Source organism: Parageobacillus sp. KH3-4 (assembly GCF_022846435.1).
Classification (GTDB): Bacteria; Bacillota; Bacilli; order Bacillales; family Anoxybacillaceae; genus Parageobacillus; species Parageobacillus thermoglucosidasius_A.
This window is the reverse complement of record NZ_AP025627.1, coordinates 1,453,019-1,510,689: the sequence shown is the minus strand read 5'-3', so window position 1 is coordinate 1,510,689 and position 57,671 is coordinate 1,453,019. Positions and strand designations below refer to the sequence as shown.

The 57,671-nt window shown below is 45.8% G+C and carries 58 protein-coding genes (2 of these 58 running past the window's edge); 9 read left to right on the top strand and 49 right to left on the bottom strand.

Going from position 1 to position 57,671, the window contains the following annotated elements; all coding sequences use genetic code 11:
* The 5 genes from MWM02_RS07870 to MWM02_RS07850 all read right to left on the bottom strand — a co-directional run.
* A protein-coding gene (locus tag MWM02_RS07870; protein ID WP_064551675.1) for a class I adenylate-forming enzyme family protein crosses the window boundary here: on the bottom strand, positions 1–1,329 show its 5' portion. 201 nt of this gene lie to the left of the window's left edge; 1,329 of the gene's 1,530 nt are visible here — the first part of the coding sequence; the start codon lies at positions 1,327–1,329; the stop codon falls past the left edge of the window.
* Positions 1,326–1,715 carry a MerR family transcriptional regulator gene (locus MWM02_RS07865; RefSeq protein ID WP_244403399.1) on the bottom strand — a complete coding sequence of 130 codons (390 nt, stop codon included), beginning with the start codon at positions 1,713–1,715 and terminating at the stop codon, positions 1,326–1,328. The genes MWM02_RS07870 and MWM02_RS07865 overlap by 4 nt, the downstream gene beginning before the upstream one ends.
* 108 nt (positions 1,716–1,823) lie before the next feature.
* Entirely contained in the window at positions 1,824–2,612 is a 789-nt protein-coding gene (locus tag MWM02_RS07860; protein ID WP_064551673.1) for an ABC transporter permease, read from the bottom strand.
* Positions 2,613–2,614: 2 nt separating this feature from the next.
* Positions 2,615–3,388: an ABC transporter permease gene (locus MWM02_RS07855; protein WP_244403398.1), complete on the bottom strand. Its 774-nt coding sequence runs from the start codon at positions 3,386–3,388 to the stop codon at positions 2,615–2,617.
* Positions 3,378–4,358, bottom strand: a complete 981-nt coding sequence (locus tag MWM02_RS07850) for an ABC transporter ATP-binding protein (RefSeq protein WP_244403397.1) — start codon at positions 4,356–4,358, stop codon at positions 3,378–3,380. Before MWM02_RS07850 ends, MWM02_RS07855 begins: the two co-directional genes overlap by 11 nt.
* A gap of 328 nt (positions 4,359–4,686) precedes the next feature.
* On the opposite strand from MWM02_RS07850, the gene MWM02_RS07845 reads away from it, so the two are divergent.
* Positions 4,687–5,295, top strand: coding sequence for a transglutaminase-like domain-containing protein (locus MWM02_RS07845; protein WP_244403396.1), 609 nt, complete (start codon positions 4,687–4,689; stop codon positions 5,293–5,295).
* A 65-nt stretch (positions 5,296–5,360) separates the two neighbouring features.
* Here MWM02_RS07845 and MWM02_RS07840 read toward each other — a convergent pair whose 3' ends face one another.
* The 10 genes from MWM02_RS07840 to MWM02_RS07795 all read right to left on the bottom strand — a co-directional run bounded on the left by MWM02_RS07840 (position 5,361) and on the right by MWM02_RS07795 (position 16,593).
* A complete protein-coding gene (locus MWM02_RS07840; protein WP_244403395.1) occupies positions 5,361–6,821 on the bottom strand; it encodes an aldehyde dehydrogenase family protein in 1,461 nt (486 codons plus the stop codon).
* 19 nt (positions 6,822–6,840) lie between these two features.
* The gene (locus MWM02_RS07835) at positions 6,841–7,431 is read right to left on the bottom strand and encodes a hypothetical protein (RefSeq protein ID WP_244403394.1); all 591 of its coding nucleotides are present in this window, start codon (positions 7,429–7,431) and stop codon (positions 6,841–6,843) included.
* Positions 7,432–7,626: 195 nt separating this feature from the next.
* A complete protein-coding gene (locus MWM02_RS07830; protein ID WP_346015941.1) occupies positions 7,627–9,009 on the bottom strand; it encodes an MFS transporter in 1,383 nt (460 codons plus the stop codon).
* A 129-nt stretch (positions 9,010–9,138) separates the two neighbouring features.
* Positions 9,139–10,866: a thiamine pyrophosphate-requiring protein gene (locus tag MWM02_RS07825; RefSeq protein WP_244403392.1), complete on the bottom strand. Its 1,728-nt coding sequence runs from the start codon at positions 10,864–10,866 to the stop codon at positions 9,139–9,141.
* Positions 10,867–10,977: 111 nt separating this feature from the next.
* Positions 10,978–12,102: a cupin domain-containing protein gene (locus MWM02_RS07820; protein WP_064551665.1), complete on the bottom strand. Its 1,125-nt coding sequence runs from the start codon at positions 12,100–12,102 to the stop codon at positions 10,978–10,980.
* A 15-nt stretch (positions 12,103–12,117) separates the two neighbouring features.
* Positions 12,118–12,615, bottom strand: coding sequence for a DinB family protein (locus MWM02_RS07815; RefSeq protein WP_244403391.1), 498 nt, complete (start codon positions 12,613–12,615; stop codon positions 12,118–12,120).
* Positions 12,616–12,617: 2 nt separating this feature from the next.
* Positions 12,618–13,553: a fumarylacetoacetate hydrolase family protein gene (locus MWM02_RS07810; protein ID WP_244403390.1), complete on the bottom strand. Its 936-nt coding sequence runs from the start codon at positions 13,551–13,553 to the stop codon at positions 12,618–12,620.
* An 11-nt stretch (positions 13,554–13,564) separates the two neighbouring features.
* A complete protein-coding gene (locus MWM02_RS07805) occupies positions 13,565–13,990 on the bottom strand; it encodes an acyl-CoA thioesterase (RefSeq protein WP_244403389.1) in 426 nt (141 codons plus the stop codon).
* A gap of 27 nt (positions 13,991–14,017) precedes the next feature.
* On the bottom strand, positions 14,018–15,244 hold the full coding sequence (locus MWM02_RS07800; protein WP_244403388.1) for an FAD-dependent monooxygenase: 1,227 nt from the start codon (positions 15,242–15,244) through the stop codon (positions 14,018–14,020).
* Between the two features lie 59 nt (positions 15,245–15,303).
* A complete protein-coding gene (locus MWM02_RS07795; RefSeq protein WP_244403387.1) occupies positions 15,304–16,593 on the bottom strand; it encodes a phenylacetate--CoA ligase family protein in 1,290 nt (429 codons plus the stop codon).
* Between the two features lie 176 nt (positions 16,594–16,769).
* Here MWM02_RS07795 and MWM02_RS07790 point away from each other — a divergent pair, with 176 nt between their 5' ends.
* Entirely contained in the window at positions 16,770–17,531 is a 762-nt protein-coding gene (locus MWM02_RS07790; protein ID WP_244403386.1) for an IclR family transcriptional regulator, read from the top strand.
* A 19-nt stretch (positions 17,532–17,550) separates the two neighbouring features.
* The gene (locus MWM02_RS07785; protein ID WP_481861751.1) at positions 17,551–18,321 is read left to right on the top strand and encodes an IclR family transcriptional regulator; all 771 of its coding nucleotides are present in this window, start codon (positions 17,551–17,553) and stop codon (positions 18,319–18,321) included.
* A gap of 268 nt (positions 18,322–18,589) precedes the next feature.
* Here the strand turns inward: MWM02_RS07785 and MWM02_RS07780 are convergent, their stop codons facing one another.
* The 12 genes from MWM02_RS07780 to MWM02_RS07725 all read right to left on the bottom strand — a co-directional run bounded on the left by MWM02_RS07780 (position 18,590) and on the right by MWM02_RS07725 (position 29,567).
* On the bottom strand, positions 18,590–19,294 hold the full coding sequence (locus MWM02_RS07780; RefSeq protein ID WP_244403385.1) for an ABC transporter ATP-binding protein: 705 nt from the start codon (positions 19,292–19,294) through the stop codon (positions 18,590–18,592).
* On the bottom strand, positions 19,287–20,042 hold the full coding sequence (locus MWM02_RS07775; protein WP_064551657.1) for an ABC transporter ATP-binding protein: 756 nt from the start codon (positions 20,040–20,042) through the stop codon (positions 19,287–19,289). Before MWM02_RS07775 ends, MWM02_RS07780 begins: the two co-directional genes overlap by 8 nt.
* Positions 20,039–21,028, bottom strand: coding sequence for a branched-chain amino acid ABC transporter permease (locus MWM02_RS07770; protein ID WP_244403384.1), 990 nt, complete (start codon positions 21,026–21,028; stop codon positions 20,039–20,041). Before MWM02_RS07770 ends, MWM02_RS07775 begins: the two co-directional genes overlap by 4 nt.
* A gap of 1 nt (position 21,029) precedes the next feature.
* The gene (locus tag MWM02_RS07765) at positions 21,030–21,890 is read right to left on the bottom strand and encodes a branched-chain amino acid ABC transporter permease (RefSeq protein ID WP_244403383.1); all 861 of its coding nucleotides are present in this window, start codon (positions 21,888–21,890) and stop codon (positions 21,030–21,032) included.
* A gap of 160 nt (positions 21,891–22,050) precedes the next feature.
* Positions 22,051–23,289 (bottom strand): ABC transporter substrate-binding protein, encoded by a 1,239-nt coding sequence (locus tag MWM02_RS07760; protein WP_244403382.1) that lies wholly within the window; start codon positions 23,287–23,289, stop codon positions 22,051–22,053.
* 142 nt (positions 23,290–23,431) lie between these two features.
* On the bottom strand, positions 23,432–24,286 hold the full coding sequence (locus tag MWM02_RS07755) for a DODA-type extradiol aromatic ring-opening family dioxygenase (protein ID WP_064551654.1): 855 nt from the start codon (positions 24,284–24,286) through the stop codon (positions 23,432–23,434).
* An 18-nt stretch (positions 24,287–24,304) separates the two neighbouring features.
* Entirely contained in the window at positions 24,305–24,499 is a 195-nt protein-coding gene (locus MWM02_RS07750; RefSeq protein ID WP_244403381.1) for a 4-oxalocrotonate tautomerase, read from the bottom strand.
* A 13-nt stretch (positions 24,500–24,512) separates the two neighbouring features.
* The gene (locus tag MWM02_RS07745; RefSeq protein WP_244403380.1) at positions 24,513–25,298 is read right to left on the bottom strand and encodes a 2-keto-4-pentenoate hydratase; all 786 of its coding nucleotides are present in this window, start codon (positions 25,296–25,298) and stop codon (positions 24,513–24,515) included.
* A gap of 2 nt (positions 25,299–25,300) precedes the next feature.
* Positions 25,301–26,329: a 4-hydroxy-2-oxovalerate aldolase gene (dmpG, locus tag MWM02_RS07740; RefSeq protein ID WP_064551651.1), complete on the bottom strand. Its 1,029-nt coding sequence runs from the start codon at positions 26,327–26,329 to the stop codon at positions 25,301–25,303.
* Between the two features lie 11 nt (positions 26,330–26,340).
* Positions 26,341–27,225: an acetaldehyde dehydrogenase (acetylating) gene (locus MWM02_RS07735; protein WP_064551650.1), complete on the bottom strand. Its 885-nt coding sequence runs from the start codon at positions 27,223–27,225 to the stop codon at positions 26,341–26,343.
* A 16-nt stretch (positions 27,226–27,241) separates the two neighbouring features.
* Entirely contained in the window at positions 27,242–28,021 is a 780-nt protein-coding gene (locus MWM02_RS07730) for a 2-keto-4-pentenoate hydratase (RefSeq protein WP_244403379.1), read from the bottom strand.
* Positions 28,022–28,091: 70 nt separating this feature from the next.
* The gene (locus tag MWM02_RS07725) at positions 28,092–29,567 is read right to left on the bottom strand and encodes a 2-hydroxymuconic semialdehyde dehydrogenase (protein ID WP_244403378.1); all 1,476 of its coding nucleotides are present in this window, start codon (positions 29,565–29,567) and stop codon (positions 28,092–28,094) included.
* Positions 29,568–29,798: 231 nt separating this feature from the next.
* On the opposite strand from MWM02_RS07725, the gene MWM02_RS07720 reads away from it, so the two are divergent.
* Both MWM02_RS07720 and MWM02_RS07715 read left to right on the top strand, forming a co-directional pair.
* Positions 29,799–30,578: an IclR family transcriptional regulator gene (locus tag MWM02_RS07720; protein WP_064551648.1), complete on the top strand. Its 780-nt coding sequence runs from the start codon at positions 29,799–29,801 to the stop codon at positions 30,576–30,578.
* A 49-nt stretch (positions 30,579–30,627) separates the two neighbouring features.
* Complete coding sequence (locus MWM02_RS07715; RefSeq protein ID WP_244403377.1) at positions 30,628–31,566, top strand: amidohydrolase family protein; 939 nt, start codon at positions 30,628–30,630, stop codon at positions 31,564–31,566.
* A gap of 64 nt (positions 31,567–31,630) precedes the next feature.
* Here MWM02_RS07715 and MWM02_RS07710 read toward each other — a convergent pair whose 3' ends face one another.
* The 7 genes from MWM02_RS07710 to MWM02_RS07680 all read right to left on the bottom strand — a co-directional run bounded on the left by MWM02_RS07710 (position 31,631) and on the right by MWM02_RS07680 (position 39,136).
* Entirely contained in the window at positions 31,631–32,215 is a 585-nt protein-coding gene (locus MWM02_RS07710; RefSeq protein ID WP_244403376.1) for a hypothetical protein, read from the bottom strand.
* A gap of 19 nt (positions 32,216–32,234) precedes the next feature.
* The gene (locus tag MWM02_RS07705; protein WP_244403375.1) at positions 32,235–32,693 is read right to left on the bottom strand and encodes an acyl-CoA thioesterase; all 459 of its coding nucleotides are present in this window, start codon (positions 32,691–32,693) and stop codon (positions 32,235–32,237) included.
* A 19-nt stretch (positions 32,694–32,712) separates the two neighbouring features.
* Positions 32,713–33,936 carry an FAD-dependent oxidoreductase gene (locus MWM02_RS07700; protein WP_244403374.1) on the bottom strand — a complete coding sequence of 408 codons (1,224 nt, stop codon included), beginning with the start codon at positions 33,934–33,936 and terminating at the stop codon, positions 32,713–32,715.
* A 23-nt stretch (positions 33,937–33,959) separates the two neighbouring features.
* Positions 33,960–35,411 carry an MFS transporter gene (locus tag MWM02_RS07695; protein WP_244403373.1) on the bottom strand — a complete coding sequence of 484 codons (1,452 nt, stop codon included), beginning with the start codon at positions 35,409–35,411 and terminating at the stop codon, positions 33,960–33,962.
* A 28-nt stretch (positions 35,412–35,439) separates the two neighbouring features.
* A complete protein-coding gene (locus MWM02_RS07690) occupies positions 35,440–36,303 on the bottom strand; it encodes a fumarylacetoacetate hydrolase family protein (RefSeq protein WP_244403372.1) in 864 nt (287 codons plus the stop codon).
* 22 nt (positions 36,304–36,325) lie between these two features.
* Complete coding sequence (locus MWM02_RS07685) at positions 36,326–37,909, bottom strand: class I adenylate-forming enzyme family protein (protein ID WP_244403371.1); 1,584 nt, start codon at positions 37,907–37,909, stop codon at positions 36,326–36,328.
* Positions 37,910–38,047: 138 nt separating this feature from the next.
* The gene (locus tag MWM02_RS07680) at positions 38,048–39,136 is read right to left on the bottom strand and encodes a cupin domain-containing protein (RefSeq protein WP_064551955.1); all 1,089 of its coding nucleotides are present in this window, start codon (positions 39,134–39,136) and stop codon (positions 38,048–38,050) included.
* A gap of 228 nt (positions 39,137–39,364) precedes the next feature.
* On the opposite strand from MWM02_RS07680, the gene MWM02_RS07675 reads away from it, so the two are divergent.
* The gene (locus MWM02_RS07675; RefSeq protein WP_244403370.1) at positions 39,365–40,144 is read left to right on the top strand and encodes an IclR family transcriptional regulator; all 780 of its coding nucleotides are present in this window, start codon (positions 39,365–39,367) and stop codon (positions 40,142–40,144) included.
* 170 nt (positions 40,145–40,314) lie between these two features.
* On the opposite strand, the gene MWM02_RS07670 is transcribed toward MWM02_RS07675, so the two are convergent.
* Positions 40,315–40,569, bottom strand: a complete 255-nt coding sequence (locus MWM02_RS07670) for a hypothetical protein (protein ID WP_064551640.1) — start codon at positions 40,567–40,569, stop codon at positions 40,315–40,317.
* A 123-nt stretch (positions 40,570–40,692) separates the two neighbouring features.
* Positions 40,693–42,681 (bottom strand): acetoacetate--CoA ligase, encoded by a 1,989-nt coding sequence (locus tag MWM02_RS07665; RefSeq protein ID WP_244403369.1) that lies wholly within the window; start codon positions 42,679–42,681, stop codon positions 40,693–40,695.
* A gap of 270 nt (positions 42,682–42,951) precedes the next feature.
* On the opposite strand from MWM02_RS07665, the gene MWM02_RS07660 reads away from it, so the two are divergent.
* From MWM02_RS07660 to MWM02_RS07650, 3 genes are read left to right on the top strand one after another with little or no spacing between them, the layout of a single operon-like run.
* Positions 42,952–43,212: a FeoA family protein gene (locus tag MWM02_RS07660; RefSeq protein ID WP_244403368.1), complete on the top strand. Its 261-nt coding sequence runs from the start codon at positions 42,952–42,954 to the stop codon at positions 43,210–43,212.
* Positions 43,199–43,930 (top strand): FeoB small GTPase domain-containing protein, encoded by a 732-nt coding sequence (locus MWM02_RS07655; protein ID WP_244403367.1) that lies wholly within the window; start codon positions 43,199–43,201, stop codon positions 43,928–43,930. Before MWM02_RS07660 ends, MWM02_RS07655 begins: the two co-directional genes overlap by 14 nt.
* Positions 43,899–45,293, top strand: a complete 1,395-nt coding sequence (locus MWM02_RS07650) for a nucleoside recognition domain-containing protein (RefSeq protein ID WP_244403366.1) — start codon at positions 43,899–43,901, stop codon at positions 45,291–45,293. Before MWM02_RS07655 ends, MWM02_RS07650 begins: the two co-directional genes overlap by 32 nt.
* 166 nt (positions 45,294–45,459) lie before the next feature.
* Here the strand turns inward: MWM02_RS07650 and MWM02_RS07645 are convergent, their stop codons facing one another.
* The 13 genes from MWM02_RS07645 to MWM02_RS07590 all read right to left on the bottom strand — a co-directional run.
* Positions 45,460–47,136 (bottom strand): diguanylate cyclase domain-containing protein, encoded by a 1,677-nt coding sequence (locus tag MWM02_RS07645; protein ID WP_244403365.1) that lies wholly within the window; start codon positions 47,134–47,136, stop codon positions 45,460–45,462.
* A gap of 63 nt (positions 47,137–47,199) precedes the next feature.
* On the bottom strand, positions 47,200–47,940 hold the full coding sequence (locus MWM02_RS07640) for a LytR/AlgR family response regulator transcription factor (protein ID WP_244403364.1): 741 nt from the start codon (positions 47,938–47,940) through the stop codon (positions 47,200–47,202).
* Between the two features lie 245 nt (positions 47,941–48,185).
* Positions 48,186–50,243, bottom strand: coding sequence for a FapA family protein (locus MWM02_RS07635; RefSeq protein ID WP_244403363.1), 2,058 nt, complete (start codon positions 50,241–50,243; stop codon positions 48,186–48,188).
* 303 nt (positions 50,244–50,546) lie between these two features.
* Complete coding sequence (locus tag MWM02_RS07630) at positions 50,547–51,269, bottom strand: EAL domain-containing protein (protein ID WP_064551628.1); 723 nt, start codon at positions 51,267–51,269, stop codon at positions 50,547–50,549.
* A gap of 211 nt (positions 51,270–51,480) precedes the next feature.
* Positions 51,481–52,683: a hybrid sensor histidine kinase/response regulator gene (locus MWM02_RS07625; protein WP_244403362.1), complete on the bottom strand. Its 1,203-nt coding sequence runs from the start codon at positions 52,681–52,683 to the stop codon at positions 51,481–51,483.
* Positions 52,684–53,331: 648 nt separating this feature from the next.
* Entirely contained in the window at positions 53,332–53,955 is a 624-nt protein-coding gene (locus tag MWM02_RS07620; protein WP_244403361.1) for a histidine phosphatase family protein, read from the bottom strand.
* 35 nt (positions 53,956–53,990) lie between these two features.
* A complete protein-coding gene (locus tag MWM02_RS19375) occupies positions 53,991–54,122 on the bottom strand; it encodes a hypothetical protein (protein WP_256462210.1) in 132 nt (43 codons plus the stop codon).
* Positions 54,119–54,595, bottom strand: coding sequence for a GNAT family N-acetyltransferase (locus MWM02_RS07615; RefSeq protein ID WP_244403360.1), 477 nt, complete (start codon positions 54,593–54,595; stop codon positions 54,119–54,121). Before MWM02_RS07615 ends, MWM02_RS19375 begins: the two co-directional genes overlap by 4 nt.
* Positions 54,596–54,715: 120 nt before the next feature.
* Complete coding sequence (locus tag MWM02_RS07610) at positions 54,716–55,021, bottom strand: DUF5634 family protein (protein WP_064551622.1); 306 nt, start codon at positions 55,019–55,021, stop codon at positions 54,716–54,718.
* Positions 55,022–55,035: 14 nt separating this feature from the next.
* A complete protein-coding gene (gene cdaS / locus MWM02_RS07605) occupies positions 55,036–55,647 on the bottom strand; it encodes a sporulation-specific diadenylate cyclase CdaS (RefSeq protein WP_244403359.1) in 612 nt (203 codons plus the stop codon).
* A 344-nt stretch (positions 55,648–55,991) separates the two neighbouring features.
* Positions 55,992–56,738, bottom strand: a complete 747-nt coding sequence (locus MWM02_RS07600; protein WP_064551618.1) for an IucA/IucC family C-terminal-domain containing protein — start codon at positions 56,736–56,738, stop codon at positions 55,992–55,994.
* Complete coding sequence (locus MWM02_RS07595) at positions 56,735–57,550, bottom strand: ABC transporter ATP-binding protein (protein ID WP_064551616.1); 816 nt, start codon at positions 57,548–57,550, stop codon at positions 56,735–56,737. The genes MWM02_RS07600 and MWM02_RS07595 overlap by 4 nt, the downstream gene beginning before the upstream one ends.
* Before the next feature lie 15 nt (positions 57,551–57,565).
* Positions 57,566–57,671, bottom strand: the 3' end of a protein-coding gene (locus MWM02_RS07590) for a FecCD family ABC transporter permease (protein WP_064551614.1). The gene runs 947 nt beyond the window's last position; 106 of the gene's 1,053 nt are visible here — the last part of the coding sequence; its start codon lies beyond the right edge, outside the window; its stop codon occupies positions 57,566–57,568.

The window sequence follows — 57,671 nt, the reverse complement described above, 5'->3', positions numbered from 1 at the left end:
TTCTCCCCATTCCGGATGCGGAACGCCGACAATCGCGACATCGACAATGTCTGGATGCGTGCGCAGCACATCTTCCACTTCTTTCGGATAAATGTTGACGCCGCCGGAAATAATGATGTCTTTTTTGCGATCGACCACCCAAATATAGCCGTCTTCATCGCGGCGCGCCAAATCGCCGGTATAGAGCCAGCCGTCTTTGATCGTTTCCTTCGTCTTTTCTTCGTCTTTATAGTAGCTTTTCATCACACTTTCCCCGCGCAGCACAATCTCGCCGATTTTCCCCGGCGGCACTTCCTTCCCTTGGTCATCGACGATTTTCACTTCACAATGAAGGGCAGCGTATTTGCCGACGCTGCCGGCTTTTTCGGCGTGCTCTTCCGGCGATAAATACGTTCCGTTCGGACCTGCTTCGGTGAGGCCATACAAACACATCAAGCGGTCGGTGCGAAATTGGCTCGCAATAAACAACGCTTCGTTTCGCGACAGCGGCGCTCCGCCGTACGTCCAGTAGCGGACGGAAGAAAGGTTATAGTCATGCAGGCGCGGATGCTTGGCAGTCAGCAAGTAGGCAACAGGCGCGCCAAAAAAGTGGGTGATTTTGTGCTGTTCAACAAGCTGGAGCAATGATTCTGGAGAAAACGCTGGTGCCAGTACATGGGTGGCGCCGACATAGGTGCCGCCGACAAAAAACAAATGCAGCGGTGCGGAATGGCTGAGAGGCATCATATGCAAAATGCGGCTGTGGCGGTCCATTTTCGTCTCGATGGCCATCATCGTCGCGACGGCAAAAATGTTGCGGTGCGTAAACAATACTCCCTTCGGCCGTCCTGTTGTTCCCGATGTGTACAAAATCGCTGCTTCATCCTCTTCATTCAGCGGGCAAACAACCGGATCGGGCACCCCTGCCGCTATCAAGTCAGCCATGGATACCCATACATCGGCTGCTTTTCCCGTTTTGATCCAAACGATATTCCTTTGGCCTACAAGCGGGGCAAGCTGCCCGCAAATCCATTCATGGGCGATCACCGCTTTAGCTTCACTATGATGAAGAATATATTGCACCTCGGAAGCAGTGAGGCGCGCATTAATTGGAACGACAATCGCGCCAAGGCGAAGCACGGCAAAATACGCAAACGCAAATTCTTTCGTATTCGGCATATACAAAATGACTTTCTCGCCCTGGCGAATGCCAAGCCGGGAAAGCGACGAAGCCAAGCGGTTGACCGTCCGGTCGACTTCCTCGTACGAAAGCTCTATATCCCCATCAATGATCGCAGTTTTATCCGGAAATTTTCTCGCATTGCAGGCAAGAAGCTCTGAAATGTTCATCCATCCGATCCCTCCAATTCGCGCAATCGCTTTTCAAAATCCGCTAGCATCGCTTCCATCTCCTCTTTCAGCTGCATGAGATCGTCGATCCGCTCGCTCACCTCCTTTATTTTCTGCCTCCCGTATTCGATCGTTTTTTCCAGCTGTTTTTGGCCGGTGCGGTCTTGATCAAAAAGCGAAATCATTTCATGAATTTCCTCAAGCGAAAAGCCAAAACGCTTGCCGCGCAAAATCAGCTTCAATTTTGCACGCTCCTTTTTGGTGTACAGACGCTGCCCCGATTCGGTGCGAATCGGGGCAATCAGCCCGCGCTCTTCATAATAACGGATCGTCCGCGTGCTAATGTCAAATTCCTGTGCCAGCTGGGAAATCGTGAAGTAATTCATGTTGTTCCCCTCTATCATTTTAATTTTCTGAATTTTATTTTAATTTACGTTTACGTCAAAGTCAATTATGTTTTCAAAATATAAAATAAATAAGGAGGGTTTTCCCTCCTAACTGCTTGCGCTCGTATAAAAGCGAAGCGCAAAGCGCCAAAAGCGACGCGCCAGCCATAAAAAAACCAAAGCCAGCAAAACGGCGATGAGCGCGGTCGCCGTATCCCACTTTCCTAACAGTGACAACGCCGGCATGTTCGTAATGACAGCGGCGGGCAATACGTACGTCAGCACGACGCGCACCCAGCCGCGGTACATGCCGATCGGAAACCGCGCTGTTTCAAAAAACGAATCAAAAATAAAGGACAAGTCATCGATGCGGATGACCCAAAACGACGTCGTCATCAACATCATCCACAACGAATAAATCAACACGAATGACGCCGCGATGGTGATGAGAAAAATAAGCACATCGAATAACGACGGAATATAACGCTTGACCATCAAGCCGTAGCCGATGACGCCAAGGCCAAGCAAAACGTCAATCAGGCGCCAAAATACTAAATGGCGGAAGCTGACGTAAAACATGCTGTCGACCGGTTTCGTCAAAATATAATCGAGCGTGCCGCGGCGGACATGTTCGAGCAGGCGCGGCATGTTGGGACGCAGGGCGAAATCGATCAATCCCCTTAATGTATTAAATACGCCAAGCAATACAAGCACGTCGGCATACGCCCAGCCCCCTAATTGATCGGTCTGATAGAAAAAGATGTTAACCGTCAAAATCGCAATCCCAATGCCAAAAAAGCTGGAGACGAGATTGCCGAGAAACTCGCTGCGATACTCCAACTCTTCCACGAAACAGGCGCGGAAAAACTCGCGGAAAATCCGTATATATCTTCGCACGCTTAACCACCTACCGCCTGATTTTTCGTTAATCCCGCTCTCCATATCCACTGCAGGCCAATGATGAACACAACCATCCAAATCGATGCGATGGCAAATCCTTGCAGCATATCATGACCATTGGTTGCTTTGGTAATGATGTCAATCGGAAACCCGATCATATAACGAAACGGCAAAAAAACGCTCCATTGCTGCAACACTGGCGGCAGCAGCGACAACGGCGCAATCCGTCCCGATAAAAATAAGGAAATCACTTCTAGCACGCCATAAACCGCCGTGACTTTGGTAATCCAAAAGCCGAGCAGCCCGCAAATGTAACTGAGCAAAAAGCGAAGCACAGCGCCAAACAGCACCGCCGCCAAAAACAGAAGCGCCTGTCCTCCTGTCACATCAAAGCGCAGCGCAGGCACAAACAGAGCCGCTATCGCCCATATCGGCGCCAAGATGGCAGCAAACAATGCTTTATACACGACATTTTCTGCAATCGCCCAGTGAATCGGATGCAACGGCCGCAAAATATAGTTCGAAAACGTCCCTTCGCGAATTTCGCGGTCAAGCTCCCAAACGTCCCACGCGCTCGTCATCCGCTCGACAAAAATAACGGCCATAAAGTAAAAAATAAAAGCATCGCTTTGGGCCGGATCAATGTTCATCCATACGACCATTGTAATGAGCGGCTGGGTGATGGCGCCTGTCATCCAGACGAGAGTAGCCAGGCGATAAGCAAGCATTTCGATATATTTCATGCGCAGAAGGGCGATGTATTTACGAATCATTATGCAGTCCCTCCTGAAACGCGCGCGTAATTACTTCTTCCATCGGCGGGTCTTGAATGTTAATGTCATGGACGTGGAAATGCTGCAAAAAATGCGCCGATACTTCTGCCACTTTCTCCCGCGCCACCCGCAATGCCACATTGCCGTCTTCGATTTCCACGACCTCTCCGTAATCTTCCCAGCGCACGTCAGGCACCTTGGCAAAGCGAACTTCGAGCCGCTTGTATGGGGCGAGTTTCTCCGTCAGCACCGTCAACTCCCCATCATAAATCAGCGTTCCATAATTAATAATCATGACGCGGTCGCACAGCGCCACGACATCGCCCATATAATGCGATGTCAACAAAATCGTCGTTTCATGCTCGCGGTTGTAATCAACGATAAAACGGCGCACTTTTTCCTGTGTATGGACGTCAAGCCCGATCGTCGGCTCGTCTAAAAACAATACTTGCGGGCGATGCAGCAGCGCTGCCGCCAGCTCGCAGCGCATCCGTTGCCCAAGCGACAAACTGCGCGTCGGTTTGGTCAAAAGCGGCTCTAGCTCCAGCAATTCCACTAATTCGTCCAACGTTTCGCGAAACGTCCGGTCATCGATTTCATAAATCGCCTTGTTGACTAAAAATGTTTCCATCGGAGGGATATCCCAAATGAGCTGGCTTTTTTGCCCCATCACCAAACTCATTATTTTTTTAAATTCGGCTTTTTGTTCAAACGGGACGAAGCCGCCGACTGTAATTTCTCCTGAAGTCGGATGCAGCAGCCCGGCCAGCATCTTCATCGTCGTCGTTTTGCCGGCGCCGTTCGGACCTAAAAATCCGACAATTTCCCCCTTTTCGATCGTAAACGAAATATCTTTGACTGCTTCCACCACCCGATATTCGCGCCTCCACAAGCTGCGCAAGGCCTCCAGCCAGCCCGCTTGGCGGACATGGACGCGAAATGATTTATGCAAATGCTTCACATGAATCATGTTTTCTTCCTCCAACTGATGACAAGATGTTTTGTCCGTACATTATTTTTATATGATTAGCAGACAGCATGCAAACAAAAAGCAGACTTCCGAAATTAACTGTGCTTTAACGAGGAGGACATAGCACACAGCGGAAAGCGCAGCAAAGTCTTTAGTCTCCCCTATCAAAAGACCGATGAAACCATTAAAAAGCTTATACAAGCCAATGTGAACTTTCAATGAACATGAACAGGTAGTATAGCTGAAGTAACCCAAGTCAATTATTATTGTATTTTTATTTAAATATATTTATAATTATACAAAATCCATTCGATAAGGGGGAATTAAAATGGAACTGCTTCCCGAGTCCACTAATTTAATCGACTATCTGGAAGAATTAGATGTTGTCGATTTTTCCCATCCTTTCATCCAGAAAAAAATAAATGAATTGTTTCATAAAGGGCAGTCAGAACTGGAGAAGGCGAAAATAGCATTTGAATTCGTAAGAGATGAGATTTCGCACTCATGGGATATACAAAGTACAAGAGTGACATGTAAAGCTTCTGAGGTACTTTACTATAAAGAAGGAATTTGTTACGCAAAAGCGAATCTATTAGCCGCTTTGTTAAGGTCTCAAGGAATCCCGACAGGTTTTTGTTATCAACGGCTCATGATATTCGATACACCTGACAAGGGTTATTCCCTTCATGCGCTAAATGGCGTTTTTCTTCCATCATTAAATCGATGGATTCGTTTAGATGCTCGTGGAAACAAACCAGGCGTACAGGCAGAATTTTCTATAGATAAAGAAATATTAGCATTTCCCGTCCAAGAAGAGTTAGACGAAAAAGATTTTCCAATCATTTATACTAAACCGAATCCAAAAACCATTTCCGTTTTAAAGGAACATACAGATGCGTTAGAAATGTATAAATATTATTTACCTGACAATTTATAAAGATCCGCTTCTTTCATAATATAGGAAGCTGGCTCTCATAAGAACCAGCCTCCTCGTCACCTCATTTAAAATGGATATGTTCTCTCTCTTGTTTGCACAGATACCCATTTTGCCACAGTAAATTCTTCTACTACCCATGGATTTCCAAATCTTCCTAATCCACTTGCTTTATTGCCTCCAAACGGAATGTTTGGAGCATCGTTCACTGTTTGGTCATTAATATGAGTCATGCCGCTGTCAATCTGTAATGCTAATTCTCTTCCTTTCGTTAAATCACTCGTAAAAATAGCCGAACTTAACCCATATTCTGTGTTATTGGCGATAGCGATCGCTTCTTCATCCGTTTTTGCTTTGATGATGGTAGCAATCGGGGCAAACAATTCAGTTTGTGCCAGCTTGCTCGACGGATCGGCATCTATAAAAACATACGGAGTTAAAATGTTTCCGATTCGCTTTCCTTCTAAAGCAATCGTTATTCCTTCACGTTTTGCCTCTTCAATCATTCGTAATGCTTTTTCCATCTGCTTTTCATTAATTAATGGACCAATGACTGTATGAGGATCTCTCGGATCGCCATATGGAAGTGATTTTGCTCTTTCTACGAATTTTTCCACAAACTCATTATACTTGCTTTCATGCACGATGATACGATTAATAATCATACAAATCTGACCTTGATGGATAAATTTCCCGAATATTGCGGCATCCACCGCGCGATCCACATCAGCATCCGATAATACGACGAACGGGCTATTTCCCCCTAGTTCCAAAGCGACACGCTTTAACTGTCTTCCAGCAATTTCTCCAATATGTTTGCCGACAGCGGTAGAACCAGTAAAGCTAATCAAACGGGCGTGTCGGTTGGTTAACATTTCATCGCCGATTTCTTCAATATCTGTTAAGATCACGTTCAATACCCCTTTTGGAAGCCCAGCATGCTCAAACGCTTTTGCAATAATGACTCCACCGGTTAATCCAACTTGAATATCCGGTTTATGCACAACGCTATTCCCTAAAGCAATGGCTGGAGCAATCGTTCTCATCGATAAGTTCAATGGAAAATTAAACGGAGAAATAGAAGATATAACCCCTAATGGCAGACGATAAATATAGTTGACTTTTCCTTCGATGTTAGAAGGTACTTCTCTCACTGTTTGAATTTCATCGGCGTAACGCAAAGCTTCCTCTAAAATCTCGATCGCAAGCTGGAATTCCACATTTGCTTTGAGAAGCGTTCCTCCGGTTTCACGGACAATGACATCGATAATCGCTTCGCGATTTGCCTGCAAATACTCCGCTGCTTTACGCAATACCTCTTTTCTTTCCTCTACGGACGAACGCGCCCACGCTTTTTGCGCCTCATTTGCCACCTCAAACGCTTCATGAAGCTGTTGTACCGTGGCCAGACGTACAGAGGTAATGACCGAATTATCATACGGGTTTAAAATATCGTATGTTCGACTGCTTTCTCCTTCCACCCACTCGCCGTTGATAAAACTTTGATTCCATTGTTCATAACGCTCCATGCCTAACCATCCTCCTTGATTATATAACATAAAACTGATTTCCAATTAACCCCAGAGGCCAATGTCCATGTTCCAGCACAGCAATCAAGGAAAGAAACGGATTCGTTTCCCAGCCTTTAATATGAGAAACTAGCTCCCATGCGCATGCCATCCCGCCGATATACATCATATAGCACACCGCGGTGGTTACAGTCGGAGACCCATATTGTTCTAACGCGGCAAACAACTTGTCAAAACAATGGTGAAAAATAAGCGCTGGCACTTCATCCGCGAGTGTGAGCAACGCATCCAACTTGCCCGCTTGTTCCGCTTGGCGCTTTATTTTCTCTGGCATTTGCCGCAATTGCAGCCATACATCGCTGTCTTTCAACTTCATTTCTGTGAAAAATGAAGGAAGCTCGTCTTCGGTCATCCACTTTACTTGGCAATGTTCTAGTCTGAAGTAATGAGCAAATTCTTTAATTGCTTGTTCCACCTGCTCATCGCCCTTTTTCGCAAACGATGCCAACCAATTGACCTTTGATAAACGTTGAAGAAGCTGATTTACCCGTTCATTGTTCGGACTGAACGTATCTTTTGTTACCGTATTCGTATTTGAGGGCGCAGTCATTTTCTTTCTCCTCCCATCTATTCATAAGACAGCGCTTTCAAATAAGATCAGGTTTGTTTGTGTTTTATAGTCTATAAATTCATCTGTTCCCATGTTTATTATCGGCAAAAGTACAAAAGGTACTTGAAATAACAGCATAAACACAGTTGTCTCTACATTAGAAAACCAAATGTATATGGCCAAGTTTAGCTACTCTTACATTCGAAAGTGTGAAGATGCAGTCATTTCTAAATGATCAGGTTGCTTTATCTTATCGAAACTACTAAATTTCTCCTGTACACATAGCAGGGCTAGAGCCCCTATTATACTTGGGACAGCAAAAACAATAAAGGCCTTTTGTGAGGTGAGTCCCGTTGCCAAGATTAACCCAATTAATGCAGGAGCTAAAATCGCTCCAATTCTACCAACTCCTAATGCCCAACCAATCCCAGTTGCTCTTGCTTCCTTTGGATAATACTCAGAAATATAAGGATTTGCTAGATTCTGTGTACCAACCGTACAGGCTCCTCCTATTGCTACAAGTGCATATAACATAAATATATTTGAAGTTATCCCCAATATAATGAAACATAATGCTCCTAATATATACATAAAAACTAATATTTTTTTATGACCAAACCTCTCTGCTAGAAATCCTCCAACCAATGAACCACCAACTTGCCCCGTACATAAAACAATGTTAAATAACAAACTAGAAGTGAGTCCGTACCCGGATTGCTGCATAATTTTAGGAAGCCATGTATTCAATCCATACACCATTAATAGACAGCTAAACACAGCTATCCAAAAAGCAAACGTGCTAACCGCTCGTTGTTGTGCAAACAGCTTCTTAACTGGAAACCCTTTTGACTCGTTCTGCACTTCTTCAAATTGATAATCATCATCTTCTGTGTAATTCCCCAAAGGATCTATACGATTTAAGATTTCGCATAATTTTTTTATTCGATTTTTCAAAATATAGAAGGAAAGGGATTCAGGAAATTGCCTCATAAAGAAAGGGAATATCAATATCGGAATGCCGCCAATCCAATATAAAACTCTCCATCCCAACTCAGGAACAATGTACATTCCTAATAACGAAACCAAAATTCCTCCTATAGAGTATCCACAATACATTGTGGCAACGATAATAGCTCTATTCCTTTTCGGGGAATATTCTGTCATTAGAGAAATAACGTTAGGAGGAAGTCCTCCAATTCCTAAAGCAGCAAGAAAACGCATGACAGTAAAGGCTATAGGGTTGTCAACTGCTCCGCCTAGAAATGTAAATACACTAAACCCAACCATGCAAATAGCAAATACTCTTTTTCTTCCAATCTTATCTGCTAAAGGGGCAAATACTAATGCTCCTACCACCATCCCTACCAATGAATAGCTTCCTATTGCACCAGCCTGAACTAAAGTTAAATCCCACTCTTTCATGAGCCAGGGCAAACTTACCCCGTACATAGCAATATCATAACCATCAAAAGCGATTCCAACAAAGCACCATAAATAAACCATTAAGTGAAACCGATTAAATTTACTAGCCGCAACTACTTCCGATGCTTTAATTTGCCGCACTTCATCGTCCTCCATAATCGTGAATGTCTTTAACTCTCCTTAAATTAAATGAAAATAATTATTTCAAATGGCAGCTATTTGCACAAGATAAATAAACTTTGTTCAAAACTTGGTTATCCTTCTTCCGTAATCCTCTTTCTTCATTCACTCTTCTTCAACAGAAGGAAGGTATACATCCAACACAGCTGAACGTCCTTTTTCTAAGGCTTGTAATCCATTTTGCAATGCTTCCTTTAGCTCACCAGGTTTTGTTACTGTTTGGGCATACGCCCCTCCGGCTGCTTCAGCAATTTTGGCTAGATCAGCAGATGGTTCAAAGCTCACCCAAAATTCGTTAATCTTGCTCGCTATTCCTTTTGGATGCACCCCTAAAGTTGATAATTTAGGAGATTTCCACCCCCTATTATTGTATATCACTGTTAAAAATGGGGTTTGATATCTTCTTGCCATCCAATGAACAGTAGATGGAATACTAAATAAATAACTTCCATCTCCTGTAAGGTTAATAACTTTTTTATCAGGCATGGCTAATTTTACACCAATACTTGCTCCCCCATTCCATCCTAACGAACCAGCTCCACTTCCAATAATCGATCCTGGTTTAGAAACTTGGATATGCCGATATATGGCTTCATAGTTTGAAATTCCTTCATTAACGATGATTGTATTTTCATCCACAATTTCCCTCACGCAAGCAGTTAAATATTCAGGCGTAATAACATCCTCTCTGTATTGTTCTTGTTCTCTCCAATTTTTTCTTTGTTCGCAGTGGATTTTTTCAATTATCTTATATCTTTTACGCACTACTTCTTGATTGATGGAAGTTCGTTCTAATAACTGATTTAATTGTTGCAATGCTGTGTAGGAGTCTGCCCTGAAAAAACGCTGGGAAGGAATATACCATAATGGCATTTGCTCTTTCAGAGGGTCTACATCAATGTAATAAATTTTGCAATGTTCAGACGGCTTGTTTTTTAGAGGAATCCATGGAACATCACTATCTAAAACAAGTACTGCATCCGCCCTACTAAGCAAATCATTTTGTTCTTGTGAATTCCATAAATACCCGCAATGCATAGGATGATTGCTGGGAAAATTCATATAATTAGGAACAGATTCAATTACCGGAATAGATAAACGCTCACTTAACCGGATAAGTTCGTTCACAGCTTTTGAATTACGTCCTAAGTAAGATGTTATAATTAGAGGATTCTTCGCATTTACTAAGTTAATTACAATTTCTTGCACCCCTTCTTCTGGAAGAGCGGATGGTCGAATAGGCTCCCATAATGCTGGATTGATTATTATTCTTTCCGCATCTTCCTCCATTACCTCACGAGGACCTACAAGGTAAACAGGACCTTTTGGATCACTTTGCGCTATTTGTAATGCCCGATGAACGAGCTGCTTTACATTTTTTCCGGAACGAATCTCATTGTTGTATTTCACATACCCTCTAACAATCCCTCGTTGATCAAAAACGTCTTGTATCCAATGAATAAACTCATTTCTGCTGCCAATCATTTCACCTTCCTGAGTAAAAGGGGAAGCGCCAGCAAAAATAAGCACAGGTACCCTTCCCTTTGCTGCATTGTGAATGGCGCCTCCAAGGTTTTGTGTTCCACATTCGACATGTACAATCACTGCCTGAGGCTTTCCAGTAACTTGTGCAAATCCATGCGCCGCACTTAATGCTACCATTTCATGCGGACAAGTAATCACTTTAGGAAGCTTTATTCCTTTTTGTCTTGCCTCCGCTAAACTCTCAATAATTGCAGGATGATCGCTGCCTAAGTTACAGAAAATATAGGAAACACCTGCCTCTTGCAATGCTTCGAGGAAGGCTGTACTAGTCGTATATTTATCGAACAACCCCAGTACCTCCTCATTTATATTGCATTTATTCACCTAATCGCCTCTGTTCTCTACAAAAATATTCCTTCCTCTGTCATCCTTTTAGTAGGATAACAGAGGAAATATTATTTACACGACACCTGCCTCCGGTTTAAACTCACTAACCACCTGTTGATATCCATTGTTGTTCGGATATTCCTCTTCCCGCTGCAATCCAAGCTTCTCCATAATCGGCAGATCATTTGCGCAGAATAATAGCGCTTCCTCATTCGAAGCATTGACATGCTCGTGCCAAGCCCAATTTGGAATAACAAAATAATCTCCTTTTGTCCAATCAAAGCGAACGCCGTTAATAACCGTATATCCTTCCCCTTTGAATACATGGTAAATTGCGGAATACGTATGGCGATGAGCCTTAGAATGGTAGCCGACCGGCAGCTTCTGCATCCAAGCGGCGATATTCGGATTTGCGGTATGTCCTGTCGATGGATTAATATATTCGACAGCAATGCCATCATAAGGATCTGGTTCAAAATCGCTTAATCCCGCCAATGCAGCTTCTGTTTGTTTCCATTTGTATAATCCTAATGGCGCTACGTTTGCTTTACGGTCGCTGATCGGCCGAACCATTCCGCCGCGATATTTTCGCGCCGAGTAATCATCCGGCAATGACGGAGGTTCAATGCCATCCGGATGAGGCTCAAAGAACGTGCCGCCTGTCGCATAAATAAACGGAATATCCAGACAATCCATCCAAAACATTGGCCCATCTCCTGGATGGCTATGGCCATGCCATAACCCTCCCGGCGTAATGAGGAAATCGCCTTCCTCCATAAACAGCCGTTCCCCTTGCACAATGGAGTAAGCTCCTTTGCCGTCGGTAATAAAGCGCATGGCGCTTTGCGTATGCCGATGAGAAGGCGCCGTTTCCCCAGGCAAAATAAGCTGCACCGCCGCGTACAATGTATTGGTTGTCGACGCCCATCCCCATGGCTGGCGATGCTTTAATCCTGGATTTTGCAGGTAAATGGCTCTTCTTTCTCCTCCACGCTCCGGAGTAAAAATTTCTGTCGCTTCCAGCAATAGCTTTTGGATAATTTCGCCTTTCCACAGGTATGGAACCGCTTCTGGGGCCGGCTCCTTATGCATTAAATCCGGAATCGCTTCCCATAGCGGCCCTAAATGATATTTTTCGATTTTTTTCGTAAACTCTTTTACTTCCTTGCTTTGGAAAAACGGATTGGCTTCTGCCATTTTTTTCGCCCCTCCTCACGCTTTTTGTTGCGACTCATATTTTTTTAAGTTTCTTTCGATCTGTTTATTGTGGTTTGCTAAATGTTCAGTAATAAAATGTTCGACTAAAAAAGTCATCGGTTTTACTCCAAATTTTGGATTGCGGTGCGGTGCTTCTAACGCTAAATCCGCGTCACTTAACGAAGCAAACTGTTCATTGGCAAACTGTCTTGCTTGTTCGATTCCTTTAATGACATCGGAAACAGCGCGTTGATCCGCTTGGCGGACCGCTGCTAATCTTGCTTCATCTTGCAAACCTCTTCCCCATTCTGTACCACCCGCTTGAATGACACGGACAAGCTCTCTTGTCCAATAACCAATCACTTCTTCCACATGGCAAAGTATCTCCATAATCGACCATTCCTCGGCGGATGGTTTCCAGCGAATCACCTCTTCTGGCAATGTTTTTGCTTTCTGAATTATCTCATCAATCGATTGATTCATTTCTTCCTGGTATTGTTGAATTTTTGACATTATCATCCCACCTCCACGGTGTTCGATACTGCTTTAATACGATTTTCAAGAACTCCTATCTTTTCTACTTCAATCCGCACCACATCCCCATCTTGCAAAAATACTTGCGGGTTCCGAGCTATTCCAACTCCACCAGGGGTTCCAGTACATACTACATCGCCAGGTTCAAGTGTCATAATATGAGATAAAAATTCCACGAGATAATGAACATTAAAGACAAGATTTTTTGTATTCGAACGCTGCCGTTCTTCCCCATTCACCGTCAACACAATCTCTAAAGCATGAGGATCAGGAATTTCATCTTTCGTCACCAGCCATGGTCCCATTGGTGCGCTGCCATCCAGTGTCTTTCCTTGCAGCCATTGCAGCGTTCTGCGCTGCAAATCCCTTGCCGTTACGTCATTGACGATCGTATACCCCGCCACATAATCTAACGCATCGGTTTGCGATACATTGCGCGCCCGTTTCCCAATCACAAACGCAAATTCTGCTTCATAGTCAAGCTGCTTCGTAATCGGCGGAAGCGGAATGTCATCTTCCGGGCCGATAATGGTATTGTTAAATTTAGCGAAAATCACTGGATACTCTGGCAATTCCCGTTTCATTTCCAAAATGTGTTCCCTGTAGTTATGGCCTACGCAAATGATTTTATTTGGCTTTAATACAGGCGCTTCGATTTTGGCATCAGCACGGTGGATGGTCATGCCATTCTCCAAGGCGAAATCGGCCGCTTTGTACGCTTCCTCTAAACTCTTTTCGCCACCTTCTATCAGTTCTATCGTATTGGATGGAACTAACGCCGCTGCCAATTGTTCTGCTCGCGGATAGCCTTTTGCTTTCAATAACTGAACATACGCCTTGTTGAGATCCACTACGTTTTCCCCGACGATACAGCCTGCCCGAACCGCATCTCCGTGTCGATAGTTAATAATTTTCATAATCCTCCCCCTTACCCTAAAACCTGCATGTTGTCGTTCGCCGCTTTCTTCATTTTTTCGCGAATTTCATCAGGAATCGGCTCTGCTTTCGGCTTTCCGTTTTTAAAATTCGCCCAAACACGTATCTCATAGCCTTCGGCAATCATCTGTTCTCCTTTGAAAAATTGATGCTGAATTTTGAAAACTTTATCCCGCAGTTCTACGATCGCTGACTTCACACACACCTCATCTTCAAAAAAGAGAGGAGATTGAAACCGGCATTTTGCTTCCACAATTGGTATGCTTGTATGATCTTCATGAAATAATTTCCAAGTGGAATATCCTAATTTGGAAAAATAGTGATGCGTTGCTTGGTCCATCCATTTATAAAAATTAGGATAAAACACAATACCAGCAGCATCGGTATCTCCCCAGTTTACCTGAAATGGATACTCCATATGTTTCACCCAATCTTCAGTTTTCGATTAATATTTTGTTGACAATTGAGGCGGTCCCGATCTTGGACCATATGGCCCTTCATCAAGCCATTTGCCTAGGCGCGGCAAAATTGGGGCCAGTGAGGCAGCCACTTCCCTCTTCATATTGGCTGCTGGAGCGCTGCCTTGAATATGCTCTAAGGCGATGCCAGCACAGTCGCGGTTGTATCTTGCCGCGATCAGCCGCTCGTTGGCGGCCGCGGCAATGGCCGCTTTCGCTTCTTCGCGATTGGCCGCATCAAGCGCTGCCCGAATCGCTTTCGCCGCCATGATCGCATCCGGCACACCGGAGTTCATGCCGCGCGCGCCGAACGGGGCAAACAAGTGCGCCGCTTCACCAGCTAACAACACGCGATGATGACGGTCAGTCAACGACTCGGCAACGACTTGGAAAAAGCGGTACGTCGATACCCACGTGATGCGATCCGCATATTTTTCCGGCATCACTTTCGGCAGCCATTGTTTCACGCCTTCAACGCTGCCGAACTGTTCCGGATCATCCCCGTCAAGTAGCTGCAAATCAATTCTCCACCCTCCGGCAAACGGCACAAATAAGACGTTGCGTCCGTCTACGGCCGGGTGTTGATAATGAAACACCCGCTCTAGCGGCAGCGGATCTGCTTCATCTTCCTTCACATCGACAACAACAAAGTAATCTTTCGTCCGCGGACCTTCCATTTTAATGCCGACCGACTTGCGGACGGTTGAACGCGCACCATCGGCGGCAATCATATAATCGCATGTCCACCGTTCACCAGATTCAGCAATCATGGTGACTCCTTCCTCATCGGTATGGACCTCGCGAACCGGCGTCTCCCAGATAAATTCGACTCCCGCCTCAAGGCAGGCGTTATACAAAAATTTTTCCGCTTCCACTTGCGGCAAACTTGTAAATGGAGGAAGCGCCTTCGGATCAGGGGACGGATACCGTTTGACATACACTTCTTTGCCGCGGAATAACGTGCGCTTGACCGGCCAGACAACCCCATGTTTAGCAAACGTTTCCCCTAACCCTGGATAAATGTCTTCTAAATGCTTTAATGTAGCTTTATGGAAATAAATCGCCCGGCTTCCTGGACGGAGACGGTCTTTCGGTTCTGCTTCAATGACCGTCGCCGGAAGCCCAAAACGACGCAGCGCCAATGCCGCGGTTAACCCGATTGGTCCGGCTCCGACAACGAGGACCGGACGCCGCTTTACATTTGCTTGACCCATCAGCAACTCTCTCCTTTCCATTTTCGATATCCTAGCCCGATTCCCGTCTATCCAGCACTCTACCCTACTTGCTTTTGGTGATCTCGTTGGTCAACGACCCGTTTCGCCTTCATTGAAAAACGGGGCAGTGATCCTTGGGCGACCCGTTCGACATCGATCCGGATGCCAATCCGTTCCCTTAAGCGATCAGCCAGACGTCGTTCCACGTCCGTTTCTGACTCTACTTGCACTTTGACTTGGTTCATTTCATTTTCCGTATAATAAACAATGCGAAACTCTTTGATTTCCGCAAACTCTCTGATAATCGTCTCAATGGACGACGGAAAAATGTTGACACCGCGGACCACGACCATGTCGTCGACTCGTCCAATAATCCCGCCTGGCAAAAATCGATACGGATTGCCGCAAGAACACGGCGTCGAAGAACAAAACACAATATCTTTCGTCCGGTAGCGTATGAGCGGATAGCCGTAACGGCTGAAATTGGTGAGCACCAGCTCCCCGCGCTCTCCTTCCTTAACTGGCTGCAGCGTTTCCGGGTCGATAATTTCCGCCAAAAATTGCGCTTCGTTAATATGAAGCCCGTTTCGAGCCGAACATGAGTAGCCGTACGCCCCCATTTCCGTCATCCCGGCATGATCGTACACGTCCGCTCCCCATCGCGTTTCAATCTGCTGCCGCGTTGACGGAACAGACCCGCCAGGTTCCCCTGCTGTAATGATGGCCCTTACAGGAGCCGAGGGCAAATCGATTCCCATTTCTTCCGCCACTTCAGCTAAGTGAAGGGCGTAGCTCGGCGTGCAAAGCAATACCGTCGCCCGGTTTTCTATCATGCTATATAGCCGCTCTTTTGACGATTGCCCGCCTCCGGGGATCACGAGCGCCCCCATTTTTTTAGCCGCCTCATATGCGGACCAAAAACCGATAAACGGCCCGAACGAGAAGGCGAGGAACAAGCGGTCGCGGTTCGTCACCCCGCTCGATTTCAACACTTCAAACCAGCAATCCCGCCACCAGTTCCAGCTCTCCTCCGTATCCAAAATTTTAAGCGGTTTGCCAGAAGTGCCTGACGTTTGATGGTAACGAACATAACTCATTTCCGGATAGCAATGGTTTCGACCAAATGGCGGGTATAGCTGCTGGTCTTGAACGAGCTCTTCTTTCGTCGTAAACGGCAATTTTCGGAATTCTTCCATCGACCGCACTGGCAGGCAAAGATGGCGAAATTTTTCCTTATAAAACTCGTTAAACTGTGTGACAAATACAAGCAGTTCATTAATTTTTTGCAGCTGGTATTGTTGCAGCTCCAACTCCATCTCCCGAATCGACAATGTCATCCTGCTTTTCATCCCTTCTTTCCTACTCTTTTTACTATATTTCCATTTACAATATTTAAAACATTCTGAATGTTATGTTATATTATAATTGTCCCGTATAAAAGTTCGATATTTCTCTATGTGAAACAAAAGCAAAAATTATGCTTTTTGAAAGCGGTTTCTTATCAAAACAAGGAGGGGAGGAGGCAATGAAAGAGCGCAAAAGACGAACGTCGTTTTCATCATTGGAAAACGCTTTACGGCTGCTCCACCTATTTTCAATGGATGAGACAGAACTTAGCATCGCTGATATTGCGGAAAGGCTAAACATCGGCAAGAGCACCGCCCATCGGCTGCTGCAAACATTAAAAAGCGAAGGCTTTGTCAAAAAAGATCCAAAGACAAACCTTTATTCTCTCGGCACTTCATTGCTGGCGATGAAAAAAATTATCCATTCCCGTTTTCCCATTTGCCAAATCGCGCTTCCTTTTTTGCAGGAACTCGTCGCTTTATCGGGAGAAAGCGCGCATATCGCCACGCTATATGGTGCTGACGTCATCTATTTATACAAAGCAGAATGCGATCATCCTGTTCGTCTTCTTTCTTACGTCGGCAAAAAAAATCCGGCATTTTGCACCAGCACAGGCCAAGCCATTCTCGCCTATCAGCCAAAAGAAACGATCGACCGCATCATCGCCCAGGGACTTCCTGCCTTCACACCAAGAACGATCACCACACCGCCAGCACTTCTGGAAAAACTAGTGCAAGTGAGGCAACAAGGGTATGCCATCAGCAGTGAAGAACTGCACGAAGGGGTGACGTCCATCAGCGCCCCGATTCGAAACCGCAACGGAAACGTTCGCTACTCCGTCTCCATTGCCGGACCGATCCAACGCGTCAACGATCGTTCTCTTCCGTATTTAACACAGCTTGTCGTGCAAACGGCACAAGCCATTTCAGCGAAACTGTAAAAGCAAAGGGGGCCCACAGATGGTGGAAAAAATAGACATCACTCTCTCGTCGGTGAAAAACGGACTACGCATTTTGCGCTTATTTTCGGTTGAGGCGCCAGAGTTAGGAATTACAGAAATATCAAAACAATTGGGATTACACAAGACAACGGTCCATCGGCTGCTCGCTGTATTGGAAAAAGAGGGATTTGTGGAAAAAAACAAAAAAAACCGCAAATACCGTCTTGGCCTTTCAATATTGCATTTGAGCGGAGTGGTTGACCTGCATACCGAAATATTTAAAGACGCCCTTCCCGTCTTGCATGCTCTGATGAACGAATCAGGGGAGGCGGTGCATTTATCGGTGCTAGAAGATGACCGGATCGTTTATCTTTATAAAATCGAGTGCCCACACCCTGTGCGTCTTCTGTCTTACATCGGCCGGAGCAATCCATGCACCTGCACAAGTTCCGGAAAAGTGATGCTTGCCTTTCGCCCGAAAGCAACGGTCGAGAACATTCTTCGCCGCGGATTGCCAAAATACGGGCCGAACTCAGTCACCGATCCAAAAGAGTTAGTCAGCCAATTAGCGGCCATCCGCCAGAAAGGCTATGCCGTTTGCATTGACGAACTGCACGAAGGGGCAACGAGCATTGCCGCCCCCATTCGCGACTATTCCGGAGAGGTTGTCGCCGCCGTAAGCATCGTCGGGCCGAATCAGCGAATCACTCCGGCAGCCATTCCTCGGCTCATCGGGCTTGCTTGCCAAGCGGCGCGCGAAATTTCGTCATTGCTCGGATATTGCGATTAAACATCTTCTCTTTACTCGTTACTAAATGAATCTGAAGCTCACTCAAAAGGTTGCCTACGTTCAAACAAGCCATAACATCGATACGATATTGTTATCCAAAACGTATATGAAATAAGGATGTCCCACTCCGTTTGGGACATCCTCTCTCTTGGGTACAGCATGATTTTGCAGCCCCAGTCATGTTCCCCAAAACTTTCATGGACAAGCACCGATACGGTGCTTACTGTCCTGTGCGCCCGATTCAAAACACTAAACATATTATGCTTTATTAAACACCTAAATATTTGTGTTGCATTTCTTCATTTGCCATTAATTGATCGGGCGTGCCATGCCATACAATCTTGCCCTTGTTCATAATTAATATCTCATCTGCCGCCTTGCAAGCAAGTGCAATATTTTGTTCAACCATCAATATGGACAGTCCTGCCTCTTTTAATTTAATGACGATCTCACCCACTTGATCAATAATCACCGGGGCAAGTCCTTCGGATGGTTCGTCCATCAGCAAAAACTCAGGATTCGTCATAAGCGCCCGACCAATCGCTAACATTTGCTGCTGTCCGCCGGATAACTGTGTGCCCAAATTTTTTTCCCGCTCTTTTAATACAGGAAATAACTCATAAATTTTCTCCAGATCCCATATGCTCCCGTCATTTGCTTTTCTTTTTCGCGCCGGCATCGTCAAGTTCTCTTTTACAGTAAGCGACAGAAAAATCCTTCTTCCTTGCGGCACTAAACCGATTCCAAGACGGGAAATTTGGTGAGGAGACAAAGATTGCAACTGTTGATCCTTAAAACGTATGCTGCCCCGTTTGGATTTATGCAAACCGGCAATGGTATGAATCGTTGTCGTTTTTCCCGCTCCATTCCGCCCCAAAAGCGCCACACATTTTCCCTTGGGAACTGAAAATGTCACCCCTTGAAGAATATAGCTTGTTCCGTAATAGGAATGGACATCTTGAAGCTCAAGCATGTTGTTTCGCGCCTCCTCCGAAGTAAATTGCCTTTACCATTTCATTGTTTCTGACCTCCTCCGGAGACCCGCTTAATATGACTTCCCCATGGTGAAGAACCGTGATCCGATCAGCAATGGCAAAGACGACTTCCATATCATGTTCAATTACTACTAGCGCAATGGAGCGCGGAAGTTTTTGAATCATTTCTGAAGTTTGCGCTGTTTCCGCCGGGGACATTCCGGACGTCGGTTCATCTAATAAAAGAATCTTTGGATTGCTGGCCATGGCCAATAGCACTTCCAGCAATCGCTGTTCTCCATAAGAAAGATTTTTTGCTTTAATATGGCGGCGTGAAGAAATTTCCCATTCATCTAAAATTCTATTTGTTTCCTCCTTTATATCTGACCGGTTTGCCAGTGGCGAAAAAACGTTATATCGATACGATTTCTTAGCTACTAGCGCTAGATGAAGATTTTCCTCCACTGTTAAATCGCCAAACAAGTTATTTTTTTGAAATGTCCGGGACATTCCTAAATGGACGAGATGATGTGCAGGAAGTTTACTGATGTCTTTTCCGTCTAAATAAATAGCCCCGGAATCAATGGGCAAGAGATTCGTTATACAATTAAAGAGCGTCGTTTTTCCTGCACCATTGGGGCCAATAATCACATGGCGTTCCCCAGGGTTCACTTCTAATGAAACATTGCGCAATACTTGTAGCGTTTTAAATGATTTGCTGATATTTTCAACTTTGAGTAAACTCAATTGACTACCTCCTCTTTTTTTACTTGATTTTGAGTGGCTTCTTCATCGATTTGTTTACGCAAAAAAATGATATCTTTAACATATCGCAGCCAATGAATCATTCCGCCTTTCCCAATAAGAACAAGGATAATCAACAGAGCCCCCATGATCATCGGCCAGCGCTCCGTATAAGTGCTCATAAAGTTTTGCAAATAGATAAAAACGCCTGCCCCGACCGCCGGCCCAAGTAAAGTACCGACTCCGCCGATAATCACCATCACCATCACCTGACCGGAAAATGTCCAGCCTGACAAATCAGGGGAAACAAACACATTAAAGTACGAATAGAGCGATCCGGCCAATCCTGCTAAAGATCCGGATAACGTATAAGCTAGCAATTTATAAATCCGGACATTATGGCCGAGGGCACTCATTCGCGCTTCATTTTCCATAATGCCCTTCGTAATTTTTCCGGCCGGAGATTCTACAAACAGGCGCAAAAGAAGATAGGAAATGATAAAGGCAGCGCCCATGACATAATAGAACCCATTTGGAGATACAATTTCTCCAAAGCCAAGATTCAAGGTGGCAGAGACCGACATCCCATCTGCTCCACCTGTCCAAGGCTTCAGCTGCCAAAATAAGACATACAATAATTGTCCGAATGCAAGCGTAATCATCAAAAAGTAAAATTTAGACGTACGTATAAATACTGCACCGGTAATTAAGGCAATCAATCCGGAAATCACAACGGAGATCAGAAGCAACAGATACGTATTCGGCACATACTGACCGATGATCGCAACCGTATAAGCGCCTATTCCAAAAAAACCGGCATGTCCGAGTGACACCATTCCTGCGTAGCCCATAATCAATCCTAGACTCATGGAAAAAATGGCCATAATGTAAATTTCAGTCGCCAAATTCATCCCAAAATCAGACAACCCAAGCGGCATAGCTAAAACGAGGAGAATAAGCAGAACGGTGTAGAGAAAAATCTTTTTCACACTATGCCACCTCTCTTCCAAACAACCCTTGCGGCCGAATGATTAAAACAACTATCATGATCAGAAACACAATCAGCATCGATAAGGATGGGAACCATACCTTTCCAAATGTTTCAATGACACCAATTAAAATGGCGCTGATGAAGGAACCCTTCCATGAACCTAAACCGCCAATGACAACGACAATGAGGGAAGTGACAAGGATTTCACTATCCATCCCCGTATACATTCCGATCAGCGGTCCGCCCAAAACACCGCTCAACCCTGCTAATGCCGCTCCAAATGCAAATACTCCAGTAAATACGAGCCCTACATTTATACCAAGAGCACCAACCATTGCACGATCATCGACACCTGCACGGATGATCGCACCAATGCGCGTTTTGCTCTCCAAGTACCATAATAGTAAAGCTAATAAACAGCCAATAAAGACGACAAATAAGCGATAAAGCGGGAACACCATATCCCCGATTGATAAGGATGCGTTAAGTAAGGCTGGCGCCGAAAGCGTTTGCATTTCTGTGCCCCATATCCATTTCACAACATCAGCGATAATAAAGCTTAAGCCGAAAGTTAATAATACTTGTTCAAGTTCTTTTCCATATACATGCTTAATGAGTAGTTTTTCCAATATAATCCCTAATACGGCTGTTAAAAGAACCGATAGGAGCAAAGCGATCCAGAAATTCAATTCATCACTAATGAACGTAAAGGCAATATAAGCCCCCAGCATAAATAGTGTCCCATGGGCAAGATTAACGACGTTCATCACGCCAAGAATAATGGTCAATCCTGCCGCAATCATGAAATACAACATTCCATAGGCCAGACCCGTCAACAGTTGCGCATAAAAGATGGACAATAGTGATCCCTCACCTTCCTGTTCATATACTTATGAAATTTAATAGGAATCGATATTTGCTCTCCATTCACCTCTTGCGAAATATGTCCCGCTATAATATAAAAAACAATGGAGGGGCGGGGACTCAGAGATCCCCCTACCCTTATCTCCCCCCATTCCATTATTCAAACGGCGAAGTTTCCGGCATGGTTACGTTTTTAACCATTTCAATGACTTTAGGTACAATGACGCCATCTTTCAGCTCGTTCTTAGCAATATAGAAATTTTGAATCGGGTTATTTGTTGCAGGATCAATCGTAATTGGGCCGCGCGGACTGTCAAAAGAAATTCCTTTGAGCACTTTGATTAAATCCTCTGAACGGACACTTCCTGCTTCCGCAACGGCTTTATCAATCATTGCCGCAGAGTCGTATCCCTCCACAGAAAAAATATTAGGCAGTTTTCCATATTTTGCTTTATATGCTTCCACAAATTGTTTATTTTGTTCATTATCTAGGTATGGAGAGTAATTAATCCCCGTTATAATTCCTTCTGCCGCTTCACCGGTAGGCTGGGTAATTAACTCATCGCCAAACTCTAAAGCTCCCGCTAAAGGAATTTTCCCCTTCAGCCCAAACTCTTTATATTGGGTAACAAAGCGGATTCCGTCACTGCCTGTAAAGAATGCATAGATCAGATCCGGATTTTCTGCAGATGCCTCTTGAAGATACGGCGCAAAATCATTGGTGTTTAATTTCGGATAAAGTTCCTTTGCTACCTTTCCGCCCGCCGCTTCAAAAGCGGCCTTAAATGCTCGTAAAACTTCCTTTCCAGCAGGATAATCCGGAGCAAGTATAACCGCTTTCTTGCCGACGTTATTTGCTAAATATTTAGCAGCGCTGCTCCCGTTTTGCCAATTCGAAAAAGAAGCGCGGTACACATAATTGCTCTTTTTGCTCCATGCGAGGTCATCGCCGGCTGCATTGGCATCGATTAACACCTTTTTATCTTTTTCTACTTCATCACGTAATGCATAGACGACAGCTGAAGAGATAGGGCCCACAAGAATATCGACCTTTTCGCTATGAACTAATTGGCGATACTTACGTAACGCCACTTGCGGGTTTGCTTCATCATCTTCAACTTTTATTTCAACTTTTTTCCCGCCTAACATGCCGTTATGTTCTTCCAAGTAAAGTTTAAATCCGTTGATAATCCCTTCTGATAATGGCGCAAATGTGCCGGTTTGTGAGAGAATGAAGCCGATCTTAAGCAGACCCGAAGAAGATTCTTCTTTGCTTGAACCGGTGTTGCCTGATGTCCCGCTACTTTGCGCACATCCCGCAATGATCAGCATGACCGCGATCATCATAATAAGACCCGTTATGTTTAGTTTTAAAAATCTCTTCTTTTTTTCCATTTCATAGCTTCCCCCTTTCGCCTCTTAATTAAAGCGCTTTCATTTTCTGTCATCATGCTGGCTCTATTACGCATCAGATCATCTCCATTTACTGCCGAATCTTTCCCCCATAGGGGTTTTGACATAAGACGATAGAAACGGATTATAAACGATTAGCCATCTGTTGCGAAACATACACAGTTTTGTATTGGGCCGGGTGCGGCTCAAACGTCATGACCACATTGCCGCTACCGGATGATTGGCCATATCCGTAATAATGGCTTTTATAGTTTTCTTGAATGACCCCAAGCAGCGCGGCGAGATGCCGTCCTCCTGACTCGACTCCTGAAATTCGCGCGTATTGCGGAAGCATGTTCCATGCTGCAGATACATCTCCATTTTTTAAATATTGCAAAAATTCGCGATCCAACGCTTGCTCTGCCAATGTTGGTAGCGCTTCCGGACGGCGGACAAGGTTATGGGAAAGCGCGCCGCTGCTAATAAACATCGTCTTTTTCTCGCTTTCGCGCAACACTTTGCCGATGAGCTGCCCCCATATATACGTTTCGTGCAAGTTGGCCGCCCATGTAACCGACAGGCTGATGACGGCGATATCTTCATTCAGCACTAAATAGCGGAGCGGAACAACGGTCCCGTAGTCCCAAATATACGTCGGGTCATTGACTTCAACGACCCGAAGACCAGCGTTCTTCCCTGCTTGGACAAGCTGTCTTCCGAGCTCTTCGTCCCCCGGATAATCGTATGGCACATCAGAGATGAGATCCGGGCATTCAACGGCTGTCAATACCCCTTTATGCCGGGGAGTGACATCGACAAAATGGTCAAAACTTGACATCCAATGGCATGAAATAAGCACAAGCGTATGCGGCTTGACCTGCTCAATCACTTTGGCGACTTCATGCATCCCTTGGACTAATTCGCGCTGAAAATCAGGGGCGCGATCTTCAAAGCACATTCTTGGCGTATGAGGGACAAGCATCGCTAATTCGAGGCTCATCGTGTTTCCTCCCTTAGTTTATTTTGATTGTTTATCTGACACTGGGATACCGGCGATACCCCAGTGAGATTTCGGAATTTCTGACACGATCACCCGCACATTCTCCTTCGGAGAGCCCAGTACCACGCTGACTGTTTCCGTTACTTGGCGAATTACTTCCTTAATCTTTTCTTCCGGTCTTCCTTCTAGCAATTGAATATGGACAATCGGCATCATTTTCATCCTTTCATTCTGTTGCTCGAAATAAAACCGTTCCCAATTGATCAAACAGAGCCAATACCGCGTCCCCTGCGGCAAAACGAATCGCTTCCGTCATCGCTCCAGCCAAAATGACATCTCCTGCCTTCAGCGACTCGCCTTTTCTCGCTAACATATTCGCCAGCATGGCAATGGTGTTGGCAGGATGCCCTAGCACGGCGGCGCCAGCTCCAAACGCTTTGGCCTCGCCGTTAATGGACAGACTGACTCCAAGCACATCAAGTTCAAGGGAGCTAGGGGGAACGAGACGGCTCCCAAATACGACCCGGGACGAGGAAGCATTATCGGCAATCACATCTGGCAGCGTAAAATGGAAGTTCGCATAGCGGCTGTCGATGATTTCTAAAGCAGGGACAATATACTCCGTCGCGTTTAAAATGTGCTCCCCGGTTACGCCAGGTCCTTTAACGTCTTGTTTCAAAATAAAGGCGATCTCCGCTTCCACTTTCGGATGAATCAGTCCGCTCATCGCCACAGCCCCCCCGTTCGGGACGACCATATAGTCAAACACATATCCGTAAATCGGCTCGTTTACCCCCATTTGCGCCATTTTCGCCGCGCTTGTCAATCCCATTTTCGGGCCGATGATGCGATAGCCATCCTTTCTTTTCATGTCCACTAATCTTTCTTGAATCGCGTAAGCGTCCTCGACGGTCATTTCCGGATATTTCGCTGTAAGGCGCACAAGCTCCCGCTTCTCCTGTTCCGCTCGTTGCAGCTCATTGGCCAGCATGCCGTAATCAATGGCGGCCATCTTTACTTCCCCTCCCCTGCGGCGACCATTTTTCCGTTCGCCATTTCAGCAGCGACATCGACAATCATATCTTCCTGCCCGCCAACGACTTTTCGCCGGCCGAGCTCGATTAAAATATCGCGAGCATCAAGGCCAAATGCTTGGGCCGCACGCCGGGCATGAAGAAGGAAGCTCGAATATACGCCGGCATACCCTAGCGTCAAGCTGTCCCGCGTAATTTCTTGCGCCCTTGGCAATATTGGCGCGACGATCTGCTCAGCAAGGTCCATCATTTTATATAAATCGATGCCGGTTTGGATGCCCAATCGATCCAATACGGCGACGAGCACTTCAGTTTGCGTATTGCCGGCACCAGCCCCTAAACAGCGGACACTGCCGTCAATGCGCGTGGCTCCCTCTTCAATCGCTGCCAACGTGTTGGCCATCGCGAGCGATAAATTGTTATGGGCATGAAACCCGACTTCAATGCCGACGCTTTCCCTTAACGCTCGAATGCGCTCCTTAACTTCATGCGGCAGCAGGGCGCCGGCGGAATCGACGACATAGACGACATCCGCCCCGTAGCTTTCCATTAATTTTGCTTGGCTGACGAGCGTATCGACCGGCGCCATATGCGCCATCATTAAAAACCCGACCGTTTCCATTCCGAGTTGTTTAGCAGCCGCGATATGCTGGGCAGAAATATCGGCTTCTGTCACATGGGTGGCGATGCGCGCCATTTTCGCCCCTAGCTGGGCTGCTTGTTTCAATTCCTTCACCGTTCCGATCCCCGGAAGAAGCAGCACCGCAATTTTTGCCTGCCGGCAGACCGACACAGCCGTTTCAATTAGTTCAAATTCATCCGTCCGCGACAATCCGTATTGCAATGAAGACCCGCCTAAACCATCTCCATGCGACACCTCGATGTAAGGGACATTGGCCTCATCCAACGCTTTAGCGATCACCGCCACTTGTTCAACCGTATATTGATGGGCAATGGCGTGGCTCCCGTCGCGCAGCGCCACCTCCGTGATGATGATTCGTTGTTCCATCGTTTTCCCTCCTACGCTAACTGTTTCGACAACCGATGTTTAGCGACTTCTTCCGCCACTTTCACTGCAGCCGCTGTCATAATATCAAGGTTTCCAGCGTATTTTGGCAAATAATCACCAGCTCCTTCGACTTCAATCATTACGGTCACTTTATTTCCTTCGATGATAGGGCTCGTGCGCAATCGGTAACCGGGAACATATGTCTGGATTGTTTCCACCATCGTTTCGATCGCGGCGCAAATCTCCCGTTTCGGCACGTGTTCGCCTTCAACAAGGGCATAAACCGTATTTCTCATCAAAATCGGCGGTTCAGCCGGATTTAGAATAATGATTGCTTTTCCGCGCTTTGCTCCACCGATTTTTTCGAGCCCCCGGGCGGTTGTTTCTGTAAACTCGTCAATGTTCGCCCTTGTCCCCGGCCCCGCGCTTTTGCTCGAAATCGTCGCGACAATTTCGGCGTAAGCGACTGGGCTGACGCGATGAATCGCGTGGACGATCGGAATCGTCGCCTGCCCTCCGCACGTAATGAAATTAATGTTCATCTCTTCCAAATGTTCCGTTAAATTGACCGACGGAACGACAAATGGTCCAACGGCTGCCGGCGTTAAATCCAACACGACTTTTCCTGCCTTCCTCAGCAGCTTGGCATGGCGAATGTGCGCTTTTGCCGAAGTGGCATCAAAGACGATATCCGCCCATTCTGGATGCTCTAAAAACCCATGAATGCCGTTGTCAATGACGCGATACCCTTTTTCCCGCGCCATGCGCAATCCTTCCGACTGCGGATCAATGCCAATAATGGTCGTCAACTGCAAAACGCCAGAACGCTCCAACTTCAACATCAAGTCGGTTCCGATATTTCCCGAACCAAGAATCGCTACTTTGACTTTATCCACGGTTCCCCCTCCTTATTTATGGCGCAAACTGGACGCGCACCTCTCCTAAATGGGCAAAACGAGCGCTGAAGAAATCGCCGGGTTCCGCATTGACCGCAGCCGACAAAGCACCAGAAAGAACGATCTCGCCTTCTCTCAGTTCCTTTCCGTATTCATATAGCTTGTTCGCCAACCAAGCGACACAAAACGCCGGATGGCCAAGCGCTGCAGCTCCGACGCCAGTATTGGCTACCTCACCATTTCGATACAGCGCCATGCCGATTTGTGCTATATCGACGGAATGAACCGGAACCCGCTTTTCTCCTAAAACATAAAGGCCGGACGAAGCGTTATCAGCAACGGTATCCGCTAGGCGAATCTTCCAATCGGCAATACGGCTGTCGACAATTTCCAACGCCGGAACAATATAATCGGTTGCTTGCAGCACATCTAACATCGTTACGCGCGGACCAACTAAATCCCGTTTTAACACAAACGCGACTTCGGCCTCGACTTTCGGCTGCATGACCCGTTCCCACGGAACCGTTCCCCCGTCTTCGACGACCATGTTATCAAGCAGATGACCATAATCAGGCTGGTCGACGCCTAGCAACTGTTGCATCGCGACTGAGGTCAAGCCAATTTTCTTCCCGACGATCCGGTGTCCTTCTTTCATTTTTTGTTCGATCGTCCGCAACTGAATTTGATAAGCATCGTTGACAGTCAATGTGGAATCCAGCTCTGTAAGGGGAGAGAGCGGCTGTCTTTCCCTCTCGGCGTTCAATAATAAATGAGAATAATAGTCCCATTTCTCCAATGTCATCACCCCGTTTAGTCATATCAGCCAAGAAGCCCCGCTTCCGAACAAACTAAATGCGCTAATCGGCTTAAAGTTTGATGCAAATGTTGGTCAGTTCGCTATAAAACTCAAAGCTATGCATCCCCCCTTCACGCCCGATGCCGCTTTGCTTCATCCCGCCGAATGGCGTGCGCAAATCACGCAAAAACCATGTATTGACCCAGACGATTCCTGCTTCAATCCGCGCCGCAACCCGATGCGCTCGGCGCAAATCGTTCGTCCAAATGGTCGCGCTCAATCCGTAATGGGTGTCGTTCGCTTGAGCAATCACTTCCTCTTCTTCGTCAAACGGCATCACCGTGACAACAGGGCCAAACACTTCTTCACGGACAATGCGGCAATTGCGATTGACGCCGGCAATGATCGTCGGTTCGAGATAATATCCTTGATTCAGCCCATCCGGCCGTTTTCCGCCTGTTAAAATTTGTCCGCCTTCTTCTTTCGCTGATTCGATGTAGCCCAGCACCCGTTCGTAATGTTCTTCGCTAATGAGCGCGCCGACATTTGTTTTCGGATCAAACGGGTCGCCGACAACGAGCTCTTTTGTTTTCGCCACAAATTTTTGCAAAAATTGTTCGTAAATTGGCCGTTCGACATAAATTCTTGATCCGCAAAGGCAAACTTCCCCTTGGTTCATAAAGCTTGATTTCAACGTTGTTTCAATTGCCTCATCCAAATTTGCATCGGCGAAAACAATGTTCGGGTTTTTGCCGCCTAATTCGTACGATAACTTTTTCAGCGATTTCGCAGCGGCTGCCATAATTGCTTTTCCGGTCGTCGTTTCCCCGGTAAACGTAATGGCGTCAACGTCCGGATGCTCCGTCAGCGCCGCCCCCGCCGAATCTGGCCCAAATCCATGAACAATGTTAACAACGCCATCCGGCACTCCGGCCTCCTTGCAAATTTCCGCTAACACCGTTGCCGTCAGCGGCGTCCATTCCGCCGGCTTGATGACAGTTGTGTTCCCCGCCGCTAAACACGGGGCTAACTTCCATGTCAACAGCAACAGCGGCAAATTCCACGGGTTAATCAATCCGACGACCCCAACCGGGCGGCGGACAGCATAGTTAATGGCCACTTCATCCGTTTGATACGCTTCCGTGCCAACGGAACGCAAGTAATCGGCAAAAAAATGAAAGTTATAGGCCGCTCTCGGAATATCCAACGCGCTAGAGAGTGAGTATGGTTTCCCTGTATCCAATGATTCGAGCCGGGCCAATTCGTCCTTGCGTTCTAAAATGAGATCACCGATGCGCCGCAAGACGGCAATCCGCTGATCGATCGACATCCGCTTCCAAGGACCGCTAAGCGCCCTTCTCGCCGCAGCTACCGCCAAATCAATGTCCTCTTTTCCTCCCTCACATACGATGCCGATCACTTCTCCGGTGGCGGGATTAATATTCTTAAAGGTTTTGCCGCTTTTTGAAGGCAAAAACTGTCCATTGATAAAATGTTGACAATCGAACGCTTTCACTTTTCCATCTGCAACAACTTCCGCTTTCATTGGCTGTTCCTCCTTTGGCGAAACTTTTTCGTCGAAAAATTAAGAATCTTTTACGTTAATCATAGCCAGCAATTGTTTCTTATACAACATCAATGTTCCTTTATATGAAACAATAGAAAAAATTTTTTAATTTTTTATTATTTTCAACCTAAATCCTTCTTTGATATGTTATGATATAAGAAATAATGTTCCTTTATATGAAACTAATAAAAAGAAAAAGGAGAAAGAATTATGCCGCACGCCAATGAAGACTATTTGCTTTCATCGGTGAAAAATGCGCTGCGCATTTTACGCAGCTTTTCATTAGAAGAGCCGGAAAAAAAAGTTACCGAATTAGCTTCTTCCCTCGGCTTATCGAAAAGCACGGTGAGCCGTCTTCTTCATACATTAGCGAGCGAAGGATTTGTCATCAAAGATCCGGAAACACAAAAATATCGCCTTGGTTTGACGATTTTGCAGCTGAATACCGTGTTAACGTCCCACTTGGAAGTCAACCGTGAAGCGCAACCGATATTGCAGCGGCTTGTCGGCGATCTGCAGGAAACGGCACACATCGCTGTGCTGGATGGTCCGAGCGTCGTCTATATTCACCGTGTCGAAAGCCAACAGCCTGTTCAAGCTCTCTCTCATATCGGAAGAAGAAATCCGTTGCACTGTACAAGTTCGGGAAAAGTGTTGCTCTCATACCAAGAGGAGCAAACCATTGAAGCGTATATCGAACAAGGATTAGAGCGATTTACCTTGAAGACAATTACCGATCCGCACGTTTTGCGCGATGCATTGCGCACGATTCGCCGTCAAGGGTACGCCATTAGCATTGAAGAACTTAGCGAAGGGGTCGCCTCGGTTGCAGCGCCGATTTGGGATTATACGGGAAAAGTCGTATACGCCCTTAGCGTCATCGGACCGGTCCATCGCCTGCATCCGTATGATCCATCAATCATCGCTAAAGTGAAACGCGCAGCGAATGAGATTTCTGAAAAACTAGGTTACTTGCCGCGATCGTCATAAACTTCAAGCTTGGCGGTCCATCTCATAATTGATTTAGGAGGGAGAAACCATGGAGGGCCGTTTTGATGTCCATACTCACTTTATTCCACCGGAAGTTGTGCAATGGCTCAAAGAGGAGAAAAAACATATTCCTGTCCATTGGGGCGACAATGGCAAGACGTTGACAATCAATCATCAATGGGGATTTGATTTAAAAGACGAATTCATCGATCCGAACGCCTATTTCAAGGCGCAACACCAGGCAAGGGTATCCCATTCGTTAGTGTCCCCGATTCCTCAATTGTTTTTATATGACATCGAAGCAACGATCACCAAAGAACTGTCACGCCTCTATAACGATGCCTTATCACGCTGGGTATCGGAGCATTCCGCCCGATTGTCCGCCTTGGCGACAGTGCCGCTCAATCAGCCAGAGCAGGCGGCATTGGAACTGCGGAGGGCCATGCAGCACGGGTTAAAAGGGGCCATCATCGGCCCATCCGTTCAGCAGAAGCTGCTTACTGATGAGTCTTTCATCCCGTTTTGGGAAGAGGCGGACGCTTTAGGAGCCATTCTCTTTATCCATCCGCTTCTTTGCGACGATCCGCGCCTTCAAGGGCGGAGAATGGCGAATTTAATCGGGGTTCCTTGGGAGACGACCATTTGTGCCACCGATTTGTTGCTGGGCGGCTGGATGGACCGCTACCCGCGCGTTCGTATTTTATTGGCCCATGGCGGCGGTTTTCTCCCTTATCAAATCGGCCGGCTGCAAAAAGGATATGAAATGTGGCGCCCGGTGGCCGCCTCGGTACAAGCCCCACCGACAGACTATTTGCGCCGCTTTTGGTTCGATACTGTTCTTTGGGACAGCCGAGCGCTGCGGCTGCTGGTCGATCTCGTCGGCAAAGAGCGGGTATTGCCAGGCTCTGATTTTCCTTTTGATTTATCGCATTGGCCTCCCGTACAGCCAAGCCTTGAAGCCGTCCATGCTTTCTTAGGCTTGCCATAACGGAAAACAAGCCAAAGGGGACGAACGTTCTTCGTCGTCCCTTTGGCTTGCGGCTATATGCCTGCTAAAACAGATACAATTGTTCTTCATCCATGCCTAACAGCCAATGCCCGTACTCGAGGACGCGCAGCAGCGCACGAAACGGATTCGATTTCCATCCGTCAAGGTCGCCAATGGATTCCCAGGCACAAGCCATTCCCCCGATATACATGACTGAACAGACAGCGGTTTTTACGACTGATGAGCCGTATTGATGGAAAGCACGATACGCCGCATCGAAACAATGATGAAATAAATAAGCTGGAATCTCATCGGCCAACTTGACCAAACATCCGTCTCTCTCCGCAGCGGCCGCCGCCTGCTTCATGCGTTCCGGAATGGGAAACAAAGAGCGCCATAACGGACTTTTCGCCAAGTTCATCTCCGCTAAAGAAGGGACGAGCTCCCCTTCCTCTAGCCAACGGATATGATAATGCTCCAAATGGAAGCTCTCCATCCATTCATGGATCGCTTCTTCTGCCTCTTTCCGATAATGGGAAGTACCTACATTGGCGAACCAATCCATGCTTAACAGTCTGGAAAGGATGGCAACCGCTTGCTCGGTCCGCGGTCCATACATTTCCTTCTCCGGATTTAACAACGTTGCCATCGTTCTCCTCCTAACTGTTTCATCTCTGTCCATTTAGCTTTTGCTCCGTCTGAAACGCCGCCGAACGGGACGACTGCCGCTCGGCCAACACCCGTTTCACCTCTGCTGGAATCGGGACGGCTTTTGGCCTTCCGTCGGCAAATGACGCCCATGCTCTCGTTTCATATCCGGCAGCGGCAACTGTTTCATGTTTATAAAACTCATGGGCAATTTGAAACACTTTATCCCACAACTCTGTGATTGTTGAACAAACTCGGACTTCATCGCCAAACAATAACGGGGAGCGAAATTGGCATTTGGCTTCCAAAATCGGCAACCCTATCTTTTGTTCAAACAGTGCCGTTGTCGGGTTACCAAGTTCGGCAAAAAAGCGGTGCGTCGCTTCGTCCATCCATTTATAAAAATTCGGGTAAAAGACAATTCCCGCCGCATCTGTGTCTCCCCATTGCACTTGAAAACGGTACTCGATTTTTTTCATCGCTTCTTCCTCTTCTTTCTCAATACTTGGTAGCTAATTGCGGCGGCCCGGATTTCGGTCCGTACGGGCCTTCATCCAGCCATTTTCCTAAGCTCGGTATGATCGAAGAAAGCGAGGCAGCCAGTTCCCGTTTCATATTCATCACCGGGGAGCGTCCTTGAATATGCTCTAACGCAAGGCCCGCACAGTCCCGATTGTATTGGGCCGCTGTTTTTCTCTCTTGTGCCGCTTCGGCAATGATCTGCTTTGCTTTCGACCGCTCTCCCTCCTGGAAGGCGGCATGAATCGCCTTGACCGCCGCGACGGCATCTGCCACGCCGGAATTCATTCCACGCGCTCCAAACGGGGCAAAAAGGTGAGCAGCCTCTCCCGCTAAAACAACGCGGCAATGTTCATCGGTGAACGAACGGGCTACAGCTTGATGGAACTGATACATCGACACCCATGTAATGCGATCAGCGTACTTTTTATGCATGACTTTTGGAATCCATTGCCGCACCCCTTCGATGTTCCCGTATTGCTGGGCGTCATCTTCGGCAAACAATTGCAAATCAACCCGCCATCCGCCGGCAAATGGCACAAACAGTACATTTCTTCCTCCCATAGCCGGATGTTGATAATGAAACACCCTTTCTAACGGAAGCGGAGCGGACGGGTCTTCCTCGATATCAACAACGACGAAGCGGTCGCGGGAACGGGGACCCTCTAGCTCGATGCCGAGCGACTGCCGAACGACAGACCGGGCTCCATCGGCACCAATCACGTAATCGGCCTGCCATACTTCCCCGGACTCCGTCGTTACAATCACCCCATTTTCATTCGTCTCCACCTGCCGGACAGGCGAATTCCAAATAAACTCCACCCCTGCCGCTACGCACGCCTCATACAAAAACTTTTCCGCTTCCACTTGAGGCAAGCTCGTAAACGGCGGCAGCTCGTTACGATTCGGGGCCGGATAACGCTTTATATATACTTCCTTGCCGCCGAACAGCGTCCGCTTGACAGGCCAGACGACCCCGTGCTTCGCAAAAGTAAAGCCAAGCCCTGGATAGATGTCCTCCCAATGTTCCAGCGTCGCTTTATGGAAATAAATCGCGCGGCTCCCCGGACGAATGCGCTCCTTTGGCTCCGCTTCGATGATCGTCGCCGGAATCTCAAAACGGCGCAACGCTAATGCGGCAGTCAGTCCGATCGGGCCCGCCCCGATCACGAGGACAGGCCGTTGATTCGTTTTCCCTTTCATGCGAATATCTCCTTTCGACAACTTTAATGGCTTACATCCGTTTCTTTAGCGTTTATTGCAGCAGTTAGCCTGCCTTCTAAAGCAGGTTTTACGGCAATGACAAGCAGCAAGCTCGCTGCCATTAAAATGCCATCAAGCAACAACGCACTTCCCCAGCTCCCTGAATGATCGCGCATGGCCCCTGAAATCACCGGCGCTAATAACGCTCCAATTTCGGAAAACAGATTCAGCATCCCAAACGCCGCTCCTTTATGTTTCGGCGGGGCAAAATCGGCTGTAATGGCATGGTTGACCGGCTGAAGCGCGAAAAAGAACACCCCGGAAGTAAACAAAATAAGAGACATGATTGCCGGATTGTTGCCCCCTGACATGACATAAAAAGCAAAGATGAAAATGAAGATTGCCAACAGCCCCGTCAACACCGCCAATACATTTCGTTTTCCGTTGGCCGTGTTAGCATATCGGTCGGCTAATCTTCCCCCAAGCGGAAAACCGATCAGACCCGCAACGGCATTAAATGAAGCGATGAGCGCCGCCGAAACGAGCGTGCCGCCCCCGAAGTCTTGAACAATGGCAACAGACCAGAAGCCGTAAAACCACAAATGCCATAAAACTGGAATAAACGAAAGATATAAAAATAACAAGTTGCGGCTTTTTAGGATCGGCCCGACTTCCTCGCTCTTTGTCTTATAAATATAAATGATATACAAAACGGCCAATACTGTTAAAATCAAGCCGATCGCTGTCGGCGATAATTGCATGGCATTGGTGGCATAATACAAAGCCATGATGATGACCAAGAATGAAATGGAAGTTTGCATCAGTTTGCCTACCGGTGGGCCATACGACTCCGATTGGGCCGTAAAGCCGGCCGGTCTCATCCATTTGTACATCATCGTGCCAACGAACAAAGTAATGATCCCCATGAACAAAAACGGCGCTTTCCATGCATGCGTCCCCATCGCTGGCTGAAACAGCTGAATAACATATGGAGTAGCAATCGTCGCAATCGTTAACCCGAGCGTGAGACCGGTCAGCACAACGCCCATTCCCAGCCCGACTTTTTCTGGCGGCGTCACTTGGGTAATCAAGGAACGGTCGTTAGAATAAAAGACGCCTTCCCCTAATCCGGTAAGCACGCGCAAGGCGATAAATACTGTCAATCCGCCGACCAAACCGGTCAATAACGTCGTCACGCCAGCCCACAAAATGCTAATGATGACAATCACGCGATAACCAAATTTGTCGCCAAAATACCCGCCGGGAAATTGCGTTAGCATGTACCCGGCAAAGAACAGGCTGCCAAGCAATCCCCCAAGCGCGTGCGGGTTGGGCGATTCGGCTAAAAATTCGACCTTGTTTTCAATCATCCATGTGACGACAGGCCCTGTTAACGTCCTGTCAATATAAGAAACGACCCATCCTAAAAAGAGCATCAGCCATATTGTGTGATACCTCTTCCAGCCTTTCTCCATGAACCATTTCTCCCCCTTCCCTTCTCATTTACCGCAATACAGCCGCATTAGGCGCTAAAGAAACTCGGACGGAATAGCTCCCGATCCCCTCGATCTCCATACTGACAACATCCCCGTCATGAATCGGCCCGACGCCATCCGGCGTCCCCGTCGTAATGACATCGCCCGGCTCAAGAGTCATAATACGGGAATAAATTTCCACGAGCTCAGTGACAGAACAGATCATTTCCTTTGTATTCACCCGTTGGCGGACTTCGCCATTTACTGTTAGCACCATGTTTATATTGTTTGGATCCGCAATCTCCTCTTTTGTCACGATCCATGGCCCCATCGGTGTAAACGTATCAAACGACTTGCGCAAACACCGTTCCTCATGGTGCGTTTCATCCGGGCGCAACGTCACATCCATAAGCCCGGTATAGCCGAATATATAATCGTAAGCGTTTTCCGCCTTGACGTTTTTCGCCGTTTTTCCAATGACAAAAGCCAACTCTAATTCATGGTCAAAACGGCGGTTCGGATCAGGCAAAACGATCGTGTCGTTCGGCCCAATGATCGAAGATGGCGCCTTTAAGAAAAAGCCTAGCCCCCTTGCCGTATGTTCCACTTTCATTTCTTTTTGGTGGGATACATAGTTAACAGGAGCGGCCACAATTTTCCCCGGCTTCTTCACCGGCTGGCGCAGCCGGACATCCGCTAAGGCATAAGCGGGATATTCATGCAGCCTCTTTTCAATTTCCGAGCGATATGCGTCAAATTCAGCAATAAGCTGAACCATCGGACAAAAGCCGATTCCTTGATGAAAGCGGCCAAATAAATGGCTCCCAATCTCATAAATGACATCGTCTACAATCACTCCGAGCTGAAAGTCGTTAAATAATGCCAGTTTCATCGGCTGTTCTCTCCCTTTCTCTTTATTTCACTTCTAACTGTACGTACTGTTTCCGCAAAACTCCCTTGCTCACTTTTCCTGACGCAGTAGTCGGCAACTCATTTACGATTTTTAAATATTCAGGCAATTTATATTTAGCCATCCCTGTTTCAAGCAAGTATTGTTGCATTTCTTCCAATGAAAACGTTGTTCCTTCTTTCAATGAGACAATCGCACAGCCGCGTTCCCCAAGCCGCTCGTCTGGAATCCCGATAACAGCGGCCTGACGGATATGTGGATGCATAAGAAGCGCTTCCTCAATTTCCGCTGCGTGCACTTTTAATCCGCCGCGATTAATAATGTCCTTTTTCCGGCTAACGTAGTGAATGTAACCATCGTCATCTTTCCACCCTAAATCTCCGGTGAGGAAAAACCCATCTTTCGTCATTGATTGCCGGGTGGCTGTTTCATTTTTATAATATCCTTTGAATAGCGACTGACCGCGAAAACCGATTTCTCCTACCTTTCCGTTTGGCAGCAGCTGATGGTTCTCATCAAAAATGCGAATTTCCCCCGTCGGGCACGCCCGGCCAACCGTATCTGAAGCAAGATGTGCTGCGTCATTCGGTCGTGTGAACGATCCCGCTCCAATTTCCGTCATTCCCCATTGGGCGGCAACGTCACAGCAGAAACGCTGCCGGAACGATTTCACCATCCAGACCGGAATTTTTGTTCCTCCGGTTAAGACAAGGCGCAGTTTTGACGGATATTCTTTTGTTTCATCCGTTCCTTTTAGCATATCAATCAAATGGGCCGGCGCAGCTACGCAAAACGTCACTCCGTGCTGGCTGAAAGCATCTAAAACACGCTCAACCGAAAATTGCGATAGCATCACTTGAGCGGCACCGCTATAAAGGCCCATTAAAATCATCGGCAAGGAAAACATATGGCCCATAGGCGTCAAGCAAAGCATGACATCGTCAGCTGTCAATCCGTATTCCTGCCCATTATGCAAATGGGCAGGAATAAATGTCCGATACGTATGGATCACCGCTTTTGGGTCGGATTCCGTTCCGGATGTAAACATAATCAGCATCGGATCGTCCGGAGAAGGGAATGTCTCCCCCTCTCTATCTGCCGAAGACAAGCCGCTATCGTTTAACAACGTTTGAAAACTATATTGACGCGGCCCTTTACTTTCCCCAACGACGATTATATAATCTAAAGTCGGGACAATCTGCTGGAGGGATTCCATCATCTCTGCATGGTCCAATCCTTTCCAGCGGTCAATGGTAACGACGGCTTTCACATGGGCAAACGAAAACATAAACGATAACTCTTTTTGCCGGTACATTAAGTTTACAGGCACCATTACGATTCCGAGGAGGGCTAAAGCTAAATGGGTCACGGCGAACTCCCAGCTGTTTGGCAACTGCACTGCCACTACATCGCCTTTCTGAAGGCCTAAACCGCTCAGCCGCTCGGCAAGCCGCAAAGATAGCTCGTTCACTTCTTCAAAAGACAGCGTTCTCTCGCCGTCAATGATCGCTGTTTTCTTTCCATAGCGGGCGACGGCATGATGAAGCACTTCTTGCGCCGTACTAGGCACTTTGTTATTCAACCTCATAACCCCCTCCGTCTTAACTAGCACTTGCCAATCCGAAACATTTACAAATACAAAAGAGAAAGCCTTAGGGAACGTGATGAGTGCATCTCATAAAATTATGCGTATCCAAGAACCCCTCGACTCCGGGTCGTGGGAGACTCAGAAGGTCGGCTGAAATACATCGATAATGGACTGATGGCCGCCGTTTTTGTCGTAAGCTTCCTCTCTTTCAAGATCAAGCAGCTCCATGATCGGCAAATCGTTAATTGAGAACAGGTGGGCGTCGCCTTCCCCAGTGTTGACATGCTCGTGCCAGCTCCAAGGCGGCAAAATAAAGAAATCGCCTTTCGACCATTCAAATTTGACCCCGTTGATAATGGTGTATCCTTCCCCGTCAAGGACATGGTACACTGCGCTATGGACATGGCGGTGCGCCTTTGTATGCATGCCAGGGGTTAATTTTTGCATCGTTGTCCCAATGCGCAAATCCGCCGATCCTCCTGTCAACGGGTTAATGTAATCGACTGCATAGCCGTCATACGGATCGGGATCGAGCTTGGACAAATTTTCCAAAACTTGTTTAGTCGTTTTCCATTTATAGGCGATCAATGGGGAAGGATATCCTTTTCGCTTCCGGTCAGTAACTGGACGCAGCGCGCCCGTTGAATATTTAAAAGTTGAACCGTTGTGAGGGCCGGCAACAGGGAATACATCTTCGGAATACGGCTCAAAGAACGAACCAGCAAAGTTTCTTACCAACCCGACATCAAGGCCGTCCATCCAAATGACCGGTTCAGTTCCTTCGTGACCGTGATCATGCCACGTCCACGCTGGGGTCAAAATCAAATCTCCCCGCTCCATATATGTTCTTTCGCCATCGACTGCCGTATAGGCTCCCTCACCTTCAATAATAAACCGGATAGCCGATTGGCTATGGCGGTGCGCAGGCGCTACTTCACCCGGCAGCAACAGCTGCACCCCTACATAAAGCGTATTGGTCGAGTAACCGATCAAACCATGCTTTAACAAGGACGGGTTTTGCAAATAAACAACCCGGCGCTCGCTTTCCCTTCCTAAACGAAGCAATTCCCCGGCTTCCATTAAATGTTTGCGGATTGTCTCCCATTTCCATAAATACGGGATAACTTCGTGGTCAGGCTCCGGCGTTACCATTTTTCCAAGCTTTTCCCATAATGGACCTAAATACACTTTCTCCAAATCCTCGTTCAATCGTTCAAGCGCTTTCATTTTTGTGTTCACCAATGTTTCCTCCCTTTTATAATTCGTACAGTGAATTGATAATTCATTTTTACAACTTAAATATATGACAAACCTTAATATTTGTCAAACTTTTTTAAATATAAAGAAAAATATATATCACTCTCTTCATCAAGCCAAGCGTATACATCGGTGATCACTTTATGTTACAATACTTTTAAAAATTCGGAAACTAAAAAGTAACAGAGGGACGCAACAATGAGAAATATAAATGTGGAAACGATTCGTTCAGTAGAAAGAGCAGTTCATATTTTAAACTGCTTTAGCTTTGAACGTCCAAGCCTCTCCATTGAGGAAATCGTCGCCAAAACGAAGCTGGCAAAAGCGACTGTCTACCGCCTGCTATGGACGCTAGAGACTCAAGGGCTTATTCATTATGACCAAAAGGAGAATTTGTACCGCCTCGGCTATAAAATGCTCGAATACGGGGGAATTGTCCTCGAAAACCTAGACATGCGGCGCGAGGCGGAGCCGTTTTTGCACGAATTGCAAGCACAAACAGGATATACCGTTTTATTTGCCGTGCGGCAACAAGACAGCTTGCAATATTTAATTCGCCTCGATAGCGACGACAGCTTTCAGCCGCGCTCGTATATCGGCCGCCGTCGTGTATTGCATTACGGGGCACTCGGGACAACGATCATGGCCTATTTGCCTGAAGAAGAGGTGAAAGCCATCATTGAAAAGCATCCGCTAGAAGCCCACACACCGAATACGATCGTTGACGAACGCAAATTTATGGAACGTTTACACACGATTCGGAGCGATGGATTTTTTGTCGATAAAGATGAGACATTTATCGGCTTTACGGCTGTCGCCGCCCCTGTTTTTGACCGAACCGGGATTATCGGCGCCATCGGGCTGGCCGGCGCAACGTTTAAGATGATGAAGTCGCTGCCCGAACTCATTCGCCAAACGGTCGGCACCGCCCAACATATATCGAAACGGCTCGGACATATCGCGCACTATCCGTCATAAATGGCACATGACCGAACCGTTAAGGTGGAAATTTCCTACGACTTCTTCGTTTTAGTACAGCTTTTGCCCTTGAGCCGTCGGCCGTGACGATTGTGAAAATAAAATAAGGCGGTTTTCCCCGCTAAACAGGGAAGACCTCCGCTATGCCCGTTTTCGACTCGTATGGAGGATTATAGTCTCTCCCAAATCGCAGCGATTCCTTGGCCGCTATGCAATAGAAAGTCGCCCTGATACAATGTAGGGACTACATCATTTCCTTCTTTTAATACAATAGCAATTAAATCGCATTCGAGCTCCGCCCGAAACGAATTGACCAAGTATTGCAACGCTTCTCCTTCCGTATCAAACTTCACTAATTTTCTCGCCGTCGCCCGCAAATGATTTTCAATTCTTTTCATGAGCTTTTGCCGCTTGCTTAGCTCCATGCCCCGTTTCTCCTTTATTTGTAATCAAATCTCATCCTAAACATGCATTGAGGTTGTTATTAAGCGGCAGCACTTAATAACAACCCCTCGTTTATCCCCCCATGAAGGAGAAGAGCTGATCCATCAGCTTGTATGTGTCTTCGTTTCGATCGTCTTTGCCAGTTCAATGAAGAAGTCAAGCGCCTCCGGATTCGCCATCGAGCCTGGATTGACCGCTTTTTCGAGCGGGAATCCCAGCAATAGCTTGCGAATTGGAATTTCTATTTTCTTTCCGTTTAACGTTTTTGGAATTTGCTCGACTTGGTAAATTTCATCTGGCACAAATCGCGGCGATACTTTTTGACGAATTGCGTTTTTGATTTTTTCTTTTAGCTCCTCGTTTAATGCCACTTCTGGCTGAAGCACGACGAACAGCGGCATAAACGATTTTCTACCCATCATTTCCAGATCGATGACCAAGCTGTCGAGCACTTCATCAATCGCTTCGACAGCGCGGTAAATTTCGCTCGTTCCCATCCGGACGCCGGCGCGATTAATCGTCGAATCGGAACGACCGTAAATAACGCAGCCACCTTCCTCGTCAATTTTGATCCAATCGCCATGTTTCCAAATTCCTGGATACGTATCAAAATAACTGTCCAAATACCGCTTATAATTTTTATCATTCCAGAAATAGAGCGGCATCGATGGCATTGGGTCAATAATGACCAACTCTCCCACTTCATTCATTAAGCGATTTCCATTTTCATCAAACGCTTGGACATTCGCTCCTAGCGAACGGCATTGGATGATTCCCGCGCGAACCGGCAAGATTGGCGAGCCGCCAACGAAAGCGGTGCATACGTCCGTTCCGCCGCTGCACGAAACTAAGCAAATGTCGCCTTTGACGTTTTCATACACCCATAAAAACCCTTCCGCCGTCAGCGGTGATCCCGTCGAAAGAACCGCTTCCAAATCGGAAAAATCGTATGATTCTTTCGGCTTTATTCCAAGCTTCATACAAATGTTAATAAACGCCGCGCTCGTTCCGAAATGGGTAACGCGAGCCTTTTCCGCCAGCTCCCATAATACGTTTCCGTCCGGATACGTCGGACTGCCGTCATAAAGCACGACCGTCGCTCCGACAAGCAATCCGCCGATCAGAAAATTCCACATCATCCATCCCGTTGTCGTAAACCAGAAAAACGTGCTTTCTTTCGTAATATTTTCTTCAATCATGAGCGATTTTAAATGTTCGAGCAAAATGCCTCCATGCCCCTGAACGATTGGTTTCGGCAACCCTGTTGTGCCGGAGGAATACAAAATCCAAAGCGGATGGTCAAACGGAACGTATTCGTAAGAAAGTTCCGCTTTTTCCCGAATGATCTCATCCCATAATAAAACAGAATCATCTCGTGCCTGCGCGTTTTTCCGCAAATATGGAAGCAAAATCGTTTTCTTAAGCGACGGCAATTTTTCCCGCAATTCGTCGACAATCGGACGTTTATCAAACTCTTTCCCATTATATTGGCATCCGTCAATCGCGAATAGCACTGCCGGTTCGATTTGCTGGAATCGGTCAATAACGCTGCTCGCGCCAAAGTCCGGAGAACAGCTCGACCAAATCGCGCCAATGCTGGCGCACGCCAAGAAGGCGATAACCGTTTCCGGAATGTTTGGCATGTATGCTACAACCCTGTCTCCCGGTTTGACACCGATTTTCTTAAGCGCGCTTGCGACCGCCGCCGTTTTTTCTTTTAGCTCTTTCCAAGTCACTTCTCGATAAGGAACGAGCTCGGAGCGGAAAAGCAGCGCCGGTCGATCGGATCGCTCGTTTCGAAACACATTCTCCGCGTAGTTCAATGTCGCGCCTAGAAACCATTTCGCTCCCGGCATTTTCCGTTCTTCCAAAACACAACGATACGGAGTCGCTGATTGTATCCCGCAATATTCCCATACCGATTCCCAAAATTCTTCTAAATGTTCAACGGACCAATTCCATAATGCTTGATGCGTTTCAAATGCCAGCCCCTTTTTTTCCTTTAACCAATTCATATAGCGCTTTATACTCGATCGTTGAATACGTTCCTCTGTCGGCGTCCATAATATCGTCCCTTCCGCAACCGTTTTCATTTCCGTCTGCGCAAAAACGCAGACTCCCCCCTTTCCCCTTTGTTTTTTATTGATTGAAAATTTAGATTATTTATATAATATCATTTTCTGCTGCCGTTGAAAATATAGAATCGAAGAGCGAAGTTCATGCAAATGAATGATAAATTTCGTCGCGACACCGTGAAACAAAATAATTGACAAAACAAGGAGGGAAGGAATAAGATAAAAGCAAATTTGGTTTAGTGCAAAATTATAATCTATATACAATTTATTAGTAAGGGGGAAACTATTATGTCTTCAGTAAAATTACAGCGCCTATCCGAAGCAGAAGAAGGGGAGCGTTTCCGTATTGAAAAACTTCACATAGACGATGGAACGATGAAACGAAGATTGCTTGACTTAGGATTTGTCCCCGGATGCGAAATCACCGTTCTGCAAAAAAGCCCGTTGGGAGACCCGACAGCCTATCGTGTCAGCAATACAACGATTGCATTGCGAAAGGAAGAAAGTGACCATATTTACGGGGAGAGAATACGCGATGACAACAAATGAATATACCATTGCCCTTGCCGGAAATCCAAACACCGGAAAAAGCACATTGTTCAACGTTTTGACCGGATTGCGTCAGCATACTGGAAATTGGCCGGGAAAAACAGTCGTTTACGCGGAAGGATTTTTTGCGTACAATAACAACCACTATAAAATAGTTGATTTACCTGGAACTTATTCTCTTTATTCGAATTCAGCGGATGAAGAAGTGGCGCGGAATTTTATTATTTTTGAAAAGCCGGATGTGACGATTGTTGTTCTCGATGCCACAGCGTTAGAGCGCAACCTCAACCTCGCCTTGCAAGTGTTGGAGATGACAAGCAGTGCCATCGTCTGCGTAAACTTAATGGATGAAGCGAAAAAGAAGGGAATCCGCATCGATACCGAGAAACTAGCTGCAAAATTAGGAGTACCGGTCGTACCGATTTCCGCGCGCAACAAAGAAGGAATCGACGCGTTATTAAAAACAATCGATGCGATGGTGTGCGGAAAAATCAAAACAAAACCAATTGCCGTCCGGTACAGTCCAGAAATCGAACAATGTATCAAAAAGCTTATTCCACGCGTGAAAGAGGTCATTGGCAATGCGTACCCTGCCCGCTGGGTCGCGCTTCGCTTACTCGATGGGGATACGTCTTTGCTTCACTCGTTCCTACAACCACTTCCATCCACAAAGGAGGTAACGATAGATGCATGTCACAGTCCCGCAAAATCAATTTGAAGATCTGATGAATGAAGCGCGAGCGCTAGCGCCTGCCGATACGCGCGAACAAATCGTATCAGCTATTTTTCGCACCTCCCAAGCAATTTGCAATGAAACGGTTACCTATACAAATCAAGCAAAACAATACGAGACAGAGAAGTTAGACCGCATTTTTACTTCAAAATTATGGGGATTTCCGATCATGCTTGCAATGCTTGCGGTTGTTATTTATATCACGATTGCCGGCGCGAATGTCCCATCCAGCATGCTAGCAAGCTTTTTTGGGTGGCTTGAAGGATATCTCACGCTTTTCTTTCAAGCACTGCACGCCCCTGACTGGCTGCACGGATTGCTCGTGTTAGGATTATACCGAGGCACCGCTTGGGTCGTCAGCGTGATGCTTCCGCCGATGGCGATTTTCTTTCCAATTTTCGCGTTGCTAGAAAACTATGGATATCTCCCACGCGTCGCATTTAATATGGACCGCTTGTTTAAAAAAGCAGGAGCGCACGGAAAACAATCGCTCACGATGGCGATGGGATTCGGATGTAACGCCGCGGCGATTATGTCGACGCGCATCATTGAATCGCCGCGCGAACGAATGTTAGCGATTTTGACGAACAACTTCGTCCCTTGTAACGGACGGTGGCCGACGCTGATCTTATTGTCTTCCTTATTTATGGCGGCAAGCTATACAGGTGGGTGGAAAACATTTGTCACTGCTAGTGTTGTTGTCGCGATGGTGCTGTTTGGCATCGTCGTTACACTGACGGTTTCATGGGTGCTGTCCAAAACGGCTCTGCGCGGCATCCCGACCCATTACACATTAGAGCTGCCGCCGTATCGGCGCCCGAAAATATGGGATACCATTGTTCGCGCCACATTAGACAAATCCATTTATGTGCTAAAGCGCGCCATTGTGGTTGCCGCTCCGGCGGGTGTGTTGACATGGCTGCTTGGAAATATTCATATCGGGGATACGACCGTCCTCTCCTATATCGCTGATTGGCTCAATCCGTTTGCACAAGCGCTTGGACTCGATGGCTATATTTTAATGGCGTTTATTTTAGGACTGCCTGCCAATGAAATCGTCTTGCCGATTTTACTAATGGGCTATTTATCAACCGGTTCCTTGACCGAAGTCGATGGTCTCCACTCGCTCAAACAAATTTTCGTCGACCACGGCTGGACGTGGCTGACGGCGCTTAATATGATGCTGTTTTCCCTACTTCATTATCCATGCGGCACCACGCTCGTTAATATTTATAAAGAGACAAAAAGCAAAAAATGGACGTTTGTTGCATTTGCTCTGCCAACCGCCATAGCGATTACCGTCACGTTTTTAACGGCGCATATCGCGCGATGGTTTTCACTTGTTTAACTACACTCGGAAAGAACCCTGCTATAGGCATTTTTCTATTTTCACTTGTGTAAACCATATGCGAAAGGCGCAAATGCTTGAAATAACGGCATCCATAGCTTGTTAAACTTATTTAACTATATCCCTCCCCCCGCCCTTTTTAGGAATAAAGGACGGGGGATTAAAATTAGTAAAATCGGTAGCTGTTTTTTTCCGTTTTCGCTTTATAGAGCGCTTGATCTGCGTGGCGGATAAGCGCTTTAGGAGTGGCGCCGTCGGCGGGATAAACCGCGATTCCAATGCTTGTCGTCGCCCGAATGGTAAGATGTTTAATTTGATAAGGTTTTTGAATATTTTTATACAGCCTTTTCACCAACTTGTTGACATCTGTTCGTTCTTTTATGCCTTTTAACAGCACTAAAAACTCATCTCCGCCAATACGGCAAACAACGTTATTCGCGCCAACGTTTTTCTTTATTCTCTTGGCAAACTGTTTTAACAGTTCATCACCAATATCATGGCCAAACGTGTCGTTTACGTCTTTAAAATTATCCATGTCTAAATACATAACGGCTAAGCCGCTTTTCGTCCGCTTCGCTTCTCTTATGGATTTGTCAACGATATCGAAAAACAATCTTCTATTTGGTAACTTTGTCAACGGGTCGTGGAACGCCAAAAATTCCAATTGTTTTTCATAATTAATCCTTTCCGTTACATCGCGAAAAATTCCTTGCATCGCCGGTTTTCCCGCAAATTCAATGGCCGATAGCGATACTTCCAAATAAACCGTTTTCCCATCCAGACGAACAAATTCCTCTACAAAGGGTTCTTGGGCATCGGAACCGTTTTGCCATTTTTTTCGCTTTTTCCACGCGATCTGGGCGGCGTTGCGGAAAAACTTCCATATTGCATTTCCGATGATATCCTGTTTCTGTTTGGCGCCAAGCAATTTTACCCCTGCCAAATTTATGTACACAATTTTCCCCTCATTGTTAAATACGATAATCGCTTCGGGCAAAAACTCCACTAATTTCCGATAGCGCTCCTCGCTAGCTGCAAGCTGTTGTTTCATTCGTTCCTTCTCCATGATATCTTTGGCAATGCAAAAAACGCCGGCAACTTGATTATTAACGATAACCGGGACTTTTTTTATTTGCAGATTCACTTTTTTTCCCGTTTGATGATAAACGGATGCTTCATATTCTTCGGAATAGCCTTCTATTGCCTTCTGCAAATGCCACAATGCCCTTTCCCTATCTTCGCGTGCGACAAAAATGATAAATAAACGACCGATAACTTCGTCTGTGGGGTACCCTAGTATCGTTTCGACTACCTGGTTAACACGCCGAACTGTTCCATGCAAGTCCAATTCGAAAATGGCATCCGTGTTATGTTCAATTAATGACCGAAGCCTTTGTTCACTTATTTCTAACTCCCATTTCGCTTTTTGCAATTCTTGTTCCTTCTTTTTTCTTTCCGTTATATCCCTCACGACCGCAACAATGATGCCGCGAGTTTCATTTTCAAAACAAATGGGGATAAGAATCATCTCCCTTACGAACGAACCGCTAGAAGTTACAAAAGTATCCTCGTACACTATGGTGCTTTTCTCTTTGGCAGCCTGCTGGTATTTCGGTTTCACAACGGCAACTTGTTCTGGAGACAAAACATCCTCAAGCCGTTTTCCGTAAATCGTTTCATCTACACCTACTTCATAACATGCCGCCTGATTCATCCATATATAGCGAAATGTGTCTCCGTCCGCTTTGATCACGAAAATCATATCTTCTACTGCATTCAAAATATTATTTAATATATCCAATTGGCGAAACAAATCGACGGATAATAATTTATCGTTGCTCACATTGCCCTCCTTATACGATAAAGACTTATTTGAATATTGTCGAAAGCGTCGCCTCGCTGTCAATTAAATGTCGTGAATCTCCAAAATTTTCTTTTGCACCTCATTGATTTTTAATTTAGAAATGTAAGCAAATTTATGGCTGTCAAGGAAATGGGCCAAATAAGTTTCCCCTGCTGGTGCGATTTTCACTATCTTTTTCAAATTGACGATATATGAACGGTGAGTTTTGAAAAAATAATCGTCCAATCTGCTCTCGATTTCGCTTAACGTTTCTGTCGTTTCATACCGCTCGTTCGAAGTATGAATAACGGTCTTTCTGCTTTCTTTTTCTACAAATAAAATATCGTCCAAAGGGAGAAACAGAATAGAACCTTGCGATTTGATGCCGAGTCTTTTGTCTTTCTTTTTTGTGGATAAACAGTCCTGCCTGAATAATTCGATTAGCTTGCGGGCTTTTTCTAGGGCGTGGAAAAGGCGAACTCGCTCGATCGGTTTGACAATATAATCGGTCGCAGAAATCTCAAAAGCTTCCACGGCAAATTCGTCATAGCCTGTTATAAAAATAATCTGCAAGGCAGGAACAGCCTGTTTACATATTTTGACCGCTTCCATCCCGTTTAAGCCAGGCATGTTTATATCCACTAATACAATATCGGGTTTTTTCTCGAGCACAAGCCGGACAAACTCTTCCCCGTTCACCGCTTCCGCGACAATTTTATATTGCGGCAAAACATGAATGAAGTGGCGCAAAAGGGTTCTTGATGTTACATTGTCATCGGCAATAATAATTTTGAAGGATTCCATTATTGTGTCCCCTTTCTATCCGTCTCTCCCTCGCGTCGCTTTCATGAACCGCAGCTCGTGCGCAAAAGTGATTTTTTCACATGATTAATGCATCCATCTATCAAATGAATTATAAAAATATTTCCAGCGGAATTAGCGAAAGAGGCTGGCTTCCGAAACTTTTTCTTCATGTTTAATCCGACCTTATAAGTAAACGGTTACAATCCATCTATTTTATTTATTTCCTACGTTCTCAACGTTTAATTTTATAAAAAAACTATTTGTCCTTCTTCATTCAAAGCCGCCTTAACGCAGCTCCGTTCTTTTTGAAAACTGTATTTGACTTTGCCAATTTGAATCATCGTTCCTTCTTTGGCAAGCCCAATTTGAATTGTTTGGTCGGACGGGACAACAATATATGTCGGAACTCCTATTTCTGAGCCTGTTTCTTTAATGGCCGCCCCGTATTGCGCATAAGCTTCTCCTCCGCGCATTACGCCGTTTATTGTCAAAAAGCCGCCAGCATGAATTTTGCAATTATAACATCCTTGTCCTAAAACTGCCACATCGCCGCTGCAATATATCGTGCTGTTTAGTGCGTACATTAACTCTACATAGCTATTTCGACCATCCGCGCTGCGATGCTTGTCCATCGCCCCCTTTATATCAGATAGCAAAACGGTAAGCTGTTCAAAAGAATGGCTTTCATTTGGAGTATGGGAAAAGAAACAAAGGCGGAATTGTTTTGCGAGATCGGTCCAGCGGCGGTCTAATACACCAACCCCTCTTTCGCAAACCTTAATATATTGTTTGGCTGTTGTAGCTAACAAACGAAATTTTTCGCTTAACAGCAAGTTAATGAAAGGAAATAAGCCATTTTCAGTTGTTTTAAACCGAGAAGAAGCCATCAAATTTTTAACGGAGAGAATGAATTTTTCCATCTGTTCTTCAATGACGCTTAGCAAACGGATTAACTCGAAAACGAACGTATCGCTTTTTCCAGAAGAAATGGTGCTCCCGATCACATTTTGCCGCACAAAGATTGCCTGTTTTGACATTATATTGGCGCGGTTCACATTTTGAAACACCGTGATATTTCCTTCCGCTTCCACGCTCATTCCATCTTCGACATTGCCTAATATATCAATGTCCCCTTTAAAGCGGATATTCCCCGAAGCAATATTTACGTCTCCACGATGAGTGAACTTTTCCATAATCGATACTTTCACTAGCATTCCATTTTGTTCCAGATGAGGACGCCCTCTTTCGGTAGCAACAATTTTCGTGCCGTCTTCCACCGCCGCAACTCCCTTGCCCAATTGGACGACCACTGGATACGTCGGCTCGGGCGGTAGCGGCTCGTTTGTTACGGTTACGCCAGGCGTTCCGGGAATTGGCGAATGAACAACAGCAATCACTTGGCCTTTACGGACAGAAGGAATATTCTTTAACTCGCGAAAATCGACCGTGCCATCTTCACGAAGCCTAGGTCCTTCTTGCTGGTTGTCTAAATTTATCTTTAATTCTACCCATCCGTTTTTTCCTTCCCGTGGTTTAATTCCTCTGGCGATCACAAAACGGTCGGCTTTTTTCGTTTTTATCGCCTTGGAAATTTCAATGAAATCAAAGCCTCGAACAACGTTTAACTCTTTTAGTTTTCGCAGTATTTGTTGATATTGAAGATCGTTTCGAATCTCAATTTGCTCCTCCGCGTTTAGTTCAATATGATAATCAGGGGGAATGTCTTTTATGACAAAGCTTTTTTTCATTCCCGGTTCTACGTGCAAAATTGCGTTTAATTTGTTTTCGTCTACCGTTATTCCCCATTTTGTTTCTATTATTTTTTCTTCATCTGTTTTAATTTCGAACCGGTCGGTTTCCGTCACGATTGTTGTCCCTGTCACTAATTGATCGTTTTTGAAAAGTTTAATTCCCTTTCCGACCGTCACCGTCGGATAATGCAAAGGAGATTGTTTATAGAAAATTTTTCCGTCTTTCACCCACACTTTTCCTTCTAACTCGTCTTGTAAAAAATGTTCTGGATTTTCCTGAGGTTCTTTTTCCGTATGAACAGCATGCGAAGCGAAAACAGGATCGTTCATCATGCCTTTAGTATGACGATGATGATTAAAGTCTTCCACTTGTCGTTTCTCGACTTTTGTCAATTTTACAATCGCGGGTTTCAATCTAGCCCCCCAAACCCCTTTTTTCTCCTTTTGAATAACTTCCACCAACACTTCTTCACGAGTGCTTTTTAAAATCGCCAGCCCCAGATTGATTGCTTCCTCTATATTTCGCCCTTTGGAAATAATCGTTTTTCCCATTTTCGTCTACCTCTTTAAGAAGATGAAATAGTAAGTAAAATCGAAGTAGCCAACTATCTGAACCAGTCCTTTTCGATCCATCTTTTAGTAAAATTCCTAATGCATGTGTAAAAAACCAACTCGAGTCTAGCAAACTTAGGCCTCTGGAAAACAAAACCGCTTGTGCCGTTTCTTTTTACACACAAATCGCCAAACTCCATCCCATTGTTCGCCTTCACTATAAAATCCGCCAGTCAACAGCTGGATCTGTCCATTTTTTGCACATATTTGATAAAAACGAGCCGTCTTCAACCGCAAGCATCTTCACAAAAATTTCTGCGGTCTGCCTAAAATATGGCCTTGCGCCGCCGGCACTCTTAATAGTTTTGCCTGCGCCAAATCAATTTCTTTTTCAATCCCTTCTAATATAAGGATCATTTTTTTCCGGCAATAATTTGCCAGCAAAGTGACGATTTGCTGTTTTTCCTCATTGATCGCCAAATCTTTGGCAAAATATCGATCCAACTTAATGTAGCTTGGCTGGAACTCAATGATTTTTTGGAGCGTCGAGGCTCCTCTCCCAACATCATCAATGGCGATGTAAAATCCGTAGCTTTTTATCATTTGGATTTTCTCTTTTAATTCGGCAACTTCCCAAATCTCATCTTCTTCTTTTGTCTCGTTTAACTCAAACACAATTCTCCCGCTTATTTCGGGGAATTGGCTAGTCAACTCGTCCAAAAAGCACCTAAAGCGATCGTGAAGAATCGTGGAAGGATAAATATTTAGAAATAACAATTTTTTATTTAATTGGGAAAAGGGAAAATGAGACACGGCATTTCTTATGGAAGCGGTATCGAATTCGTATAAATACCCTTCTTCCCTCGCTTCCTGAAACAAACTCTCGACATTTCCCACGCTCCCATTCGCTACACGAATTAATGCCTCGTACCCGAGTATATTCCAATTTTCCAAATTCCAAAGGGGTTGATAGACGTGCTCAAACTGTTGTTCTTCTACTCCCCATTCCTTCATATGAAAATTCATCCGTTTTCCCTCAATTCACTGCTTAAGCTTAATAAGTGAAATTAATATAATTTGTTTCGTTTTGTTTGTCTAACAATTTATTGGCATATTAGACAATATTAACTGCTTATCATAGACAAAAAAGGACATTTTAGACAGTTCTTTCTACTTTTCGCGACATCAATCTTGAAAAATGGACAAAAAAAGAGAAATGATCCCTGCAAACAAAGAATCAATTCTCTTTTTTTTTATTCTGTGTAAATATTTGTTCTAGTTTTCGAAAAAACAGCTCGACTTCCAACGGTTTTTCCATATATTCCCTTAGTCCCGTTTTTGGAATTTTTAGCATTTCCATTTCCGATGAAGCGACGTCGGCACTGAAAGCTATCACAGGAATCTGTTTGGTTCGTCCATCTCCCTGCAAACTTTCCAACACCTTATATCCACTTATATCCCGAAGGTTTATGTCAACGAGAATAAGATCCAATTGCTCGTGAAACGCAATTTTTAACCCGTCTTTGCCGCGGTTGGCAGAAACTAATGAAAAATTAGGAAATGGTTCTAATATTTTTTCCATTAGCTTTAAATTAGCCTCGCTATCTTCAATATATAAAATTTTCTTTTCTCCCATTTGTAACAATCGCTCTTGATGCAAATTCATGCCGCCAGAATAGTCTCCTTTTACCGCAGGAAGGCTGAACCAAAAATCACTTCCTGCTCCCAATTCGCTTTCTACTCCGATGGTTCCTCCCATTAATTGAATAAGCTGCTTCACCAATGCCAGTCCCATACCAGTACCGTCTACTTCCGTTCCTTTTATTCGATAAAATGGCTCAAAAATTTTTTCATACTCTTTTTTCGGAATGCCAATTCCATTATCTTTTATGTGTATACATATGTTGCCCCCTTCACTTCCGCTCGTAATTATTACAGTGCCATTGTCGCGATTATACTTCACAGCGTTATCTAATAAATTCAATAAAATTTGTCTAAATCTTGTCGAATCTGTATACACATAGTATTCGTCCAGCTTCGTTTGATTAACGATTTTTATATTTCTTTTGCCCGCTAACGGCTGGATCAACCGGACGCTTTCATCAATAACGGAATCAAGTTTAATAACATCATAAGCGAGTTGTATCTCCCCTGTTTCGATTCTCGCAATGTCCAGCATTTCATTCACTAAATTTAGTAAATGTCGGGCACCATTTAATATTGCTTGTACAAATTCCTGCTGTTGACTATTTAACGAATCATCCATTTCTAACAGCTGAGCGAAACCTAAAATGCCGTTTAACGGCGTTCTAAGTTCATGGCTCATCTGCGAAATAAGTTCTAACTTTGCCCGATTCGCTTTTTCAGATCGCTCTTTCGCATGAATCACCGCTTTCTCCATCGTTTTTCGTTCCCGAATATCAGTGGTGGAACTAATCATCTTGATCACTCCACCATTTTTTATGGGGCGGAGACAAGTTAACCATTTATCTCCTCCTCATATATATTTGTTTCCTTCCAAACTTTATAATCATATTTCATTTTTATTGGCAACCGCTTTTATAAGAAGTCACACACCTTTAAACGAAGCGCAGGGGGAAAAATCGGAAGGTATGAGTAAACGTTTGCGGAAGAAAGTTTATGTCTTTTCTTTAGGGAGGAAAATCCATGGAGAGAGGCAAGGATACGACGTGAAAAAGGACTCTCTTCCTGTATTGTAAAAAATGGAAAAGTAAACATAAAGGATGCAAGAGAGTCCCTATGCAACAAGATACCATATCATCTCCCGCTTGCCAACGTGGGAAAAATTAGAAATTAAACATGTTTCCGTACGACAATTATTTCTATCGCCAAGCCAATATGATGAATAAAGCATTGGCAATCGCTGAAAAAGAAGCGCCTCACAATAAAAGAAAAGGCAAGAAAACGTTTGAAAGTGGACCCGCTAAAATGCGCCCGGTAAGCATGCCAACGCCATAGAGAGCGTATCAATAAAGGAAGTAGCTGACGCGAGAAAGTTTTGTTTTCCGTAGACAAGTTCGCTAAAAGGAAGAGCGATGATAGAGGAAATGGAACTAACGAACTTTCATCATACTTCTCTTACTTCTTCCAAATGCGACACATCCCCTTCCAAAAGCAGTTCAAATCTCCCACCGTCCGCTTTAACGATCGTGATGCTTGTTCCGTACATATACGGAGGAGCCCAAAGCTCTTTTAACGGCGCGTTTTTGAAACGAGCGATGACCGCCTTTAACACCACCCCGTGCGTCACAATCAAAATATTTCCTTCCGAGTGGCGTTCGACGATTCGCTTAATGGCGGCAAACGCCCGGTTTTGCACATCGATAAACCGCTCGCCACGCCGTGGTGTGTATAAATGAGGATAATTCCAAAAATGTTCAAAAGCGATAGGGGCCATCTCTTTGATTTCCTCATGAGTCTTTCCTTCCCAGTCGCCAAGGTGCATCTCTCTCAGCTGTTCGTCTGCATAAATCGGAACGAGACGCTTGCCGCGAATTAACTGGGCAGTTTCGAACGCGCGTCCGCTTGTGCTGGCGTAAATCGCGGTCAAATCGACCGCTTCTAGCCGTTTCCCAAGTCGCATCGCGTCTTGCTTCCCCTTTTCCGTCAACGGCGAGTCTTGCCACCCTTGCATCCGCTTTTCGACATTCCACTCGGTTTCTCCGTGTCTAGTTAAATATAACGTTACCATTCTCGTTCCTCCATTCATATTGCTCTACCGCTGGCTCAAGCATCATGCATTCGAATACTAACTTCATACTCGGTCCTCTTCTCTTCCGGCTTCTTGTCTAACACTAACAGCGAATTTTCCTGCTCCATCGAAAATCCGCCGCCTCCAAGCGCGGTGATTTGCCTCATTTTCCTTCTCCCTCATATCGGCCCAGCCACTTTACAAGTTTTGTCATAGAAATCCCTTCTGGCATCCTCATTCGTTCGACTACACAAAAACCGTGACGTTCATACAGACGAAGCGCTGGTATGTTGTCACTTCCTGTCATCACGATGATTTCGTGAGCATCCCGTTCTTTACGACAGACAAATTCGATCAGGGCGCTTGCAATCCCTTGACGGAAAAAGTCGGGATCCACCATCAAGCGGCAAATGTGCACAGTCTTTTCTGTCCGTTCATAGGAAATCGCTCCTGCCAGTTGTCCCTGCTCTATATATCCAAAAAACTGTTCTCCGCACTGCTGCAACGTTGCGACTGTATCTTGTAAAGGCGGAATGTCGAGAAATCGGATCAGCCGGGCCTCGACAGCGTAAGAACGTAATTGAAGATGTAGCACCGCTTTCGCCCATTCGCTCGCCGCTATGTCTATCTTCCGGATCATACGTTCCTTTCCTTTCTGTTTCATCATGCGCCATCTATTTTTACTTCTCGATGATCGTTTCGTTTTCCTTTTTCTTCACAAAAAAGAAGACGACCTTGCCCATAGACTAGACCGTCTTCGTTATCGTCTATTACTAATTTCATCCATTGCCGCTTGCAGGGAGTAATACCCTTTTTGTTCATTCCCATCTTTCCGCACCGTCCATTCGTGTTTTTCCAATGCCAGCTCGCCGCGTTCGTTTTTGACAAATGGCATATGAAGGACAATCATTTTATCATCCTTGTTGATCGTATAGCCGATGTAATACTTGTTCCCTTCGCCTTCTTCTTCGAAAAGGCCGACTTGGTCCAAGTGATAAACATCCATCAACGGCTGCAGCGTGTCGATAAACTCACGGATAATCACGCTTCTCGGCACAAATTCCATCTTTCTCCCTCCTCTCATGGACGCAGTACGTATAATCGGCCGTTAATGGCAAACGAGATGGCGCCGGTTTCTTCTGAGACGACGATCACAAGCGCATCACTTCGCTCCGTCACCCCAATCGCCGCGCGATGGCGGGTGCCTAATTTCCGCTTCGGTGTCACACGCTCGGCAAGCGGCAAAATATTGCCCGCTGACACAATTTTGTCATAACGGATCAATGCTCCCCCGTCATGAAGCGGATTGCCCGGATAAAAAATCGTTTCTAACAGCGTATGAGAAACCTTTGCCCCAATAGGAATGCCATGATGTAATAAACGATCCAGCGAGTCCTTTCGCTCGATAACGATGAGAGCACCATGACGGCGTTCCGCCAAGTGTTTTGCCGCAAGGGACAAATCGCCATAATGCGGCGTATATTCCGCTAAATAAGAATGCAAATAAAAAGAAGCGGACGCTGTTTGTACATCCAAAATATGCTTTTGCAATGTTTCTAAACGCGACAATATACAGCACTCATCCGTCATTAACGATTGGCGGATTGCTTCCGCCTCCTCGGTAATGTCGCGTAAAGAACGAATAATTTGTTCTTTTGTCGGTTGATCGAGCGGTAAAAACTCTTGAACCATGGAACTCCCCCATCGCGTTTGTTACTATTAGTGTGCGACATTTGTCATGAAAAGCAGACGGAAATAATAGGAAATCCCTTCTAATGTGTTCATTAGAAGGGATGAGAATCCAATACCGATCGTGATGCTCTTCCAACCATTTTTTGCAACTTTTCGGCTTCCAACGAAAAACAGCAGCATGCTCACTTGCCATGCAACAACTACCTTTCAATGGTAATTCTTCAGAAAAGCTGCCTTATATATTTCCATTTTTGCGGAAACATATATAAAAATCAATAAATTTTGCGGAATTTCTAGAATCAAAGAAACTAACGCCGCTTTTGCGACGTTGTTTCACCGGGCTATTAACGGATTGCCTGACAACGCTGACGAGCTATGCGCGGACATGTCCGGCAATGCGATCCTCCGTCTGTTTGATAATAAAGGCAACATGTCGACCGCTGTCTAGAGCTGGAATCTCCTTTCCAAAATCGTTTTAGCGGATTTTGTCCCGGAGTACCAAATACTGCTCCATCTGCGCCGTGAACGAGATAATGAAAATCACCGCAAAGCCGTTCATGGACATGGGCAAGCGTTTCATCGCCGATAAGCTTCTCATAAATCCAGTAAATGTAAATCGCGATATTCTCCCATAATATATGGACAGATATTTTTGTGGTGTTCCGCAATTTTTCTATCAGCGGAAAAAGATGCTTGGCAAATATCTGACTTACCGTTTCTTCTCTCCATTGGTCGCGGCAGCCAATGCATCGCTCTGCGTCCAGTCTCTCAAAACGAAAGGTCGGCAGCCATATATCAGCGCTATCGTCCGTTTCTAGCCAAATTCGCTCTGGTGACAGCACAAGCCGTTTATTCCAAACCGACATCGTATAAAGCGACATCGCTACAAGAAAGCTATACCGTTTGATAAGCATTGACGCGGCAACAACGTTATTGGAAGCCCCTAACTTTTTTCGAACTTTTTCTAAATAATGAATGAGAGCGCCTTCCTCAAGCAGGCGATCTACGCGAATCGATAGCGGCGAATTGGTTTGAACGGTTGAAAGCCGATATGTTTCTAATGCTTTTATTTCCTCCGCGGAAAGAATCATGATAAAACGCCTTCTTTCCGCAAAATACATCTTCCTTTTCCATATGGGATGCAAAGCGGAGTCCCAAATAATGGATCATATGTTACTTGACAATCCATTTGAAACACATCTTTGACAAGCTGGCAGGAAATGATCTCTTCCGGCTTTCCTTGCGCATATATTTTTTGATTGCGGATCGCCACAATATGATGGGCATAGCGGCATGCCAAGTTCAAGTCGTGAAGCACCATGACAATCGTACGTTTTTCTCTCTCGTTTAGCTCAAATAATAAATCTAAAATCTCAATTTGATGTGCCATATCCAAATAAGTTGTCGGTTCGTCCAGTAAAATAATGTCCGTATCTTGCGCCAACGTCATCGCGATCCATGCCCGCTGCCGCTGTCCTCCTGAAAGCGAATCGACCGGACGTTCCGCCAACTCTGTCATTCCCGTCGCTTCGAGCGCGCGCTGCACCGCTTTTTCATCTTCTTCGCTCCACTGCTTCAGCCATGTTTGGTGCGGATACCGACCTTGTTTCACGAGCTGCAGTACGGTCAATCCTTCCGGCGCCGTTGGCGACTGCGGCAAAATCGCTAATTTTTTCGCCACTTCTTTCGTCGGCAACTTCGCAATTTCTTTTCCTTCCAGTAAAACCGCACCGCCCGCCGGTTTCAAAATCCGTGCCAAAGCGCGCAATAACGTCGATTTCCCACAGCCGTTTCCACCGATGAATACGGTAATTTCTCCTTTTGGAATCGTCAAATTTAGCTCATCAATAATGATCGTGTTTCCATACGATAATGTTAACTCTTTGGCTTGCAAGGCGTTCATGTTCTTCCACCTCTTTTATGCATATCGGCTTTTATATAATAAGTAAACAAAATACGGTGCCCCGATTGCCGCGGTAAACACCCCGGCTGGAATTTCCATAGGCGCAAACAACATGCGTCCG

Coding starts and splice junctions, on each gene's coding strand:
- MWM02_RS07865 (WP_244403399.1), bottom strand. CDS start 1,715: ATGAATTACTTCACGATTTCCCAGCTGGCACAGGAATTTGACATTAGC.
- MWM02_RS07855 (WP_244403398.1), bottom strand. CDS start 3,388: ATGATTCGTAAATACATCGCCCTTCTGCGCATGAAATATATCGAAATG.
- MWM02_RS07850 (WP_244403397.1), bottom strand. CDS start 4,358: ATGATTCATGTGAAGCATTTGCATAAATCATTTCGCGTCCATGTCCGC.
- MWM02_RS07845 (WP_244403396.1), top strand. CDS start 4,687: ATGGAACTGCTTCCCGAGTCCACTAATTTAATCGACTATCTGGAAGAA.
- MWM02_RS07840 (WP_244403395.1), bottom strand. CDS start 6,821: ATGGAGCGTTATGAACAATGGAATCAAAGTTTTATCAACGGCGAGTGG.
- MWM02_RS07835 (WP_244403394.1), bottom strand. CDS start 7,431: ATGACTGCGCCCTCAAATACGAATACGGTAACAAAAGATACGTTCAGT.
- MWM02_RS07830 (WP_346015941.1), bottom strand. CDS start 9,009: ATGGAGGACGATGAAGTGCGGCAAATTAAAGCATCGGAAGTAGTTGCG.
- MWM02_RS07820 (WP_064551665.1), bottom strand. CDS start 12,102: ATGGCAGAAGCCAATCCGTTTTTCCAAAGCAAGGAAGTAAAAGAGTTT.
- MWM02_RS07815 (WP_244403391.1), bottom strand. CDS start 12,615: ATGTCAAAAATTCAACAATACCAGGAAGAAATGAATCAATCGATTGAT.
- MWM02_RS07810 (WP_244403390.1), bottom strand. CDS start 13,553: ATGAAAATTATTAACTATCGACACGGAGATGCGGTTCGGGCAGGCTGT.
- MWM02_RS07805 (WP_244403389.1), bottom strand. CDS start 13,990: ATGGAGTATCCATTTCAGGTAAACTGGGGAGATACCGATGCTGCTGGT.
- MWM02_RS07800 (WP_244403388.1), bottom strand. CDS start 15,244: ATGGGTCAAGCAAATGTAAAGCGGCGTCCGGTCCTCGTTGTCGGAGCC.
- MWM02_RS07795 (WP_244403387.1), bottom strand. CDS start 16,593: ATGAAAAGCAGGATGACATTGTCGATTCGGGAGATGGAGTTGGAGCTG.
- MWM02_RS07790 (WP_244403386.1), top strand. CDS start 16,770: ATGAAAGAGCGCAAAAGACGAACGTCGTTTTCATCATTGGAAAACGCT.
- MWM02_RS07785 (WP_481861751.1), top strand. CDS start 17,551: ATGGTGGAAAAAATAGACATCACTCTCTCGTCGGTGAAAAACGGACTA.
- MWM02_RS07780 (WP_244403385.1), bottom strand. CDS start 19,294: ATGCTTGAGCTTCAAGATGTCCATTCCTATTACGGAACAAGCTATATT.
- MWM02_RS07760 (WP_244403382.1), bottom strand. CDS start 23,289: ATGGAAAAAAAGAAGAGATTTTTAAAACTAAACATAACGGGTCTTATT.
- MWM02_RS07755 (WP_064551654.1), bottom strand. CDS start 24,286: ATGAGCCTCGAATTAGCGATGCTTGTCCCTCATACGCCAAGAATGTGC.
- MWM02_RS07750 (WP_244403381.1), bottom strand. CDS start 24,499: ATGCCGATTGTCCATATTCAATTGCTAGAAGGAAGACCGGAAGAAAAG.
- MWM02_RS07745 (WP_244403380.1), bottom strand. CDS start 25,298: ATGGCCGCCATTGATTACGGCATGCTGGCCAATGAGCTGCAACGAGCG.
- dmpG (WP_064551651.1), bottom strand. CDS start 26,329: ATGGAACAACGAATCATCATCACGGAGGTGGCGCTGCGCGACGGGAGC.
- MWM02_RS07725 (WP_244403378.1), bottom strand. CDS start 29,567: ATGAAAGCGGAAGTTGTTGCAGATGGAAAAGTGAAAGCGTTCGATTGT.
- MWM02_RS07720 (WP_064551648.1), top strand. CDS start 29,799: ATGCCGCACGCCAATGAAGACTATTTGCTTTCATCGGTGAAAAATGCG.
- MWM02_RS07715 (WP_244403377.1), top strand. CDS start 30,628: ATGGAGGGCCGTTTTGATGTCCATACTCACTTTATTCCACCGGAAGTT.
- MWM02_RS07710 (WP_244403376.1), bottom strand. CDS start 32,215: ATGGCAACGTTGTTAAATCCGGAGAAGGAAATGTATGGACCGCGGACC.
- MWM02_RS07705 (WP_244403375.1), bottom strand. CDS start 32,693: ATGAAAAAAATCGAGTACCGTTTTCAAGTGCAATGGGGAGACACAGAT.
- MWM02_RS07700 (WP_244403374.1), bottom strand. CDS start 33,936: ATGAAAGGGAAAACGAATCAACGGCCTGTCCTCGTGATCGGGGCGGGC.
- MWM02_RS07695 (WP_244403373.1), bottom strand. CDS start 35,411: ATGGAGAAAGGCTGGAAGAGGTATCACACAATATGGCTGATGCTCTTT.
- MWM02_RS07690 (WP_244403372.1), bottom strand. CDS start 36,303: ATGAAACTGGCATTATTTAACGACTTTCAGCTCGGAGTGATTGTAGAC.
- MWM02_RS07685 (WP_244403371.1), bottom strand. CDS start 37,909: ATGAGGTTGAATAACAAAGTGCCTAGTACGGCGCAAGAAGTGCTTCAT.
- MWM02_RS07680 (WP_064551955.1), bottom strand. CDS start 39,136: ATGAAAGCGCTTGAACGATTGAACGAGGATTTGGAGAAAGTGTATTTA.
- MWM02_RS07675 (WP_244403370.1), top strand. CDS start 39,365: ATGAGAAATATAAATGTGGAAACGATTCGTTCAGTAGAAAGAGCAGTT.
- MWM02_RS07670 (WP_064551640.1), bottom strand. CDS start 40,569: ATGGAGCTAAGCAAGCGGCAAAAGCTCATGAAAAGAATTGAAAATCAT.
- MWM02_RS07665 (WP_244403369.1), bottom strand. CDS start 42,681: ATGAAAACGGTTGCGGAAGGGACGATATTATGGACGCCGACAGAGGAA.
- MWM02_RS07660 (WP_244403368.1), top strand. CDS start 42,952: ATGTCTTCAGTAAAATTACAGCGCCTATCCGAAGCAGAAGAAGGGGAG.
- MWM02_RS07655 (WP_244403367.1), top strand. CDS start 43,199: ATGACAACAAATGAATATACCATTGCCCTTGCCGGAAATCCAAACACC.
- MWM02_RS07650 (WP_244403366.1), top strand. CDS start 43,899: ATGCATGTCACAGTCCCGCAAAATCAATTTGAAGATCTGATGAATGAA.
- MWM02_RS07640 (WP_244403364.1), bottom strand. CDS start 47,940: ATGGAATCCTTCAAAATTATTATTGCCGATGACAATGTAACATCAAGA.
- MWM02_RS07635 (WP_244403363.1), bottom strand. CDS start 50,243: ATGGGAAAAACGATTATTTCCAAAGGGCGAAATATAGAGGAAGCAATC.
- MWM02_RS07630 (WP_064551628.1), bottom strand. CDS start 51,269: ATGAATTTTCATATGAAGGAATGGGGAGTAGAAGAACAACAGTTTGAG.
- MWM02_RS07625 (WP_244403362.1), bottom strand. CDS start 52,683: ATGATTAGTTCCACCACTGATATTCGGGAACGAAAAACGATGGAGAAA.
- MWM02_RS07620 (WP_244403361.1), bottom strand. CDS start 53,955: ATGGTAACGTTATATTTAACTAGACACGGAGAAACCGAGTGGAATGTC.
- MWM02_RS19375 (WP_256462210.1), bottom strand. CDS start 54,122: ATGAGGCAAATCACCGCGCTTGGAGGCGGCGGATTTTCGATGGAGCAG.
- MWM02_RS07615 (WP_244403360.1), bottom strand. CDS start 54,595: ATGATCCGGAAGATAGACATAGCGGCGAGCGAATGGGCGAAAGCGGTG.
- MWM02_RS07610 (WP_064551622.1), bottom strand. CDS start 55,021: ATGGAATTTGTGCCGAGAAGCGTGATTATCCGTGAGTTTATCGACACG.
- cdaS (WP_244403359.1), bottom strand. CDS start 55,647: ATGGTTCAAGAGTTTTTACCGCTCGATCAACCGACAAAAGAACAAATT.
- MWM02_RS07600 (WP_064551618.1), bottom strand. CDS start 56,738: ATGATTCTTTCCGCGGAGGAAATAAAAGCATTAGAAACATATCGGCTT.
- MWM02_RS07595 (WP_064551616.1), bottom strand. CDS start 57,550: ATGAACGCCTTGCAAGCCAAAGAGTTAACATTATCGTATGGAAACACG.